This is a genomic window from Halosimplex yunnanense (genome assembly GCF_054504345.1).
This window is the reverse complement of the sequence record NZ_JBTJEL010000023.1, coordinates 1-54,635: the sequence shown is the minus strand read 5'-3', so window position 1 is coordinate 54,635 and position 54,635 is coordinate 1. Positions and strand designations below refer to the sequence as shown.

Below are 54,635 nucleotides of genomic sequence, written 5' to 3'. Positions count from 1 at the left end.
AGCTCACCGGTTTCTGAATCCGATTCTGCCATGATGATGTCGAGATATCACCACTCCTTCTAAACGGTTATGTGTCTCATCGAAGATGAATTTCAACTCTACGCTCTGAGAAGCGTGCGGTGTATTTTGATGATGTGGCCTTAGCCACATACTCGAAAGCAGACATTGGCGGCGAACCCCCAAACGAGAATCAACACCAGTATAGGCTACCTCGTCACGACCAGGAGGTTTCCCTCGAACGAGGTTAGACCACCAGGAACTCGTACTCGCCCGAGCCGACCTCGACGACAACCACTCCCGCTTCCCGCCCGACCGACCGGACACCGTCCACGTCGACCGACAGCGCCGCACCGGACTCGGTCACCTCCGCGTCCGCGGCCTCGGGGAGCCGAACCGTCGCCGTCCCGTTCCAGGGGACGGTCACCGACAGGTCGTACCCCTCGTCGGTCCGCTCCCAGGCGCTTTCGAGCGGGCCGTTCGGCGTCTCGACGCGCCCCTCGGCCCAGTCGAGGTCGTCGACCAGCGCCGGCGCGATCTCGACGTGCTCGGTCACCGGGCGGTCGCCGATCCGGATGCCCGCGAGGACCTCGTAGAGGAACTCCGAGACGTGGGTGAACGGCGAGTGGTTCAGCGAGTTCATCCCCGACCCGACGCTCTCGTCGGAGTTCCAGCGCTCCCACATCGTCGTCGCGCCGTTGCGAGCCATGTACACCCAGCCGGGCTGCTCGGGCTGGCTGACCACCTCGTAGGCCAGGTCGGCGTACCCGTGGTCGGCCAGCGTGTGGATCAGTGGGCGCGTCCCGAGGAAGCCGGTCCGGAGTTTTCCACCGTCCGAGCGGACTTTCTCCGCGAGGTTCTCGGCGACCGCCTCGACCTCCTCCTCGGGCACCAGTCCGAGGAAGAGCGGGACCGAGAACGAGGACTGGGTGCCGGGGCCGAACTCGCTCGCCTCGGCGTCGAAGAAGCGGTCGACGAACGCCTCGGCGACCGACTCAGCGCGGTCGCGGTAGCGCTCGGCGTCGACCTCGTTGCCGAGGACGCTCGCAATCTTCACGAAGGTGTCGGCGACCTGGTAGAGGAAGGCGGTGTTGTAGAGGTCGTGGGGGAGGCCGCGGCGGCCGTCGGTGTTCTCGAAGGCCAGCCAGTCGCCGTACTTCCCGTACTCGCCGGCAAGGACCCCGTCGTCGGCGGCGTCGAACCAGTAGTCGACGTAGGCGCGCATCCCCTCGTACTGCTCCCGGAGGACCCCGACGTCGCCGTCGTGGCGGTAGAGATACCAGGGGATCATCACGCGGGTGATCGACCACGTCGGGTCGGCGGGGTCCTCCGGCGACTTGTCGGGGATGACGTCGGGGACGTACCCCATCGGGGAGGCCGCGTCGTCGTGGTCGCGCAGCCACTTCTCGTCGAACCGGACGGCGTCGAAGTTGAAGAGGAGCGAGCGCGTCGAGATATGGCCGTCGCCCGTCCAGCCGAACCGCTCGTCGCGCTGCGGGCAGTCCTCGGGGATCGAGTGGGTGTTGCCCCGCAGGCCCCAGACAGCGTTGTGCTGGACCTGATTCAGGTCCTCGTTCGAGCAGGCGAACTCGCCGCGCCGATCCATCGCGGTGTGGACGGCCTTCGCCGTCACGTCGGCGGGGTCGAGCTCGCCCGGGTAGCCCGACACCTGAACGTAGCGGAACCCGTGGTAGGTGAACCGCGGTTCGTACGTCTCGGCCCCGTCACCGCCGGCGACGTAGGTGTCCGTCGCGTCCGCGCTCCGCAGGTCCGTGGTCGAGAGGGCGCCCTCGTCGGTGAGGGCCTCGGCGTGGCGGAGCGTGAGCTCGTCGCCCGCCTCCGCGCCCTCGATCGCGAGTTCGACCCAGCCGGTGAGGTTCTGTCCGAAGTCGAGAATCGGGCCGTCCTCGCGCTCGGCGACGACCTCGGCGTCGAAGGTGTCGACGATCTCCATCGGCTCGATCCGCTGCGGTTCGAGCGTCCCGCCGGGGGCGTCGACGACCGTCGCTGAGTCCCAGGAGTCGCCGGAGGCGGCTGCGTTGGCAGTGTCGTCGGCGTCGTCGAATCCGGGCGCGTCCCACCCGTCCCGCTCGCGACGGGCGTCGTATACTTCGCCGTCGTAGATGTCGTTCTCGACCAGCGGACTCTCGGTGGCGAGCCAGTCGGGGCCTGTCGAGAGTTCGCGCGTCCGGCCGTCCGCGAACTCGACGGTCAGCGTCGCGCGGGCCCGGGGCGAGCCGTCGGCGAGCCAGTGGGCGCTGCGCTTGGCGAACCACCCGCGACCGAGCCACAGGCCGAGGGCGTTCTCGCCCTCCTCAAGGTGGTCGGAGAGGTCGTGGCTCGAATAGAGGACGCGGCGTTCGTAGTCCGTCCACGCCGGGTCGAGCCGTCCGCTCCCGACGCGGTCGCCGTTGCAGTACACCTCGCCGTACCCCACCGCGGCGACGTGCAGCCGCGCCGACTCGACGGGGCCGTTCAGGGTGAACTCCCGGCGGAGGAGCGGCGACGACGAGGCCATCTCGGATTCGGAGACTCCGTTCACGAGGTGGTCGCGGCCCCAGGCGTCCGTCTCGACCGACGAGGACGCCGTGACCTCGCCATTTTGGGCGAGGTCGGTGCCGTCGTCGTCCCAGACGGTGAGCGCGGCGAGTGCAAAGCACGCCCACTCGTCGTGGGACTCGATGCGCCTGCCGGCGCCGTCGAGACCCGAGTCGCCGCTGGTGTTCGGCGCGACGACGGCGAGATCGGTGGCGGTGACGCGGACGTACCGCCCGCTCGCGTCGACCGCGTGGCGCCGGGGAGTCGCGCCGCTGTCCGATTCGCCCGCGGAGTCGGCCGTCTCCCCCGCGGAGTTCGCCTCGCGTTCGACTACCGTCGCCGATTCGAACTCCGGGTCGTCCGCGACTTCGACGCGGTAGGCGTCGGGGAACCCGAACCCCGCGAGTGGGTCGTCCCTCCACGACGACGTGACGGCGTAGTCGTCGGGCGTCCGGACGACGGTAACGGGGTCCGCGGGCCATAACTCGATCTCGGACAGGTCTCGCGACGCTCCGAGGTCGGCCTGGACCCACACCTCGCCCTCTGCGTCCGGGTCCTGCCACCGGCTTCGCCAGCCGTTCGTATCGCCGGCGCCGGGCTGGTGGGCGATCCACTCGCCGCGCCAGTCCTCGGGCGCGAGCGCCGTCGAGAACGGTTCCGGGTCGGCCCATCCGAACTCGTCCCAGTCGCCCTCGCCCTCGCCGGTCCACACCATGACCGACCAGTAGTACGTCGCGTCGGCGGCCAGCGCGGGGCCGTCGTACGCGACGTTCGTCGCCCGACGAGAGCGGACCGTTCCGGAGTCCCACAGGTCCCCGCGGCCCGCGGCGACGGCGTCGCGGTCCCGGCCGACGACGAGTCGGTACGCCGCCTGGCTGGCGCCGCGCCGATCTGTCGGAAGTCTCCAGGAGAACCGCGGCGCGCCCGTGGGATCGACGTTCTCCGGCGCTCGCTCGTACTCGACGCTGAGATCCGTCGGCGCCGGAGCCCCGCCGTCAGATGCCGTCTCCATGGACCGTAGCCGGCCAGCGGACAGGTAAAAGTTGGTGCGCGCATCGGGGACGAACTCGGGTCGGTGCCACGGCGAACACATCGATAGAGGGGGTATCTCTTCGGCCAGTAGACGAACACTCATTGCGTCTCGGTCGGCCCGAACGTCGGTCGCGACTCGCCCTCGGTGTGCTGATCGCGCTCGATCGTCCGCACCCACGGATGCTCGGCGATCTCCCGGAGTTCCGCCTCGATCTCCGGCGTCCGAACCGCATCCGCCACTTCGGTCGCCGTCTCGAACAGGTCCGCGGAGAACCGCTCGGCGATCGCGGCGTCGCTGTCGGCCTGGAGATGGGAACGGTACCAGTCGAGATAGGTCGTGTCGTAGTCGCCGAACAGATCCGCCACGAGCCCGCAAAGGTCGGTCTCCAGCGGCTCCGTCGTCGCGTCGCGCAGATACAGCTCGTAGGTCACCGCGTTCGCGACGCTCTGGAGTTCCTCGTCGGTCGCCGCGGCCCGGGGCAGCTCGTCGTGCTCGACGGCGGTGCCCGTGATCGCGAGCAGTCCATAGAGGCCGTCGAGCAGCGCCAGTTCGTCCGCCGAGAGCTCGGCCGGGAGGACGAGGTGGTCGAGGAAGTACGAATCGAGGTGCATGTCGCGGATCGCCCGGTTGAAGATGCAGAAGTAGACGAACCAGTTGGCGAACTGCGTGTTCAGCAGGACCGACAGCGCCGGGCCGGTCAGGTCGCTCTCTTCGGGGACTACCACGTTCGTCACCGTCTCGAAGTCGTAGACGCCGACGGGGTCGTACAGCGACGCGATGATGATGTGGTCGTAGGGGTTCTTCTTGTGCGCGATGATGTTCTGGGCCATCACCTTCGGCGTCTCGACGCGTTTGCGCGTCGCGTCGGAGAGGCCTCCCGTGTCGATGCGAGCCTCGGCGGCGCGAGTGAAGTAGCGCTGGACCTGCTTGCCATTGTAGGCGATCGGTGCGGGAGCACCGTCCGCGCTGTCGGTGCTACCGTCGACACCGCTGATCCGGTTCGTCGTACTCGCGCCCCGCCCGGCGTCGGCGCCGATCGATCCCAGCGTCGGGTAGTCGATCCCGCCCAGCCCGGCGGCGACCTCCTGCTCCGCGACGGAGAAACTGACCGGCAGCGTGCCCAGTTTCGCCGCGAACGCCCGGTCGACGGTCGCGACGCCGTCGACGTGGTAGGAGCCGGGCGCCAGCGGCCCGCAGCGGTAGTCGTCGCCGGCGGCGTCCCGCGAGAGGTGGATCGTGACCTGCTCGTGGTCGACGTTGCGGAACGCCTTCCCCAGGTCGATACCGCGGTGCATCTCGTCGAGGCAGAACGCCCGGAAGTCCTCCCAGTTGGAGTTGTACGTGCTCGGTTTCGGGACGATGTAGCTGAGTTCGCCCTCCGTGAGCGCCCAGCTGCGCTCGGTGAGCAGCTTCGCGACCTCGCGGCTCCCCTCGATCAGGTCATAGCAGTCTTCGAGGACGGACTTCTGGAGGTCGCCGAGGTCGCTGCCGTGGGGCGGGTTCCCGATCACGACATCGAACGCCTCGTCGGCGGTCGGCGAGTACGCCGTCGGGAACTCGAAGATCCAGTGGAACGGGTCGAGCGATTCCACGTCTTCCGCGGTGATGGGCCGCTCGACGGTGACCGACCCCCGGTCGGCCATCAGTTCGAAGATCTCCTCGACGCGCTCGGGGTCGGCCTTCCGGACGTCCGCGTGGTAGGCCGTCGTCGCCCAGTTCCGCTGCTCCCGGAAGCCCGCCGCCGAGACCTGCTCGCGCTCGTCGTCGGTCATCGCCGAGTCGAAGTCGAGGTTCAGCTTGACCGACCCGGTCACCTCCGCCATCGTCCGCTCGAACTCGTCGAACGACTCGACGGGCTCCTCGACGACGACGTCGCGCTCCCGGGCGTAGACGCGATTCAGCTCCTCCCGGAGGATGCGCCGCTGGGTCGTGAGCCGGTCGCGAAGCCGCTCGGCCCGCTCGCCCGAGGCCGGCTGGTAGGCCTCGATGGTCTCGCGGTACTCCGCGACCGCCTCCGGATACGTCGTCCGCTCGCCGTCGAGCCAGTCGAATTCGAGGTGGGGGACGAGCGAGCTGTCGTAGCCGGTCGCGGCCACGCCGACGAGGCTGTTGCCCTGCCGGACGTTGAAGTCGATGTTCGGGAGCGTCTCGACGTCGGGCTCGCCCGCGTCGAGATCGACCTCGTTCGCGCCGATCAGCCAGAGCCACAGCCGGAGCTTACAGACCTCGACGGCGCCGTCGAGCAGGTCGACGCCGTACAGCGACTCCCGGATGACGTCCCGGCGGAGCGCGTATCGGTCCCGATCCTCGTCGCCCGCGGTACACTTGCGCCGCCACTCTTCGAGGATCTCGCCGGCGGTCAGCAGGAAGGCGCCGCTCCCGACCGACGGGTCGATCACCGACAGCGAGGCGAGCACGTCTTCGACCGCTCCGGGCTCGATACCCGCGATATCGGCCGTTCCGTCCGCATCTTCCGCATCGGCCGTCCCGCCACCGACGGCGGAGTCGGGAGTTGCGGACGAGTGGTCGCCGTCGGCGTGAATCCGCTCGAAGAACTCGTCGGAGTCGGGGATCGCCGCCGCGTCGATGCCCGTGCGGTCCGCGAGTTTCTCGCGGACCCTGTTCCAGAGCGTCTCGCGGGCGTTCTCGTAGGCGATGTAGTTCGGGGTGTAGTAGGCGCCGACCTGCTTGTTGCCGGCCAGGAGCTGCTCGCCGCTCTCGGAGATGTTCATCTCGTCCAGTTCCGACAGCGAGAGCGACTCCTCGTCGGACAGCTCGCTCACCGTAATGACGAACTTCTCGAAGATGTGCCCGAGCACGGCCGGCGAGAGCTTCGCGGGTGAGTCGGTGCGCTCCTCAGGGGACTGCTCGATCAGCCAGTTGTACTCGTTGAGTTCCCCGACGAGTCGGCCCCAGTCGCAGTCCGACCCGTCGAGTTCCCGCTCGCGGATCTCGCCGCCCGATTCGGTGGCGATGGCGTGGTTTCGAAAGAGTCCGCCGTTGAGGTACGGGAAGGCGATCGAGAGGGCGTCGCTGACCTCGTACTCCGTCCACCCGGTCGCGTTCAGGTGGTCGAAGAAGGTCGCCGAGAGGAACCCGTAGAAGTCCTCGTCGTCGAGGACGCTGTCGAACAGCTCCTTCGGGTCGAGCGCGAGGCGGTTGCCGGCGCTGTCGATGCCGTGGATGATGTCTTTCTCGACGAGGAAATAACAGAAGATCAGCCGGTCGATCGTCCGCTGGGCGGCCATGAGCCGCGCTTCATCGTCGACGGCGACGCCGTCGGGGAAGACGAACGAGCGCGCGATGTCGAGGCGGACGTCCCAGAGGTTGCGGTAGAAGCGGTCGACGACGTCGCGGATGTCGAACAGGCCCTCGAGTCCGTCGCCGATAGCGGCCAGTTTGCCCCGCTTGCTGTCGCGGACGTCGGGCGCGTGCTCGACGGACTGGTCGTAGACGAACCACTTGTGCTCGCCGTAGCGGTTGTAGACGGCGACGCGCTCGTCGTCGGGGTTCCAGAACCAGTAGTAGTCGAAGTTGCGGCCGAGAAAGCGAAGTTCGTCGACCAGATCCTGCTGGCGACCGGGGTCGACTCCCTCGAAGTACGCGAGGCTGGCATCGGGGTCGAAGCGGAACCGCTCGGACTCGCCGTCGAGCGAGACAGTATCGGGCTCCGCTCGCTCGAAGTAGCCCCGATCGGCCAGAAACCGCAGATCGTATCGCGTGAAAGACATCGACTACCGGGTAGTCCCGTCACTCGCCCATTATCGTTGTGGCTGACCGCGTCCCTGCGGATCTCGTCGTCCCGATATCGAACTGAGAGCGGAAACTCGAAAATCGAACGAGAGCGGACGACGAGCGAGTATTCGTTGTGATTTACTGTATACAGCAGGAGTGTTGAACACACCCGTCTGAACCGGACCTAGACGGAGAGGCGGCGATCCGCGTCGTTCCCGCGCGTATCGCTCCCCGGCGTCACCAGTCGCCGACCGTTTTACGGCGCGGTCACGTAGCGAGGGTATGGCAGACGAACGGCGGGTCGCGGACCGCATCGGCGACGCGCTCTGCGAGCGCGGCGAGACGCTGGCCGTCGCGGAGTCCTGTACCGGCGGCCTGCTCGGGTCGACGGTCACCGGCGTCGCCGGGTCGAGCGAGTACTTCGTCGGCGGGGTCATCGCCTACACGAACCGGACGAAGCGGCAGTTGCTCGCGGTCTCCCGGGAGTCGCTGGAGCGCCACGGCGCCGTGAGCGAACCCGTCGCGAGTGCGATGGCCCGGCACGTCCGCGACGAGACCGGCGCCGACTGGGGCGTCTCCACGACCGGGTACGCCGGGCCGACCGGCGGCGACGACGAGACGCCCGTCGGGACCGTCTACGTCGGGATCGCCTACGCCGGGAGCGGCGACGAATCCGGAAGCGATCCCTTCGCGGTCGTCGAACGCGGCCAGTTCGACGGGTCCAGACGGGAAGTGAAAGAACGGATCGTCGAGCGGGCGCTGACCGCGGCGCTCGATCGGATCGAACCGTAGCGACGCCGGGGCCGGGCGCTCTCAGCGGGAATTTTTCGCCTCCTCCGCTTCCTCGTCCGCAGCCGGATCCCCCCGGCGGAGACACGCCGCCGGGTGGCCAGCCGCCGTCGGTTCGAGCGCGGGACCCTCCCGTTCGCAGACGCTCTCGAAGGCCTCTTCGAGCCGCTCCGCCGCCGCCTCGGCGTTCCCGGCCGCCAGCGACTGGGCCGCCTCGTCGAGGACGCGCTCGGCGTCGGGGTCCGCGAGTTCGTCGGCCAGTCCGAACTCGGCGCGGACCGCCGCGGGGTCGTCGAACTCGGCCGGGTCGACGGTACCGTCCGCGGCGGCCAGCCGGAGGTCGTGAACCGCGCGGAAGCGCCCGGCTTCGAACTCGAACCCGTCGGGCGGGATGACGCTCGGACAGCGCGGGTGGAACGAACAGCCCGCGGGCGGGTTCGCGGGGTCGGGCACGTCGCCGGTCAGCTCGACGGCGTCGTCGCGAGCGCGGGGGTCCGGCTCGGGGATCGACGAGAGCAGCGCTTCGGTGTAGGGGTGCTGCGGGTCCCCGAAAATGCCGTCGACGGGGCCGCGTTCGACTATCTCGCCGAGGTACATCACGCCGACGCGGTCGCACACCTCCCTGACCACGCTCAGGTCGTGACTGATGAGCACCATCGCCAGGTCCAGGTCCGTCCGGAGGTCCTCCAGCAGCGAGAGGATCTCCGCCTGGACGCTCACGTCGAGTGCACTGACGGGCTCATCGACGACGAGGAGGTCCGGGTTGAGGACGAGCGCGCGGGCGAGAGCGATCCGCTGTTTCTGCCCGCCGGAGAACGCGCGGGGGTACCGATCCGCGTCCGCCGTCGAGAGTCCGACCCGTTCGAGCGCGTCGACGGCGACTTCCCGGCGGCGCTCGGGGTCGTTGATCCCGTGGATCGCGAGCGGTTCGGCGACCGACTCGACGACGGTCAGCCGCGGGTCGAACGCCGAGTTGGGGTCCTGGAAGACGATCTGTGCCCGCCGGCGGAAGCGGTCGCGTTCGTCGCCGCCGAGCGACGAGACGTCTCGCCCGTCGAATCGGACCTCCCCGCCGGTCGGCGCTTCGAGGCCAAGCAGCGTCCCCGCGGTCGTCGACTTGCCGCAGCCGGACTCGCCGACGAGGCCGAACGCCTCGCCGGCGCGGACGTCGAAGCTCACGCCGTCGACGGCTTTCACGTGGCCGGTGACTCGCCGCAGTAGGCCCGAGCGGACCGGGTAGTGCTTCTCCAGGTCCCGGACGGCGAGCAGCGGCTCGTCAGTCATCGGCCACCTCCAGTTCCGGCGGGAGCGCATGCCCGTCGTCGTAGAGCACGCACGAGGCCTGATGGTCGGCAGGGGTAGCAGATCCGCTGCTGTCCGGCTCGGCGTCGTTCGACTCGACCGACCGGAACGCGGGCTGGTCGCCCTCCTCGCACTCGGGGACGGCGTGGGAACAGCGGGGATGGAACCGGCAGCCTGCGGGCGGGTCGGTCGGGTCGGGGATCGACCCTCCGATGGTCTCGAATCGCTCGCCGCGGCCGGGGAGGCAGGCCAGCAGCGCCCGCGTGTAGGGGTGGGCGGGCGCCTCGAAGACGTCGTAGACGTCGCCGGTCTCCATCACGTTCCCGGCGTACATCACGACGACGCGGTCGGCGATCTCGGCGACGACGCCGAGGTCGTGGGTGACGAACAGCAGCGCCATCCCCCGCTCGGCCTGCAGGTCCGCGAGGAGGTCGAGGACCTGGCGCTGGATGGTCACGTCCAGCGCCGTCGTCGGCTCGTCGGCGATCAGGAGATCGGGGTCGCAGGCCAGCGCCATCGCGACGACCGCGCGCTGTTTCATCCCGCCGGAGAACTGGTGGGGGTAGTCGTCGAAGCGGGCCGCTGCGTCGCCGATGCCGACGCGGTCGAGCAGGTCGATCGCCTCCGCGCGGGCTTCCGACTTCGAGACCTCGCGGTGGATCCGGATCGCCTCCACCACCTGTGCGCCGACGGTGTAGACGGGGTCGAGCGCGTCCTGCGGGTTCTGGAAGACGTGGCCGATCCGCCCGCCGCGGTACGATTCGAGCGCCGACTCGGAGAGGTCAGTTAGGTCCGTGCCGTCGAAGCGGACTTCGCCGGATATATCGGCCAGTCCCGTCGGGAGCAGGCGGGTGATCGACTCACAGGCGACGGTCTTCCCGGAGCCCGACTCACCGACGAGACAGACCGTCTCGCCGGGGGCCACGTCGAAGTCGACGCCGTCGACGGCGCGGACGGTCCCGTCGTCGCCGTCGAATCGGACGCGCAGATCCCGGACGGAGAGCAGCGGATCAGCCATCTACCGCACCTCCTCGCGGGGATCGAGCACGTCGCGGACGGTGTCGCCGAAGACGTTGAACGCGACGACGAGACCGACGAGGACGAGCACCGCCGGGAGCGTCGTCCACCACTTGACGTGCCAGGGCATGTAGCGATTGCGGAGGCCCGAGCGGATGACGCCGCCCAGCGAAATCGGGCGCGTGCTGTTGAGTTCGAGATACACCAGACCGACGTGCGCGAGGATGAGCAGCGGGATGCGGCGGGTGAGCGCGGTGACGATCGTCGCCGTCGAGTTGGGGACGACGTGGCGGCGGATCACCCGCAGGTCGCTGGCGCCGGCGGCCCTGGCGGCGCGGACGTAGCCGGCGGTCCGCCGTTGCATCGCCTCGCTGCGGACGAGTCGGGCGATGCCGCCCCAGTCGAGCAGACCGAACACGAGCGCGAACGCGAACAGGCCGCCGTCCGCGATGTTCTCGACGTTCCCGAGGTACAGCGTCGCGACGACGAGGTAGACGACGATGGCCGGGATCGTCTGCTGGACGTCGACGTACCGCATCACCAGATCGTCGACCCGGCCGCCGTAGTAGCCCGCGGTCGTCCCGACGACGGTCGCGACGGTGGCCATGATGACGCCCGCCGCGATGCCGAGCTTGAACGCGACGTGGATCCCGGCGATCAGGTCCTTCAACACGGTCTCACCGATGTAGTTGGTCCCGAGCGGGTACTGCCACGTCCCCTGACAGAAGCCGTCGACGACGGGACCGAGACAGGAGTACCCGTCGGTGGCGCTCATGTTCACGCTCGCGAAGACCGGGGGCTGGAGTTGATGGTCGAGCTTCGCGTAGGAGAACTCGAACAGTTCCGGCCCGAGCAATCCCAGCAGCGCGAACGCGGCGAGGTAGACGAACGCCAAGACGCCAGCAGGTCGGGCCAGGAACGCGCGGACGTGTCGCGCCGTCCGCTCGCGGTCCGCGACCAGCGGCACGAGGACGTACCGCGCCAGAACGACCAGCGAGACGAGGACGATCCAGCCCGTCTGGCGGACGTCCCACTCGAGCGGCGGAACCGTCTTCGCGGGCTCGACGACGACGTCGTACGCGAGGAGCGCGCCGACGGCCGCGAGCGCGAGGCCGAACCCGACCGTCCGGGCCGCCGGGCGTCGTCGGCCCCCGGTCTCGGCGTCCCAGTCGATTCGGGTGAACTCTGGAGCGTCGGAATCGGTGGAGGGCATGGCCCGCATTGGCACGGCCGCCCAAATGAAGTTTTATTATGTGCTATGACATACCACAGGGACGACCGATGGTCCCCCAGCGACCCCCCGCTGCCCCGGTCCCGGCGAGCGCCCGGGGTGGTCCCGACAGATGAGTTACGTTCGGTTTCTCCTCAGGCGCGCGGCCTTCGCCGTCCTGTCCGTGTACGCCGTCGTGACGCTGACGTTCTTCGTCATCAACAGCGTCGTCCTGCTCCCGATGAAGCGGCGAGTCGCTCTCGCGGAGTGGGGCGGTGCGTCCGAGGAGCGACTGGAGGAGATCCGGCAGGGGTACCTCCAGGCGCGCGACCTCGACGTCCCGGTCTACGAGCGCTACGCCGAGTGGCTCGTCGACGTGACGACCCTGGACTGGGGCTACTCCTTCGCCTACCGCCAGCCGGTGGTCGCCGTCCTCGACGGCCGCGTCCAGGCGACGCTCGGCTACGTGATCCCGGGGGTCGCACTCGCCGTTCTGCTGGGCGTGGCGCTCGGCCTGTTCGCCGCGCTCGCGAAGGACAGCGGCTTCGACTGGTCGGTCCGGGTCGCGGCCTACGCGCTGTTCGGCCTCCCCGTCTTCATGTTCGTCATCTACTTCACGCACTTCGCGGAGACGAGCGGGGTCGTCCCCGCGCTGGGTCCGCAGGCGCTCGCGACCCTCGCCGTCGCCGTGAGCCTCCTCGCCGGACAGGTGCGATTCGCCCGCGCCTCCGCGCTCGAACAGACCGGTCGGGCGTTCGTGAAGATGCTCCGGGCGAAAGGCGCCAACCGGCTCCGACTCGCCCGCCACGTCCTCCGCAACGCCGCGATCCCGATCGTCTCGCTATCGATGACCGAGCTGCTCGCCGTCCTCGTGTTGAACATCTACATCATCGAGGGGGTCGTGGGCATCCGGGGACTGGCCGACGCGAGCCTCCGTGCCATCCGCCAGAGCGACACCGCGCTCGTCATCTGGACGACGATGGTCATCGTCGTCTTCGGCATCGCCGGGAACTTCCTGCAGGACGTCCTCTACGGGTCGCTCGACCCGCGCGTTCGAGCGGACGGCGAATCGCGCTAACGGTCGGCGTCGACCGGATCCAGACAGCGATCTACGCCCGCTCGACGAACGCCGCGTCCGCCGAGGTGCGTCCCCGGTTGAACGAGAGGACCCGCGCCCGGATCGCGTCGCCCTCCGCGAGCGAGTCGGGTACGTCCTCGGTGAACAGGACGAACCCCTCGACCTTGCCCACGGCGACCCGATCGCCCGAGTGGTGGTCCGTGAACTCGACGACCCCGAACTCGTAGGTCTCGCCGATCTCGACCGGCGGGTCGCGCTCCTGTGCCGCCTCGTGTGCGCGCTTGGACGCGCGGCGATCCGACGAGCGCCGCCGCCGGATCAGCGCGACGACGAGGACGACCACCGCGACGCCGGCGGCGACTGCGGCCCAGACGTACTCCATGCGCGACCCACCGCTCGAATCGGCATGAAATCTGTGGAATTCCCGGCGGACCGGCGGGTCGAACGGACGATCGAACCGGATCGCCGAACCGGGACGGTCGGGAGATTCGCTTACACTCGTACCCCTGTAATCCCGACAGTAAGCAATAGATTACGGGAGGGCAACGGGTCGTTCAGCCGAGATTACTCCGCGCCAGAGGGTCCCTCTGGCCGGAATCACGTCGGCGAACCGAAGTAACCGGCCCATGTGACCAGGGGGCACGGGTAACGCCGACTTTCGTGAAACGGGACAGATCGAACGGTATCATGGGTTTATGCGGGTCTGGAGGGTACGTACGGCTGCAATCGGACGACGCGGTCCAGCGAATCTCACCATGAGTCTACACGAACCTACGCACGGTCGTCACCGCGGCAGTCCCGGCGACGACGACCCCGACGTTCCGAACGGAACGGACCGAAACGGTCCGTGGATCCACCGTCAGATGGACGGTCAGAACCAGCGCACCGAGCGACCGGACGAGCGACCAGAGCAGGCGCTATCGGACGTCGGCATCAACGGCGAGGAGGACAGCGGCCGGTCGAGGGACGACCTCGAACAGCTCAGCGCGGAGGCGTACAGATCCCAGCAGCTCGGCGACGAGGACGAGTCGGACGGCGACGACGAGGAAACCGATTCGACCCTCGCTTCGGGCACGACTACCGTGCTGTTCCACCAGCGCTCGGAGAGACACACCGTGGAGTCGACCAGGCGATACAACGGGATGCAATCCCACCTCGGCCGGTGCCCCGAGCGCATCTCCTGCGTGAAGGGCTGCGCCGTTTCCGACATCGCCGCGTTCCGGGCGCAGTCGGAACCCCGGGACGACGAGCCCCACCCCACCGCCGCACAGGCGTCAGCCTATCTCGCCCGCGACTGATTTTTCCCGTTCTCCCTTTCGGCGCCGTCGCCACACCTGATGAGCACGTCCACACTCCACAGTGCGAACTGAGCCGGAAGAACCCGGGTGTAGCGGCGCGTCGTCAGACGCTCGGACGGTGAGACACCGGATTTCCGGTGAATCGGGCCGCGAGACCGGAGCGGTGTCGAAATTTTCGAGGATCGCACACCGGGTTTCCAGTGAAATCGCTATCCCGACAGGACTGGAACGAGACGGTGTGAGACACCGGGTTTCCGGTGAATCGCTCACACCGTGCCCGAAAGCGACAGAACGGGCGAGGAGGTCAGATCGTGTCGGCGAGGACGTCGCGGACGACCGCGGGGTCTTCGAGAAGTTTGTGGTTGGTGTAGCTCCCCTCGGCGCTCCCGCCGCTGTGTCGCGACTGCTCGATGATGTCGAGGAAGGCGTGTTCCTTGAGCAGGTCGCGGACGCGCCGCAGCGAGAGCATGTCCGAACTCTCCTGCCGGCAGATCTCCTTGTAGACGTCGTATATCTCCGTCGTCCGGAACCCGTCCTGGTTGGTCTGGTTCAGCGAGAGCACGGTCAGTGCCTGGAGGACGTACCTAGAGTGGGGCGTCGAGCCGCGGATGAGTTCCCGGAAGCGGTCGGTCTCGGCTCGTTCGCGAGCGTCGACGACGAACTCCTCGGTGACGCGGTCGGCGCCGCGGGACTGGGCGATCTCGCCCGCGTAGCGGAGGATGTCGATCGCCTGCCGGGCGTCACCGTGTTCCCGGGCCGCCAGCGCCGACGCCTTGGGGATGACGCCGTCCTCGAGGACGCCTTCGCGGAAGGCGTCTTTCCGCGCCTCCATGATGTGGTTGAGCTGGGTCCCGTCGTACGGCGGGAAGACGAACTCCCGCTCGCAGAGGCTCGATTTGACCCGCTCGTTGAGCTGCTCTTCTTTGTACTTGATCTTGTTGCTGATGCCGATGACGCCGATCTTGCAGGAGTCGATCTTCCCCGCTTCGCCCGCTCGCGAGAGCTGCATCAGGATGTCGTCGTCTTCGAGTTTGTCGATCTCGTCGAGGATGACGAGGACGACGTCGTAGCAGTCGTCGAGGATCCGCCACAGTCGCTTGTAGTACGTCGACGTCGCGATGCCCTTGTCGGGGATCTTGATGTCCGTCCGGTCGGGGTCGTTCAGCGACGCCGCGATAGTCTGGACGGCCTGGGTCTCCGTCGAGTCCTGCGCGCAGTCGACGTACGCGAAGGTTGCGGCGACGTCCTCGTCGTTCGCGGTCGAGACGAGCCGCCGGGAGACGTGTTTCGCACACAGCGACTTCCCGGTGCCCGTCTTCCCGTAGATGAGGACGTTACTCGGGCTCTGGCCGAAGATGGCCGGGTTCACCGCGTTCGCGAGTTCCTGAATCTCCTCGTCGCGACCGACGATCCGCCCTTCGTCGGGGAGGTGGTTGATCTCCAGCAGCTCCTTCTGGACGAAGATCGGGTCTTCCCGGATGAAGAGATCGTCGGAGTCCGGCATGCGATGGTGACACCACGTTTCCGGTGAAATCACTTTATTCTTTCCTAGCGCCGGGGATTCTCGGATGGAGGGTGTCAGATCGGGGCGAGACACACACACCACGTTTCCGGTGAAACGGGGAAACCGGGGGGTGAGGGGGTCCACATGAAACGGGGGTTGACCGGGTAGGTTCCAGACCTGGATGAAATGTGTTTCGGGTAGAGACAATACTTACCGGCTGATCGGAATGAAAGGGTGGAAGATCGATAGCGAAGAAAAGGAGTGAGAGAAACCTGCAGGCAGAAGTCCGCAGACAAGATTCTATAGACAGGAGTCTGTAAACAAGAGCTGACAGACAGTGGTCTCTTACGAGAGTGAGTGTGAGAAACACACACCGGATTTCCGGTGAATTCTGCGGTTTCACGATAGGACGTTGACGAGAACGGGACAAGCGGATGTGAGGATCACAGCCAGGTGAGAAATCGAGATGCGGTGTGGTGATATCTTGCAGGATATCACCGCCCACTTAAAGAAGTATATAAACCTATTAAAAAGAGGTTCTAGTAGTTATGGAGTAGTAAGGATAGATAGAATCGATCGTTGTCTGTTGAGCTGTGGAGATCATGTTTCTCCCCGTATCCCTCCTAGAGTTGTTATTCAGCGTCTGTTTCTAGTCTACTAGTCTAGATCAGATCTCTCTATATTATATTAATTAAATCTTTCTTTAGTAGAAGTGAGTGAGTGAGTACAGGCACAGGAAATGGTTTATTTCCTTTTCTCGGTCGGCGAATTATTCAAACTAAGTGTGGGCGCGATCCAGTTCATCTAATTATTCTATCTTTTCCCCGCCCAGATTCCACCCTGCTCTTCCCCCCACCCCCGCCCTCTTCCCCCGTTTCACCGGAAACGTGGTGTGTGTGTCTCGGTGACCATTTCTCCATTCTCTCTTCTCCCATAGGTCGTGACCCTTCAGAAACCACTCAATCGCCCTCGTGACTCTCCATCTTCCTCTCGCAGTTCTCCGGTTCAGTCCCCTTTCCGCAGTCGCTCACTCGGGACAGTTCGGTTTTGCCGGTAACGCGGGACGAGTCGAACGGGTAAGACTACGTTTCCGCCCTCGAACGCCGTCGAGACCGGAGTAACAGCCGTATAGATGGGACAACTATCGACCGTTTATATGTGAACCGTCGGGGAAGTTGCGGGCGGGTTCACGCCCGGTGTCTCTCATGTCACAGCAACTCGGACCGACGAACCAGATGACCCAACAGCCGACAAACCAGCAGTCGATGATGCAGTCCGGCGGCACGCTCCCACAGCAGACACGGACGGCGCTCCACGAGGTAGCGCAGGCGATCCAGGTGTGCGGGTGGTGTGCCGACCAGTGTATCCAGTCCGCAGATCCGAACATGATCGAGTGCATCCGACTGTGCGAGGACGTCGTCGAACTCGGCGAGGCCGTCCTCGCGATCGCGCCGCGCTCGTCGCGGTACACGACACAGCTCGTCCAGGCGTTCCAGCAGGCCGCCCAGGAGTGCGCACAGGAGTGCGGTCACCACCAGTCCTCGCACTGCCAGGAGTGTGCGAGCGTCCTCCCGCAGGCCGTCTCGGCGACTCAGCAGCTGACGCAGGGGCAGCAGATGGGACGCATGGGCGGTACGCAGCAGACCTGGTAACGCAGCGCTGGTCTGGATACGCGACGACAGACGAGGGGAACTCGCGGACCGTCTCGACCGCGGCTCCGAGCCCCCGAACCCGACTCTTCACGACGGTCACGCGCCCCTTTTCCAACGCTCAGGATATCACATCCCCGACGGCATTCGGTGTCGAAATGTGTAGCTCACTCCCGGTCGGTCGTTCTGGTTCCGACCCACGCGCCGAGGGTAATCCCGTAGAGGGCGTGCCCGACGTGGAACGCGACGCGGTCGTCGGGGTCGACGTCGAGGAGCCCCCCGAGGACAAACCGTTCGCCGAACGCCGAGAGGGCGAGCCCGTACAGCAGTCCGGCGACGGTCGTCGGAACTTCCCCCGAATACGTCGGCGGACCGCGCTGGCGGTCGTATCTCGGGTCGTCCGCGTCGACGGACTCACGGCCGCGGAGCGACGCGGCGAAGGCCGCGCCCGCAGTCCCACCGTAGATGAAGTGGAGGACGAGCGCGGGGACGGGGTAGTCCTCGGGCGCGCCGTCGCCGACGAACTGCGCCCAGAAGTCGGCCGTCGGTGGGAGCGAGCGGGTAACCGGGAGCCGGTAGACCGTCATCACGAGCGTCGCGAGGAGGCCGCCTTCGAGCCCTCGGCGGACTCGGCCCGCGAGCGCGCGGTTCCCGGGAGGCGGGTCGGCGCTGTCGGAGGCGTCACGTTCTCGTCGGTCTGCGAGTGCTCGACTCACGACCTCGATATCGCGTCCTCGGCCCCTAAGTACTCGGTACGCAGTGTCCGGGGGCGGGCCGGGCGGGATCCATCTGTTCGGGATAACATGCTCTTCCGATCGGGGCCAGCGCGACCCTACCGTTCTCGGACGGTGCAGCCCGGCCGGCGGAACTCGCCGCGGAGCCCAAGGAGGGGGCCGCCGAGCGAACGGATGTACTGTTTTCGGCAGTTCAGCGTCTAGGGGAGCCTTTCCCGGTGTCAACCCGGTGGACGGAGTCGGCAATATAAACGTGTCCAGCCCCAACTGATAGGTGGCGATACCCATGAGCGAGAGCGACGCATACGACCAGGACGAGTACCGCGAGGACGATTACGACGAACGCGAGGTAGACACGAATCCGACCGAGAGCGGGAAGTGGATCTCGCTGCTCGTCGCGCTGCTCGGGCTGTGGATGCTCGCGCAGTCGTTCATCCTCGATCCGATCGCGGGGAACTTCTGGAGCGACATCATCGTCGGCGCCGCACTCCTCGTGCTCGGTGGCTACAACTACTACCGCCGCGCGAACGACCAGCTCGGCAGCGTCGGCGTCGGTGCGTTCGTCGCACTGCTCGGGCTCTGGCTGATCGCGACGCCGTTCATCCTCGGCTCGACAGAGGGGACGGCCGCGGTCGAGGCGGACATCGAGTTCTGGAACGACATCGCTGTCGGGCTGCTTACGTTCCTCCTCGGCGCCTACAGCGCTTACGAGGCGCGTGATACCGACGTCGCGACGCCAGCGGCACGGACCTGACCGGAGCACCGGTCGAGAACGGATCCCGCGGTATTTTTCGGCGGTGTGACGGTCGGAGAGTCACTGCTCCGTAGTCACGGACTCGCGGTCACTGGTCCGTGGGGTACTCCACGTCGATCTGGTCGAGATCGTCGACCGCGGGGGTGTCGAGGACGGTCCCATCGACGTCGAACCGCGAGCCGTGGCAGGGGCAGTCCCACGACTCCTCGCCGTCGTTCCAGGTGACGAGACAGCCCATGTGCGGGCAGACGGCGGAGACGGCGTGGACCTCCCCGGTCTCGTCGCGATAGGCCGCGACGGGGTCGTCGCGCTCGTCGGCGACGATGGCTTCCCCGGGCGCCAGCCCCGACAGGTCCAGATCCGGATGAGACTCCACGTACCCCTCGAACAGGTGTTTCATCGCGTGTTTGTTGTGCGAGAGCAGATCCGACTTCGAGGCGCCGAACTCGAAGCGCGTCGGGTCGTAGACGTCCGTCCACGGGTTCTCGCGGCCGCAGATCAGGTCCGCGAGCAGCAGACCCGCGACGGTGCCGTTGGTCATCCCCCAGCCGCCGAAACCCGTCGCGACGTAGATGTCGCGGGTCTGCGGCGCGGCTTTCCCCACGAACGGGACCTTGTCGATCGACGTGTAGTCCTGTGTGGCCCAGCGGTACTCGATTGACGCGACGTCGAAGCGCTCGCGGGCCTGCCGTTCGAGCTTCCGGTAGCGGTCGGTCGTGCGGTCGGCGTGGCCGGTACGGTGGTTCTGGCCGCCGATCAGCACGAGCGAGTCTTCGCCGGCGTGGGGGCGCACGGAGAAGTACGGCTCCTCCGGGTCGTAGTACAGCCCCTCGGGGACGTCGTCGTCGAGTCGTGCGGCGACGACGTACGACCGCTTGGGGCTGAGCCGCGAGAAGTACAGCGCGTCGTCGGAAATCGGGAAGTGCGAGGCGACGACGACGTCGTCGGCGACGACCTCGCCGCGGTCGGTGTCGACGCGGCAGGGGTCGCCGTCGTCGATCTCGTGGACGGTCGTCTCCTCGAAGACGCCGCCCGGGCCGTCGGCGTCGGCGACCTCCGCGGCGAGCGCGAGCAGGTACTTGCGCGGGTGGAAGTACGCCTGGTCGTCGAAGCGGACGGCACCGCCGATGTCGTAGGGGAGGTCGGTCTCCTCGACGAAGGAGACGGGGAGGCCGAGGCGGCGGGCGGCGTCGACTTCCGCGCGCACGTCCCCTCGGCTCCCGCCGGGATCGACGTAAGTGTAGGCCGGCGCGCGGCCGAACTCGCAGTCGATGCCGAGGTCGTCGACGGTGTCGGCGACGTGCTCGATGGCGGCCTCGTTGGCGTCCGCGTACTGCTGGGCGCGTTCGACGCCGAAGTGGTCGATCAGGTGGTCGTAGACGAGTCCGTGGAGCGAGGTCACCTTGGCGGTGGTACGCCCGGTCGTAGCGTCGAGGATCCGGTCGCGTTCGAGGACGGCGACCGAGCGACCGGCCTCGGTGAGTTCGTAGGCGGTCGTGACGCCGGCGATCCCGCCGCCGACGACGGCGACGTCGACGTGTCGGTCGCCGTCGAGGGGGTCGTAGTCGGTCCGCTCGGACGTGTCCATCCAGATCGATCCGTGGCGGCCGGCGAGTTCGTCGTCCCCGGCTCCGCGAGTCGCGTCGTCTGAGGGTGTCATGTACTCGGGCCTCCGAAGGGGTGAGATCCTCGCCCGGAGAGCGGTTGAAAGTTCGCCCGGAACGTGCGGGGTCGAGCGCTCGATCGAAGGGCCGGACTGGACAGAGAGACCGGACAGCAGGCGTCCCTTCGCTTGCCGGCCGAGTGGTTACTGCCGACCCGGGCGAAGGAGGCGGCATGAGCCAGCACGGCAAGACGACGAGCGAGGAGGTCGACGACCGCCAACTGGAACTGGCCCGCGCGGAGGGGGAGGCCTACCAGCGGTCGCTGCGCTACATGACCGAGGAAGTCGCTCACACCGGCGACATGACCGAGGCCGAGGACTACGTCGTCGGGTTCGCCCAGGAGGAAGCCGAGGGCCTCTACGAACTCACCGACGGCGGCGGGTTCGAGTGGCGCGAGCCCGACGACGAGAACTGCCACGTCGAGGTCGCCGTCGCGGACGTCGACGACGGACGGTTCGTCCCGGGCGCGGAGGTGAGCGTCCGCATCGCCGACGAGGACGGCGAGGAGGTCGAGGCGGCGACGCTGCCGCTGCTGTGGCACCCCGGGCTGTACCACTACGGGGCGAACGTGCGGCTGCCCGGGGACGGCACCTACACGCTGGAGGTCCGCGTCGGGCCGCCGACGTTCCACCGCCACGACGAGGAGAACGGCGACCGCTACGGCGAGCCGGTGACCGTCACCTTCGAGGACGTCGACCTGAAGACGGGACAGTCCTGACGGTCGAACCGTCGCGCCCCGAGTCCGTGCGCGACGGCCCCGAGAATAAATGCGTCGCGGCCCTTGTACCGGCATGTCCAAGTCAGCGGTCAGTGCGGTCGAGCGGGGTCGATCCCCGGCAGTGGCGCTCGCGACTCGCCGGCCTGTCGCTCGTCGTCTGAGCGCCGGACAGCCGAGCGGTCGCCGTCCCGGCGTCTGAACGATGGCCGAGGGAGAGAACCGTCGGGAGCGGCTGACGTCCGCGCCGTTCGACGCAGCGACGGCGGTCATGGGCCGGTTTCGACGGACCGGTCTCGCCCAGTGGCTGTTGTTCACCGGGAACCGGTCGGTGGTGGCGCTCGCGCTGCTGGCGGCCGTCTTCTCGACGTTCGTGGCGCTGGCGCTCGCGCGGCCGTTCGACATGGAACGGTTGCTCTCGGAGACGACGACGCTCCAGACGCTGTTCGAGGCGCTGTTGCGCGGGGCGATCCTCGTCGTCTCCATCGTCACCTCGATCAGCTCCATCGTCCTCTCGGCGGAGATCACGGACATCATGACTGAGGAGGAGCGCATCGACGCCTCGCTGGAGTTCCGCCGCCGCGCCGAGGAACTGATCGACGCCGACGTCAGCCCGGGACGGCCCGCGGACTTCCTGCAGGCGATCCTCTACACGATCCACCAGGAGACCACGGAACTGCGGCGGGTGGCCGGTGGGGATAGAAACGAGGCGTTCGAGGAGGAGGTCCGGGAGTTCGCCGAGGACGTGTTCACGGACACGCGGGAGGCGGCGGAGACGCTCGACGGCGCGCAGTTCGGCACCTTCCGCGTGCTCTCGGCGGGACTTCACTACGACTACTCCTGGCAGCTCAACACCGCGCGACGGCTGCAACAGCAGTACAGCGACTCGCTGACTGAGGAACAGGCGTCGGCGCTGTCGGACCTGATTGACACGCTCAAGTTCTTCGGCACGGGCCGGGAGCACTTCCAGTCGCTGTACTACAAGCGGGAGATGGCGCGGCTGTCGGCGACGCTGCTGTACGTCTCCTTGCCGGTGATCGTCTTCATCTCGTATCTCATCCTCGCGCTGGATTCGAGCATCATCCCGAACGTTCCGGTCGGGCCGCTCTCGTCGCTGTCGGTGTTCGTGCTGTTCGCGTACACCGTCTCGCTGGCGCCGTACGTCGTCCTCACGGCGCACGTGATCCGGCTGGCGGCCGTCACGCTCCGGACCCTCTCGGCGGGGCCGTTCATCCTGCGACCCCGCGAGGACCACCACGTCGTCGACGTCGAGGTCGACATCGACCCCGAACAGTGGGGCCAGTGGGACGCGGAGGCGGAGATCGAGACCCCGGTCGAGAAGTCCGGCGCCCGCGCACACGGCAGCGAGGGGTCCGATCGCGACGGCGCGACCGCCGCGCGAGACGAAGAGGGGGTCGTCGGCGACGAGTAGGACCTGACCGGCACCCGAACGCCGTGGATCCGCGGGCGTCTCACCAGCGAGCCGGCAAAAGTTCCTTTCGTCGGGGCGCCCAACAACGGGTATGGCAGTGTACGAATGGGCGCTCGTAGTCGTGAGCCTCGCGATCCTCGGGGCAGTCGTGTTACCGCGGTTTTTCGCCGACAAGCCGATGTCGTTTCCGCTCATCTACGTCATCGCGGGCTTTGCGATCTTCTCCGCTCCCGTCGGCGTGCCGGCGCCCGACCCGGTCCAGTATCCCGACGCCACCGAGCGACTCACCGAACTGGTGGTGATCATCGCGCTGATGGGGGCGGGGCTGAAACTCGACCGGCCGTTCGACTGGCGGGCGTGGTCCTCGACGTGGCGCCTGCTCGGCATCACGATGCCGCTGACGATCGCGGCGGCGACGTTCCTCGGGTGGTGGGTGCTTGATCTCAACCTCGCGACGGCGGTGTTGCTGGGTGCGGTCGTGGCGCCGACGGACCCGGTGTTGGCCTCGACGGTCGAGGCGACGCCGCCGACCGCCGAGACCAACGAGGAGGTCGACCCCACCGAACAGGAGGGGGCGATCCGGTTCGCGCTCACCTCCGAGGCTGGACTCAACGACGGGCTCGCGTTCCCCTTTACCAACCTCGCCATCGTGATCGCCGGCGTCAACCTCGCGACGGTCGACCCGACGTCGCTGTCGTCGATGGCGTGGCTCGGCGACTGGTTTCTCTATCACGTCCTCTACAAGATCGTCGTCGGGGTGATCGGCGGCGTCGTCGTCGGCTACCTCATCGCCCGGTTCATCTTCGGCCGGCCGTCGAGCACCGACCTCGCCCGGGTCATGGAGGGCGCCGAGGCGCTGGCGGCGACGCTTTTGGCCTACGCCGCGACCGAACTCGTCCACGGCTACGGGTTCATCGCGGTGTTCGTCGCGGCGCTCGTCCTGCGTCACTACGAGTGGGAGCACGCCTACTACCAGAAGCTCCACGACTTCGCGGTGCTCGTCGAGCGACTCCTGATGGCGGCGGTGCTGGTGCTGTTCGGCGGGACGCTCGCGGGCGGGCTGCTGGACTCGCTGACGATACTGGACGCGGCGGTGGGGCTGGCGTTTATCCTCCTCGTCCGCCCGGTCGCGGGGTTGATCGGGATGGCCGGCGCCCCGGATCTGTGGCAGGAGCGGGCGATAATCGCCTCCTACGGCGTCCGCGGGATCGGGTCGTTCTACTACCTCGCTCACGCGCTGAACGCGGCGTCGTTCCAGGAGTTCGAACTGGTGGTCGCGACCGACCAGCTGTGGGCGCTGCTGGGGTTCGTCGTCGTCGCGTCGCTGGCGATCCACGGGATCACGGCCGCGCCGGTGATGAACACCGTCGACGAGTGGCGCAGCAAACACAAGGAAGATTTCACCATCCCGGAGGAGGCGGACTGACGTGTTCGCGACGGCGACACCGCGAACTCCGGCTGTGAGAGCGACCGCGATACGGCACGGGAACGATGTCCGATAAAACGCCCTCTTTGGCCGATTCGGAGGCGGTCCCGGACGGTCGGTGCGGGTTCACGTACGACGTGAGCACGCTGCCAAACGTGGGGGCGGTGTCGTGCTGGCGGGAGACCTGGGAGGACGAGGACCGGTGTCTCTGGCACGCCGACCTGAACGTCAAGCCGCGCGAGGCGCTGGCCGACGACGAGCCGGACGCACCCGAGCGCCTCGACGGCGCGATCCTCAACCGGGTGAGCCTGAACGGCGTCGACTGGTTCGAGGAGTGTACGCTCATCGGCGCGAGCCTCAAGGCGGTCGACCTGCACGACGCGTCGCTGGCCGGCGCCGATATGCGGGAGGCGTCGCTCGAACACGTCTCGGCCCGGCGAGCGGATTTCTCCGGAGCGAACCTCGAAGACGCGTCGCTGAACGTCTGCGATCTCCGGGCGGCCGACCTGACGAACGCCCGCTTCGATCAGGCGGTCTTCTCGAACGTCCGCATCAGCCGCGCGACGGCGTTCGGCGACCGGACGGTCTACGAGACCGAACTCGACGACGTCGGCGACGCCGACTACGTCCGGGCGGCGCAGGCGGCCATCTGGAGCTACCGGGAGATCCGGGACCTCCACGAGAACAACGCCCTGCCGATCGAGGCCCGGAGCTACTACCTCGACGAGAAGGACCTGCGCCGGCGGCTCGCCTGGCACGAGGGCGACCACGCGACGGCGCTCAAAGCCGAGGGGTCGCGGTGGGTGACCGGCTACGGGATGAGCCACTGGCGGGTTCTCGGGGCCTCGGCCGTGGTGATCATCCTCTGTGCCGCCCTGTACCCGCTGACCGGCGGCATTCAGGAGACGGTCGGCGGCGACACGACCACCTGGTCGCTGGAGAGCCCCGAGGACGCGCCGCCGTTCTGGATCGCTTTCATCCTGTTCCGGAGCCTGTATTTCAGCATGATCACCTTCTCGACGCTGGGGTACGGCGACATCCGGCCGGTCGGCACGGCCGCCCGCTGGCTGGCGGGCGTCGAGTCGCTGCTGGGGTCGATCCTGATGGCCCTGCTCGTGTTCGTGCTGACCCGCCGGATCTCCTGAGCGGCCGGGATCGGTGTTCCCGTTCGGGTCGTTTCGTCCCCTGCTCGCCCGTGCTCGCTTGCGAGGGCTTGCCGTGCTATCACCCGCGCAGGCGTCGTACGGGGACTATCGATGACTGCAGTCAAAATCGTCAAAGTGCTGGGAACGTCGGAGGAATCGTGGAACGACGCCGCCGACGAGGCGGTCGCACAGGCGAGCCAGACCATCGACGACATCAACGGCGTCGAGGTCGAGGACTGGACGGCCGAGGTAGAGGACGGCGAGGTGACGGAGTACCACGCGACGGTCGAGGTCGCGTTCCCGGTCCACGAGGGCCAGCACGACTCGCAGTGACCTCGCGAACCGACTTCGATCGCCGACTCGTCCCCACGACACCGATGAACGCCACAGTCACCGCTCCCGGAGTGAACCAGCCATGAGTACAGAGACGGAACTGAGTGAAGCGGAGGAGACGGAGGCGAAACCGAGCGAGGTCGAGGCGATCATCGGCGACCGACTCCTCGGCCGCGACGACCACGTCCACGCGCCGGGGTTCGTCATCTCGCCGGGCGACGTCCAGTCAGTCCTGTTCGACCTGCGCGACGAGGGCGGGTTCGACCACCTGAGCTGTCTCACCGCCCAGGAGTACCACGACCGCTACGAGTCGATCTACCACCTCACGAGCTACGACCAGCGGACGCGGGAGGTCGACATCGTCGTCCCGATGACCAAGGACGACCCGAGCAACGAGTCGGCGGCGCCCGTCTACAGCACGGCCGGCTGGCACGAACGGGAGGCCTACGACCTCGTCGGCATCGAGTACGACGGCCATCCCGACCTGCGGCGGATTCTCTTGCCCGAGACGTGGCAGGGCCACCCGCTCTCGCTCGATTACGACCAGACGGAGTCGCAGATCGTCCCGTTCAACGAGCACCAGCCGCTCCAGTCGGCCACGAGCTCTCCGGAGTCGATGAACGAGGGGGGCGGGACCGATCCGGGGACGATGTTCATCAACGTCGGCCCGCACCACCCGGCGACCCACGGCGTGCTCCACCTCGAGACGGTGCTCGACGGCGAGCAGGTCGCGGACGTCAACCCCGACATCGGCTACCTGCACCGCTGCGAGGAGCAGATGTGCCAGCAGGGCACCTACCGCCACAAGATCATCCCCTACGCCGACCGGTGGGACTACACGGCGAACATGCCTAACGAGTGGGCCGTTGCCCGCGCCATCGAGGACCTGGCGGACATCGAGATTCCGGACTACGCGCAGGTGCTGCGGACGATGGCGACGGAACTCGGCCGGATGTACGGCCACTTCCTCGCCACCGCGACGTTCTCGCTGGACATCAACGGCGACTTCACCGCCGCGTTCCAGTACGGCTTCCGCGACCGCGAGATCGTCCAGAACATCCTCGAAGACCTGACCGGCCAGCGGATGATGTTCTACTACTTCCGGGTAGGGGGCGTGGCCTTCGACATCCCGACCCCGCGCTCGGAGTGGTTCGACAAGGTCCGGGCGTTCATCGACGACCTCCCCGACCGCATGGGCGAGTACCACGACCTGCTGTCGAACAACGAGCTGTTCCAGATGCGCTGCGTCGACACGGGCTATCTCGACCCGGAGATCGCCAAGTCCTACGGCGCGACGGGACCGATCGCCCGCGGGTCGGGCATCGACTACGACCTGCGCCGGGACGACCCCTACGGCTACTACCCCGAACTCGACTGGGACGTGGCCGTCCAGGAGGGCTGTGACAACTACGCGCGCGTGCTCGTCCGCCTGCAGGAGGTCGAAGAGTCGGCCCGCATCGTCTCCCAGTGTATCGACCTGCTGGAGGACTGGCCTGAAGACGAGCGGACGATCCAGGCGAACGTGCCGCGCACGTTGCGCCCGGACCCCGACACCGAGATCTACCGCGCGGTCGAGTCCGCGAAGGGCGAGATGGGCGTCTACATCCGCTCGGACGGGACCGACTCGCCCGCCCGGTTCAAGATCCGCAGTCCATGTTTCCACAACCTCTCGACGCTCCCCGAGATGGCCGAGGGCGAACTCATCCCCGACCTGATCGCCGCGCTCGGCAGCCTCGACATCGTCCTCGGCAGCGTCGACCGGTGACCTAGCCGCTCGATATCTTCGACAGGCCGAGCTTAACAACGGTATCACTGTTAGGCGGATTCGATTTCTCGTTCGCGAGCGGCGCCGCCGGCCGCCGAGTTGCTCTCGCGTCCCGTTTTCGAGAACGGCCGTAGCGGCGCTATCGAACGGGATCGTTCGGAGGTGGGAGCAATAGAACGGTCGAAACAGTCGGAACGAACCGGCTCCCGGGTCAGGAGAGCCGGATTTCGTCGTCGGTGATCGTCGATATCGCGTCGGCGGGCAGCGGGTAGTCGTCCTCGTCCGCGCTGCTCCAGCCGAGCTTCGACGACACGGTGTCGGTGATCCCGGGGTCGGGGTTGACGTAGGCGGTCCCGCCGCGGACCTCGGAGACGACGCCGATCTTCTCGCCGCTGCTGTCCATGATCGGCTTGCCCTGGTCGTCGTCGGTGATGGAGGTTCGGTCGGCCATCGTCACCGACCCCCCGAACTGTAGTGGTCGCTCTCCTGCTCGTGGCGGTCGCCGGAGCGACGCTGCTGGTAGCGGCTCTGCTGGTGTTGTAGCCCGCCCTGCTGGCCGCGCTCGCGCTGGCCGAACTGTCCCTGCTGGCCGTGACGCTGGCCGCCGCGCTGGACGCCCTGCTGTCCTTGCCCGAACTCGCCCTGCTGGTTTTGTCCGCGCTGGTGGAGTTGGCCTTCCTGCTGGCCCTGCTGCTGGCGCCGGTGACGTTCCTGCTGACTACGGTGCTGTTGGTGGCCGCTCTGCTGGCTGTGCTGGCCCTGCTGGCCGCCGAACTGGCTCTGCTGGTGGTCTTGCTGGTGACTCTGCTGGTGCTGCTGACCGCTACGTTGGCCCTGCTGATGGCCGCTGTGGTGGCCCTGCTGGTGCTGCTGACCGCTGTGTTGGCCGTGTTGCTGGTGGCCCTGTTGGTGCTGCCCGCTCTGCTGCTGACCGTGCTGGCTCTGTTGGTGCTGGCCGCTCTGGTGCTGGCGGCCGCGCTCGCGCTGGTTTCCGTAGTCCTGCTGGGTGCCGTAGGGCCCCTGATCGTAGGACTGCTGGCCGTACTGGTTGCCCTGTCCGTGCTGGCTGTGCTGGCCGCCTGTCAGCTGCTGGTTGTGTTGCCGGCCGTGCTGGTCCTGCTGCCCGTGTCGCATGCCCTGTTCGTGGCGGCCGCTCTGCTGTTGCTGCCCGTGTCGCATTCCCTGGTGGTGGCCCTGCTGCTGTTGGCCATGCTGTTGGTGCTGGCCGTGTTGGCCCTGTTGCTGCTGACCTTGCTGGTGTTGACCGTGCTGGTGCTGACCGTGCTGCTGGCCGTGACGGTTCTGGTCGTGATTCGACTGTCGTCGCTGGTCGTTGTGGTTCGAACTGTGTCGGTCCATAGGTTGTGGGTATCGCGCCGCCTGTCGCTCGGCGGTCGCTCGTCGGCCCGGTTCGAACCAGACGCTATCGAGGCATAGTTACACGTCGCTTAGTGCGAGCCGGCATCGAGGCGGGGGAAACGGACGAAACTAGCCCGAAAATACCGGACAGTCGGTCGCTCGCCTCGACCGAGGCTGGCAATCGCGCCGAAGGGTCGCTCAGGCGGGCGGGTCGTCGGCGAGGCGGACGGTCCCGGAGTCGGGGTCGAAGTCGATCACCCCGTAGTCGTCGAGCATCGGGAGCTGTCCGTGGTAGAACCAGGTCTGGACGCGCCGCTCGACGTCGGTGGAGACCTCGTCCGGCGGGCTGTCGGTGAGCTGTGAGACGACGTAGGTCGCGACCTCGGAGACGGAGACCGCGCCGTCCGCGTCCCGCAGGTACTTCAACAGGTACCGGCAGTGCGGATCGTCGAGCGCGTCCGCGAGCCGTTCGCCGTGGTCGGTCGCGTCCGCGAATCGCTCGCCGCGGCCGCTGGTATCCGCTGCACGCTCCTCCGTGACCGCTGGATTGTCAACCCCGTGAGTCATGATAGGCACGTTTCGTCCCTACCCACATCAGAACGGTGCCTAAAGGAATAGACTGAGCCCCGAGACCGGAGATCTCTGGATGCTTCCGAGAGGGGCTGTGCGTGCTGTTTCCGGCCGCCCGGACTTCTTTCCCTCCGGCCCCCGTAGATCGGGATATGGATCGGAGGCTAGCCGACGCCAGAGACGCGATCGACTCCGCTCGCGAGATCACCGACGACGGCACCGCAGAGGAACAGCTCGCCTCGATCCGCGAGGCGCTGCAGACGCTGGACGAGGACTCGGTCGAGGAGGACGCGATGGGCGACCGGATCGAAGAGATGGAGCGCCAGCTCACGACGCTGGGGAACGATCTGGGCGACCTCCCGACGTCGCACCTGGAGACCGCTCGCGACCACCTCGACGCCTACCGCCGTGAGACCGCGCCCGAGTGGGAGAGCGACCGCGACTGAGCCGAGGGGTCTCACGTCAGGAGCAACACGGCGGTATAGACGGCGACGCCGGCGGTGAACGCCCAGAACTTCCCTTCCCGTTCGGCGGGGAGTTCCTCGCGGACGACGCTCAACACGATCCCGCCGGAGAGGAAGGCGAAGAGGAGCCCGAGCGTGACCCGGTCGAGTTCCGTGAGCGCGCCGACGGCGGCGCCGACGAGGACGGACCCCGCGAGCGCCCAGCGGCCGACCCGGTGGTAGGCCGCTTCGTGTTGGTCCTCCAGCGACACGTCGTTCAACAGGAAGTGCAGGCCGAGCGCGAGGGAGAACAACAGGAGGTTGCTGACGCCCGGGGCCTCCTGGTGGAAGAGGAGGTAGCCGACGACGGCGTTGTACGCCGCGTAGGCGCCGACGTGGATGCGGAAGATCCCGGGGCTGGGTTTGTCGTCCAGCGACTCGTCGGCCGACTGGCGAGCCAGTCGTTCGAGCCCGTAGTAGACGACGAACCCGAGCATCGTCACGAGGTACACTTCCTTCTCGGTCGGGAGGCCCAGCAGGGCGTGCTGACCCATCGGCTCGCGGTAGTCGTCGATCTCCGGGAGGACGTGGACGAACACGTAGGCGACCGAGACGCCGCCCGCGAACGAGAGGAACCGTCCCCGCGAGAGCCGGGTCAGGAACAGTTCGCTCCGGGCGAGGAGGTGGACGGAAGCGAGCGCGAGCGCGAGCAGCGCCGGGAGGAGCCGCTCCGCGAGCAGCGCCGACGACGGGGCCATTCGGTGAGTTCACCTACCGGTCACAGTCTGTCTCGGGACGAGGGGTTTTCGGCCTCTTCCGCCGTCGGGAGGGGGGTCACGGGTCGGACTCAGTCGTCAACCCCCTCGCCGGTCGTGCGGTCCGACCCGCCGTCGGTGGCGGCCGAACCGCTGGGTTGTGGCGTCGCGGACTTGGCCGATCCCATCCAGCGTTCGATGTTCTCCGCGACGTAGGAGTGGCCGCCCCAGCCGATCGCGATCCCGACGCCGATGGCGATAGCGGCCGCCAGTCCCCACGCGAAGGCCTCGGCGAACGTGTAGAGGATACTGACGTCGATCCCCATCGTGTCGAGGCCGATGACGATGGCGGTGAAATACAGGAACATCCGGGTTCCCGTCGCGAACCACGACGTGTAGGAGGTCTGGGTGGCGGCGCGCGTCCGCATGATCGCGTCGCCGATGAAGTCGGCGACGACGAAGCCGACGACGATCACCAGCAGGCCCGCGATGAACGCCGGCAGGTACGAGACTGCCGTGCTGACCCACTCGGAGAGCAGGTCGATCGCGAGGACGTTCGCGGCCGCCAGGACCGCCAGTGCGACGACGAACCACTTGGCCAGCTTGCCGAACGTCGACGACACCGCTCCTTCGCTCCCGCCCATGATGCGACCGAGCGGGGTGCCCATCGTCATCCGGTCGAGTTCGATAGCGTCCGTCAGCCGCTGCACGGCCTTCCCGACCGCGATGCCGATCAGCCAGCCGATGACCAGAATGATGACCGCGCCGACCAGTCTCGGCAGGAACGCGACGATGTCGGCGAGCGTCTGTTCGATGGTATCCGATACGTCCGTCTGCAGGACCGTCGAGGTGTACTGTAGACTCATGGATGACAGCAATTGACATAGCCGCTCTCGCTCGGAAAGTCACGAGGTTGCGCACGCAACCCCTGTAGATAAACCACGAACAAATTCCGGGTATGCCGACGATACCGGCGCGATCGCGGCTGAACTGACTGTGTTCTTTTGAGTCGTCCGCCCGAACGTCGGGGTGATGTCGAGACAAGGAGACACGCCGCGAGAGAGCCAGATCACGACAGACACCGACACGATCAGAGACTGGGGCGAAACCCACGAGATGGTGCCCGTTCAGTACGAGGAAGGCGGCGAGACGCGGATGGAGTTCGTCCGCGAGTCCGAACTGGAGGACCGCCACGACCGCCTCGAGTGGAACGAGTTCGACACGGAAATGCGCGACCGAGAGATGGTCGTCGTCCGAGACGAGGACGCGGGCGAGTTCGACGTCGTCGACCGGGCGGAAGTAGTCGGCCACGCCGCCATCACAGACGAGGAGATCGAACAGGAGTTGCTCGAAGGCGAGACCGTCCGGTCGGAGTTCACCGAGCGCTCGGTCGTCGAGCGCACCATCGTCGAGGAGGTCTCGGTCGAGAGCGAGGTCACCGACCGCGAACTGATCGAGTCCGACACCGTCGACGCCGAACTCATCTCCCGCGACGTCAGTGACTGTCAGGTGACGAACGTGGACATGGCCGACGCCGGCCTCGAGGCGCTCGACACCTTCCAGACGGGGACCCGCTCGGAGCTGGCCTGCGACGTCGAGATCGAGGTCGACGAGGCCTGGACGATCACGAAGGAGAACGTCGAGCGGATCACCATCGAGAGTCGGGTCGTCGAGGTGGACGCCCAGGAGACGGACACGCTGGAGAGCGACACCATCCGCGAGACGGTCGACCTGGAAGGCGTCGAGCGGACGGTGCTGGAGGGCGAACTCGTCGACTCGCCGCACACGGCCGAGCAGGCCGTCGAGGAGGGTCACGTCGAGAGCCGGTTCCGCGACGACGACGCCATCGAGACGCACCTGCTCCGCAGCCAGGTGATCGAGGAGGACGTCTCGATCCGCAGGATGGTCTCCGGCGAGGTGCACGACGCCGAGACGCTCTCCTCGGAGACCATCTCGCACATGGCCGTCGAGAGCGACATCGTCGAGCCCGACGAGTACGACCGGGACCTGACCGCCGTGACCACGTCGGGCGACCGGACGACCACGGATACCGAGACGGTCGAGACCGACGAGCGGACCACCACAACCGGCACCGACGAGACGATGCGGGCCGGCGAGTCGATGCCGTCCGAGGACGACACCGGGAAGACGGTCGTCAACGCGAGCGGCGACGAGGTCGGGATGGTCGCTGCCGTCGACGACGGGCAGATGTACGTCGACCCCCATCCCTCGATCACCGACCGGATCCGGACCGCGCTCGGGTGGTCCGACGGTGGCGGCGACGACGACACCTACCCCGTCGAAAACGACCACATCGCCCGCATCGAGGAAGACGAAGTCGTCCTCGGCGTCGACCGGAAGGGATAGACGCGTTCGGCGGTCCACGGAGAGCCGTGACAGCGTCGGACCGCGGCGAGTCAGCGGCCGACCCGCAGGCTGCCGAGGCTGATCGCGGACGGCCGACTCGTTGATGGCCGACCCGCGCGTCGGCAACAAGCAGTCGGCAGGTAGCGGCTGCGCTGGTAGCGGCTACGTTGGTGGCGAGCGAGCGGATCCGCAGTCAGGGGTCGGCTAGCGGGAGAGCGCCGCAGTTGACTGTCGGCGCGGCGGCAGCGAAGGTCGGCGGGCACTCGAGGCCGGGACTCAGGCTTCCCAGACGAGTTCGAGCGACAGCTGGGCGCCACAGCCCCCTTCCTGTGGGGTCTCGCCGCCGCTCTCGGCGTTCATCTCGTCGTCTTCGAGGTAGCCGGGGCAGTACCCTTCCTCGACGATGTGCTGGATACTGACGGTCGCCCCGCACTGCGGGCAGTCGATCGCGAGGTCGCCCTCCTGTTCGTGGATGGAGTCGGGCTCGAGCATCATTCGTGCGCCGGCGGGAGCGTCGTCGCTGTCGGTGTCGGGCATACGTCCGTCTTTCGGGCCCTCGCCGGAAAAAAGAACGGTGCCGGGACTTTAGGGGGAGGCGGCCGAAGGGGAGACATGGAAGTCAGGGACGCCCGGACCAGCGACGCCGACGGGATCGCCGCTGTCGCCACCGAGTCGCTCCGCGCCTCGTACGACAGCGTCCTCGACGACGACGCGGTCGAGAACCTCGTCGACGAGTGGTACGACGACGAGCGGATCGACGCGGACCTCGAGGAGGAGTCGACGTTCTGGCAGGTCGCGGAGGACGACGACGAGGTGGTCGGGTTCGTCCAGGGCGAGCTGGTCGACACCGATCCGACGGCCGGCGAGATCCACTGGCTGCACGTCGCGCCGGACGCACGTGACGAGGGAGTCGGCCGCCAGCTGCTCGGCGCCGCACAGGAGACCTTCGAGAAGCGCGGCGCCGACGTCCTCCGCGGTGACGTGATCGCGGCCAACGAGGAGGGGTGGTCGTTCTACGAGGCCGACGGCTTCGAGCGCGTGGGCGAAACCGAGGTGACGATCGCCGACGAGACCCACGAGGAGTACGTCTACCAGCGGGCTATCGGCGACGCGGCCGACGAGACGGTCGTCGAGGCCATCGACAGCGACGAGGGCGAGCTGTTCGTGAACTTCAGCGAGGGCGACAGCGGGTCTGAGGCGCCGTTCTACGCCGTCTACCGGACCCGCGACCTCGAGGAGGAGTACGGCTGGTACTGCAGCAACTGCGAGTCGATCGCGACGTCGATGGACTCGATGGGCCGCATCGAGTGCAGCGAGTGCGGCAACCGGCGCAAGGCCACCCGCTGGGACGGTTCGTACCTGTAGACAGGGCCGCGCCCGGTCGCCGAGACGCGGTGGGCGGCCCCGATTCCTGGCGGGACGGCCGGATTCCGCGAAGGGTTTAGGATGGTGGATGGCATATTCGATCGCCACGGAACGCCCGGTGCGGGCCGTCTCCGGCCGTCGACGGCGCAGTCGTCGGCGAAGCGGACGCGGGACCGATCGGCATCGGGCGGCCAAAGCTATGACGCGAACGAGAAACACACAAGCGTCACTCTCGGATCAGCCGCTGGTACCGGCCGAGCGAGTCGACGGCGCGGCCCTCGACGAGGCCTCCCGCCGGGCGTGGACGGAGGCGATGACGGTCCGTCCGTTCGGCGACGGCTACCTCGTCGACTGCGAGGGCGGCTCGCAGTACGTCTCGCTGGCGCCGAGCGACTGCTCGTGCGCCGATTCGGACGACGACGCGCGCTGCGAACACGTCAGGCGAGTCGCCATCGAGATCAACCTCGGCCGGGTGCCGCCGCCGGCGGAGCGGACGATCCCCTGCCGGGGGTGCGACCGTCAGGTCGCCGTCTCCGCGGCGGATTCGCCGCCGGCGCTGTGCGACGACTGTCGTCTCGAACCCGGGGACGTGGTCGTCGACGCCGAAGCCGACGCGGAGACGCCGTTACTGGTCGTCTCCGAGCCAGGCCGACCGGCGGACGTGGTCGCGCTGCCGGACGACGACCGGACGATCGCGAGCTACCCCGGCAACGACGGCTATCCGCCGGACGAACCCGTCGTCGAGGCCGTCTACCCGAAGGCTGTCTCGACCCGGCGCGACCCGCGGCGGTACCTGTTCCCGCTGGCCCGACTCCGCCGGCCGACCGACGAGCGGGGCAGACCGCCGGAACGGGGCGACGACTCGACGTGCGAGTCGGGACCGGGCCAGGAAACCGGCAACGACGGCGATTCCGGGGCAGGGGACGAGTCCGAGGTCAGCCGCGACGACCATTCGGGTCGGGACGGTCAGTCGGAGCGAAGCAGCCAGTCGGCGCTCGGCGAGCAGTCAGCGTTCGGCGATCGATCGGCGTTCGGCGGTCGGGACAGCTCCGGCGCTCAGTCAGGACGCGACGACGGCTAGATCGGCCGGATGCCGGGTGGCGCCGGGTTCGGAGACGGTCGGGGCGGCCGTGGGAGCGTCGGGAACGATGGGAGCGTTTCCCTTGCGACGGCAAGGGGAAGCTTTAGCGTGGCTGTCGCGCGGGTAATCCGCGCCTTTCGGAACGCTAACCCGGCATTTGCAACGGTGGGCGCCGTATACTATTGGCCGGTGAACCCGAAACGCGGGGTACGCAGATGAGTACTATCGTCAAAGCCGGGCTGCCGACGGAGCAGTTCGCGCTCTCCGAGACGTTCGACGAGATCCCCGAGGTGGAGTTCGACGCCGTCAGGCTCGTCACGCACGGTACCGACCGGGTCGTCCCGTTGCTGTGGGTCAGCGACGCCGACTCCGAGGCAGTGACGGAGGCGCTCGAAGCAGACGACACGACCGACGAGGTGTCGCTGGTCTCCCGGCGCAACCACGACTCGCTGTTCCGGATGCGCTGGACGGCGCGGATCAGGTTCGTCACGCACGTGCTCGTCGAGGAGGAAGGCGCGATCGTCAGCGCCCGCGGGACGAACGACGGCTGGACGTTCCGGGTGTTCTTCCCCGAACACGACGCCGTCTCGCGGACCTACGACGCCTGCGCCGAGCACGACATCGACCTGGACGTGACCCGGATCTACAACCTCGACGACGCGCCCTCGCTCGGCGGCTTCCACCTCACCGACGAGCAGTTCACGACCGTCAAGGCGGCGCTCGACCGCGGTTACTACAAGGTGCCGCGGGAGGCGACGCTCGAGGAACTGGCCGACGAACTCGACGTGTCCCACCAGGCGCTCTCCGAGCGGCTACGTCGCGGCCACCGCACGCTCATCGAGAACGTCATCGGTCCCTGAAAACGAGTCGTTCGATCGCGTCGTTATTCGGACATCGCGCCGGACTCGCCAGCGGCCGTGCCGGTGTGTTCGGTCGACGCCGACTCGCTGTATCCGGTCGACTGCGGACCGGAATCGCGTTCGTCCTCGAACTCCGACCAGGTGGACTGTTCGGTCTCGCCGCCTCGCTGGCGGAGCGCGTAGATGGCGCCGGCCACGACTGCGAGTCCGAGCACCAGCATCCCCATCGAGGGGCCACCCGAACCGCCCCCGTCGGAGCGGTCGTCGGTGGAGACCATCATTCCGCCGCGGTCTTCGTCGGCGGCCCTGACGTCGGCTTCCTCGCGGAGGGCCTCTTTGACGGCCTCCTTGACGGGCTCGCGGATCAGTTCCTGCGCGAGAACCCGGGCGCCGCTGGTCATCGCGTCGCGTTTCGTGGTGGTGTCCGACTGCGCGAGTTGCATACGTTTCCTTTCCGACTCGCTGGCCCGATACGATTCGGCTTGCGAATACAGGGAGCGGTCGCCCCGGACGGGCGCCGGTCGCCCGCTCGCTACTGGCGAGCCGACTCGCTTGCTTCGCTTACCTGGGCCGACGTCGGGGGTCGATCGCCGTCTATCAGCGCCGAGAGATCGGCGGACGTCGCGGGACCCCAGAGCGGCCGCGACAGCGCCAGTTGTGGGTAATTGATCGATTTTACACGCCGACGAACGACGGGGTCTCTGTGAGCGAGACCGGCGGATAAGCCGAGGTTACCGGCCGTACGACCGGACGAGCGGGAGGCATCGGGAACGAGGAATCTGCGGACGCCGCCCAGTTGGATCCGTGTACCAACAGTTGACCGAGCAGAAAGGCTTTTAGTAATCGATGGATAATGAGAGGTTGTCACAAACAATGTATCGCAACCAAACGTACGTCAAACCGGCCGCCCAGGAACACCAGCAGGCCGGCAACGCGCAGACGTACTACGTCAAACACGACTTCGAGGGGTCGGCGGAGCTGACGACGACGCTTGCGCACGCAATCTCGGACGTGACCGGTGTCGACGTGACCGACACGGGCTTCACCCTCAACGACCACGTGGATCCGGAGGCGATGGACCAGCTCTTCAAGCCGAAAGACGACGGCACGCCGCGGCTCAACGGCCACCTGTCGTTCACTATCTGGGGCCACCAGGTGACGGTCTACAGCGACGGGCAGATCGCGATCGTTCCGCCCCGTCAGCCGGCCCAGCCCCAGCAGAACCCCCAGCCTCCGCGATAGCCGACTCCGCTCTCCCTCTTTTCTCGCTGCGCTCTCGCGACGAGCGTCGCGACTCTCCCGGTATCGTAACCTGAGCGACACGATTTCGCCGAATGGCTGCATACAGACGGCGACGAGGGTCGGCTGAGCGCGGTTCCGGGGGATTCCGGAGCGGCCCGGTTCAAGAGCACCTTACCGATTCGGCGGGGTCGTCCGTTGTGACTGTTCCGCGATGAGAGCGGATTACTCGGCGGCGCCGTCGCCGAAAACGGGCGCTTCTGGCGGTAACACCCGTCGAATCCCCGTAACCCGACTGAACAGTACGGCCGATTTATACGAGCGCCGTGGCTCGGTCCCGATGCAGCGGACGGCGTCTCGGGGACCGGCAGCGGCCGGTGACAGGCAGGGGAGTAGAGACGCCGTCAGCGACGCGCATCGTCCGCTCACCGTCCGCCGCTCCGCACACACCAATGAGTCAGCCAAATCAACTCGTCAGCAAGGCGATCGAAATCCAGCAAAACGCACTCGAAAACAGCCAGCGCGCCATGGAACAGGCGATGGAGATCCCCATCAAGGGAACCGTCGACTTCCAGCGCAACGCCGCCCAGCTCATGCTCGACGGCCTGGAGATGGGCAACTGGGTGAACGACCAGAGCGTCGAACTCACCCGCAACGCGCTCGATACCTACCTCACGACCGTCGAAAACGCGGCTCGCGATGCGACCCAGCTCGCCGAGCAGGGGATGGAACGAGCCGGTGACGCCGGCCAGCAGGGGCTCGCTTCGACCCAGCAGTTCGCGACAGCCGCGACCGGGAACGGGACCTGGGACGGCGCGTCGGGGCCGTCCGGGCAGCCCCAGCAGGCCGCGCCGATCCAGCAGCCGCCTGCCGCGCCGCAGCAACAACCGCCCACAGCCCAGCAGCCGCCAACGATCCAGCAACAAGCGCCGACATCGCAGCCGATGAGCGGGCAGCCTCAACAGTCCGCACCGATCCAGCAGCCGCCTGCTACGCCGCAGCAGCCCCAACAATCGCCCGGAATGGCTCAGCAGTCACCGACGCCGCAGCAGCGAGCGCCGACACCGCAGCAGCAGGCGCCCCCGTCGCAACCGACGTTCCAGCCGCAACCGACGTACCAGCAGCCGCCCGCTACGCCGCAGCAGCCCGCGATCCAGCAGCCGCCCGCCGGCGGGCAGACGACCGATCAGCCGCCGCAGGAACCGCCCGCACAGCCGCTCCCTCAGTTCCAGTCGGGTATCACCACGCAGCCGACGGCGCCGCTCCAGACTCAGCCGCCGCAGCCGCCGCAGGAGACGACTGCGCAGACGGGGACTGGGGTGACGCCCGACGGGCAGCGACCGCAGAGCGGACGCGAGGTCGAAACCGAGTCGAACGCGGCCGAGACGCCCGCGGAAAACACCTGAACGCGCCGTTCGCCATCGGGATCGGACGCCCGCCGACGCGACCGCTGCGACCCCGCGCCAGCCGCGCGACTGCCGGCGCCCGCTAACTGCCGTCGTCTCGAACCTGCCGGAGCTACCGCGTCGTGACTACCGCGCTGCCCGCCCACCGTCCGTCGTCGACCCTTCTCCGACCGGTTCGCGGACGTCCAGTTCGAGCGCGGCCGCTGGGCGGAGCCGGGCGGACAGATCCGGAACTGCGGGCGGAATCGCCGGTAATCGCACGGTACCCGCCGGGTCCGCCTGTGATAGTTCGCCGATACTTATTGGAGCAGGTGTCGAACTGCCGGTGGTGTTTCACGATGCAAGTTGTCTGTAAGGACGGAACCACGATCCAGTGTAGCGACTTCGAAGCGGTCGATTCCGGCGTGCTCCTCTATCAGGACCAGCGTCGCGAGATGCGCTCCGAAGAAGACGAGGACGAGGAAGCGGAGGAGCGACGGGCGACAGGGTTCGTCCCGGTCACCGAACTGAAGTTCGTGCTGCCGGACGAGATGGTCGGCACCGGCGGCCAGCAGATGGGCGCGACAGAGCGCGGTCGGGGAGCGCCCCCGGGCGCGCCGATGGGGACCGGCGGACAGATCGCCCAGCAACAGCAGATGCAGCAACAGCCGGGCGATCCCCGACAGGGTCCACCCGGTTCGGGCCGCTAGCGGACGATCCCAGCGGTCGACGAGGATCGACGGGCGCAACGAGCCAGTGATCGGCAGACGCCCTCGCCACCGCTATCGGCGCGAACGCGGAGGGCGCAGTCGAACGGCGACCCGACGGCGGTCGCTCTCACTTCTCGCGGTCGAGATATCGGCGGTCCGCTCTCAGTCCTCCGTCCAGTACATCAGGTTCTCCTTCGTGGTGCCACAGTTGGGGCACTCCTCGGGGAGTCCGTCGTCGATCTCGCCCATCTCGCCGCACTCGGTGCAGCGCCACATGAGTTCGGCCTCGCCGAAGGAGTGGCCCGAGCGGGCGTGCTCGACGCTGAGGCCCTCGACGCCGTCGCGGGTCGTGACGAACACGCCGCTCTCCTCCATGCCGCGGATCGAGCCGACGGGATTGCCGTTCTCGTCGTAGAGCGTCTGGCCGAACGACAGCGACGTGGCTTCCTCGGTGGCTTCCTGGTCCGATTCCTCGTCGGGCGTCTCGCCTCTTCCGCTCATACTCCCAGTTGGGCCCGCTGGTGGAAAACTCTGGTCCCGGCAAACCGCGCCGTCAGGCCACGAGATCGGTCGGGAACCGCGCTCACTCGACCCGGACGAACCGGGCGTCGCCGTCCTGGTCGACCGTGATCCGGTAGCCCTCGTAGGAGAACTCGACCTGGATCTGGGCTTCCGGGGCGGGCGGGGTCGAGAACAGGTGGTCGATCACGTGGTCGACGCGCTCGTACATCGTCGCGAGGTCGGTGGACTCACAGCCCTCCATCTCGGCCACCGCTTCCGCGATGGCGCTCGCCGGGTCGTCCTGTTCGGTGTCGAACTCCCGGTGGACGATCGACGTCTGATCGGACTGGTCCGTCTGGCTGTTCACCATGTATCCGTGACACGTTCGCTCTGGTGAAGTTTGTTCCGACCGTTTCGCGGTTCATCGGGCTGTGAATCCGGTCAGACGGGCGACCTCGCGGGCCGGCGCGGTCACTGCCGGTTCGCGCTGCCGACGGGCGCGTTCTGGAGGTGCGCTTCGAGGAACCACAGCGACTTCGAGACTTCGCGGGACACCTCGTTGAGCAGGTCGGCCGTGTCGGGGTCGCCCTGCTGGTCGGCCATCTCGATCTGCTGGGCGAGGTTCGCGTCGAGCGTCGCCATCCGGTCGGCGAGCGCGCCGACCAGCGCCAGCCCCTCGAAGGCGTCGCGCGGGAAGGGCGCGACCGCCGTGGTCTGGGCGACCTCGTGGACCGTCCCCGGGGGGCGCCCGCCCAGCGCGCTGACGCGCTCGGCGACCTCGTCGATGGCCGGTTCGAGCGTCTCGCTCAGGTCCTCGAAGAGCTCGTGGAGCTGGTAGAAGTTAGGCCCCTTCACGTTCCAGTGGGCGGTCTTCAGCTGCATGTTGATCGCCGTCAGATCCGCCAGACACTGGGTGAGGGCGCTGATGCTCGCCGTCCGGACGCCCTCCGAGAGGTAATTGCGCGTCGCGAAGACCTGCCCGACCGGCCCGGTCGCGCCGTACTGCCCGCTGGCCGACGAGCGCTGCATACCGTTTTGCTGTGTGCCGCTCATCGACTGGGTAGACTGCTGGCTAGAGGGGGACTCCTGTATCTGATCCATGGTGATCCAGTGGCTCGCTACGGGGGGTCCGCCCATCAAGTTTCACGGTGGCTCTGCAAGGTCAGCCGCCGCTCGCCGCCAGGTCGCGGCCGCTCCGACGCGAGCGGCCGTGGGCCTAAGTGCGTGTCGCCCGACAGTACGAGTATGGTGTCCGACGAGCCCGACGAGTCGGAGGTCCGGCACACGACTGATCCGACGCTCGCGCGTACCCTCATCGAGGAGCGCAACGGGTACCCGGCGCACGTCCCCGGGAGCGAGGACGAGCCCGACCACGGGCTGCTCCGCGTCGGCTTCCGCGACCGCGACGAGGACCTCAAGGAGATCTCCTGGGACGAATTCCGCGAGGAGTTCGAAGGGAAGGAGCTCGCGGCGCTGTACCGCGACGACGAGGGCGTCGTCGACGAGAACCGCCCCGTCGTCCTGCAGGAGCGCGAGACCGTCGAGGAACCCGAGGGGAAGTGATCGACGGGTACGACGGCGACGCGGCTGACGGGGAGCGCCCGTCCGACGCGACCTCCGATCGGTCGATCCGGCGGCGCGAGCGGCGGTAGTGGCGCCGCCGGAACCCTACAGGTCGACTCGCAGCCGGATCGCTTCTTCGTCGACGTCGGCGACGGTCTCGGTGTGGAGCGGGAACGCCTCCGCTCCGTGGTCCTCGACGCCGAGCTTCGCCGCGACCGTCTCGGCGATCCCGGGGTTGGGGTCGACGAAGGGGGTCTCGTTCTCGTAGGCGACGACTTTTCCGACCCGCTCGCCGTCGTGGACGACCGGTTTGCCGACGTCCTCCTCGGTCACGCGGTCGGCCACGAGCGCTCACTCCGGACGGGGGTCGTCGTCGAGGTCGTGGTCGGGATCCTGCGTTCCGCCTTCGGACTCGGTGCGTCGGGTCCCGCCGTCGCGCTCGTCGTCGTCGATGGGGTCGAGCGGTCGCCCCTCGTTGTACTCCTCCGGGCCGGCGGCCTGCCCGGACAGCTCGTGGTAGATCGCCTCCCGGGCCTCCTCGGCGGACTCGAAGCGCTCGTCGACGAGCCGGTCGAAGACCGACCCGAGCGACTCCGTCTCGTTGCCGAGATCGATCTGCTGGTCGCCGTACTCGACGGCGAGCTCCTCCGACGTCGTCGGGTACTTCGCTTCCCCGAGCATGTCGCCGACGCGGCCGAGTTCGTCCTCGACGATCTCCGTCCGCTCGTGGCGACGGTCGATCGCGCTCTGCTGGACGCGCTCCGGATCCGGGTCGTACGAATCGCCGTCGTCTGGCATCGATCACGTTTGGCCGACGATTCGGAAAGGTCTGTCCCCGGCGGACGCCGCCGGTACGGAGCCTGCCGGCGAAAGTCCGTTTGCCGTCCGCGCCCAATCGGGCGCATGGCCGAGTTCGACTTCGAGGAACTGTACGCCGAGGAGCTCGAGGCGGTCCCCGAGGCGTTTTTCGACCGGTCGCGGTTCGTCCCCGGCGTCGGGCCGGCCGACGCCGCGATCGCCGTCGTCGGCGAGGCGCCCGGCGCGACGGAAGTCGAGGAGGGCGAACCGTTCGTCGGGCAGGCCGGCAGGCGACTCGACAGCCTCTTCGAGACGACGGGGATCGACCGCGAGGAGGTCTACGTCACGAACCTCGTGAAGGTGCGGCCGCCGGAGAACCGCGACCCGACCGCCGACGAGCGGCGGGCGTGGAAACCGCTGCTGGACGCGGAGCTCGACCGCGTCGACCCGGCGGTGGTCGTGACGCTCGGTTCGGTGGCCAGCGGCGCGCTGCTCGACACCGACGAGCCGATCAAGGACCTGCGCGACGAGACCTACGAGGTCGACGGCCGGCTCGTCCTGCCGACCTACCACCCCGCGGCGACGTTCTACGTCGACGACCTCCAGCCGATGCTCGAACGGGACCTGCGGGTCGCGGCGGAGATCGCCGACGAGGAGTGAGCCGTCGCCGTCCCGAAGCGGCGGCCGGGTTGTCGGCTCAGTAGCTGTGTGGCTCGCCGCTACTGGTGAGCCGGTCGAACAGGAGCCACAGGAGGAAGAACGGGACCAGGGGTAACATCCCGAGGAAGATGATCCCCGCGATCATGTAGCCGATCAGATTCATCTCGCCGTTGGGGTGCAGCCCCCGCATCTTGGAAGTAGTGTCCATTGGTATCACCTCGTGCAGTAACGGTTGTTCCGGTCAGGTTTCGAGCCACCAGCCGAGGAGCCGCTCGGCGTCCTCGGCGGAGCGCTGGCCGCGGCGCGACTCCATCGTCCGGCTCTTGTCGTCCAGTACGGTGCGTTCGAGGTTGTCCCGCGCGGCGCGGATGGCCGGCGCGTCGCCGTACTCCTCGCCGGTGCCGGCGAAGCGGCCGCGGTCGGTGAACAGCCGGATCGTCGCCTGGATGAGCGGCGAGCCGCGCTGGCGCTCCTTGTGCTTGTGCAGGACGACGTACGCCTCGATGACGTCCATCTCGTCGTACTTCCCTTCGACCGCCTCGATGATGTCGGCGACCTGCTCGCGGGTCATGCTGGTGAGGTAGCGCGCGCCGAAGACCTGCAGGCGGGCACCGTCGTCCTCGTCGGGCGTCCAGGTGAGCGACCGGAGCACGTCGGTCAGCGTGACGATGCCGTCGATGCCCTCCGAGGGGATCTCGACCACCAGCGAGGAGTAGTCGTCGTCGAGCATCTCGTGGACGGCCTCGCCGAGGCCGGTCGTCGGGCCGGTCGTCGCGACGGGGGAGTTCATCACGTCCCGGGCGGGCAGGTCGAGCAGTCGGGCCTCGACGCCCGCGCGTTCGCCGAACCCGCCGCTGGACTTCGAGGTGTCCCCCGAGGCGGTCCCCTCGCCCCAGCCCTGGGCGTTGCCGCCCTGTTCCTGCTTCGTCTCGCGGATCGTGAACTCCAGCAGGTCGAAGGTGCTGATCATCCCGACGGCGTCGCCGTCGTCGTCGATGACGGGCACGCGCGAAATACCGTTCGTACGGAGCTGGTGGATCACCTCGCCGAGGGTCGTCTCCGGCCCGACCGAGCGCAGGTCGCGGCTGTACACGTCGCTCACGTCGACCGCGTCGAGGAACTCCTCGGTCGCCGCGGCGACGCTCTCGTTAGTGACGACGCCGGCGAAGTCGTCGCCGTCGTAGACGGGGAGGATAGTGAACTCGCTCTCGACCATCCGACCGGCGACCTCCCGGATGTCGTCGCCGCGGTCGATGTGCGGCACGTCGTCGCGCATGACCGACTTCGCCTTCTGGTCGGGGTCGTGCTGTGACCGGATCAGCATATCCCGCGTGACGACCCCCTCGATCCCGTCGCCGGAGCCGATCAGCAGCCCGGGGTCGCGGTGGGTCTGGAACGCCCCCAGAAGCTTCGACACCGTCGTATCGGGATCGAACTCGCGATACTCGGTCGTGACTGCCTCCGCGATATCCATTCGTCCCCCAGTTTCGGGCGCTCGGGGGATATAGCGCGGGCTTGCAGTCGCCACGGTCCCCGCGCCCGCCCCGAGTCGGACGGCCCTGTCGCTGTCCCGCTGCCCGGCTAACGACGGGCGTGGACTTTTGCCTCACTGCGGGGACGTACGCCTGTGTCCAGCGAACGACCGAGCCGCGACGATCTCCAGCGCGGCATGACCGTTGAGGTCGTCCAGGACCAGCCGAACAACGACAGCGACCCGATCGTCGGTGATATCAGGACCATCGTCACCGACGATCGGACCCATCCCGGCGGGATCAAGGTGAAACTGCAGTCGGGCGTCACCGGTCGCGTCCTGTCCATCGCGCCGGACGCCTGATCGCTCCGCCGCCTTCGGCCGCCGCCGTTCTGTCGGCGAACGTAGCGGTAAGCGCGCGGTACTCCCGGTAAGCGGGTCCAAAGCTTGAAGTGTCGTCTGACACACCGGACTGTAGAGATGACGACGTTCGACGAGCCCGTGACCGTCTCCGTCAGGAGCCTCGGGGGAATCGACCGCGAGGAGGTGACGCTCGACCCCGGGGTGACGGTGCTCACGGGGCGGAACGCGACGAACCGCACGTCGCTGCTGCGATCGATCGCCGCGGCGCTGGGCGGCAGCGCCGGCGAACTCAAGGCCGACGCCGACGAGGGGTCGGTCGAACTCGCTATCGGCGAGGAGACCTACACCCGCCAGCTGCAGCGGACGAACGGGGCCGTCGCCGCGAGCGGCGAGCCCTACACCGACGACGAGTCGCTCGTCGACCTCTACAGCTGCCTGCTCGCCACGAACCCGGCGCGGCAGGCGGTCGAGCGGGGCGACGGCGACGCCCTCCGGGAGGTCGTGATGGACCCGATCGACACCGCGGAGATCCGCGCGGAGATCGACCGCCGCCAGCGCGAGGTGCGTACCCTCTCCGAGGAGCTGACCGAGGCCGACCGCGAGGCCGAGCGGCTGCCCGACCTCCGCGAGCGCCTGGAGGCCCGCCGCGAGGAGCGCGAGGCGGTCCGCGACAGCATCGAGTCGATCGAGGCGGCCATCGACGCCGAGGAGTTCGACGCGAGCGACGCCGAGGACGCCGAGCAGGTCGTCGAGGACCTCCGGGAGGCCCGCGAGGAGTACGAGGCCGTCCGCGACCGCCTCGACACCCAGCGCACGTCGATCGAGTCGCTGGAAGACGAGCGCGAGACGGTCGCCGGGAAGCTGGAGGCGGTCGACGCGCCGCGGGCCGAACTCGACGAGGCGACCGAGGAACTCGACGCGCTCCAGCAGCGCCGTCGCGCCCTCGAGAACACCGTCAACAACCTCGTCTCGATCGTCGAGTTCAACGAGGAACTCGCCGACGAGTCCAGCGACGCCCTGCCCGGCGACGGCGGCGACGACGACGTCGTCGCAGCGCTGGACCCGACCGCCGAGACCGTCGACTGCTGGACCTGCGGGACGACGGTCGAGCGGGCGGCCATCGAGGAACGGGTCGACGACCTCCGCGAGGTCGTCGACGAGAAGCGGCGCGAGCGCAACGAACTCCGGACCGAGATCGGCGAGCAGCGCGAGTACGTCGCCGACCTGCGCGAGGACGTCCAGGAGCAGGAGTCGCTGTCGGAGCAACTGGACGACATCGACGCCGAGATCGAGCGCCGGGAGTCCCGCGTCGAGGACCTGGAGTCGCGCGCCGAGGAGTTGCGCGAGCGGATCGAGGAACTGGAGCAGGAGGCCGCCGACTCCGACGACCTGCGCGACAGCGACCTGCTCGACCGGTACCAGCGCCTCTCGGAACTGGAGTACGAGCGCGGACAGATCGACGAGTCGATCGACGCGCTGGAAGCGGAGATCGAGGCCGCCCAGGCCGAGCGCGACCGCCGGGACCGGCTGGAGTCGGAGATCGACGCCCACCGGGACGAACTGGCGGCCCTGCGCTCGCGGATCGCGGACGTCGAGCGGGCGGCCGTCGAGACGTTCAACGACCACATGGAGACGGTGCTCGGCCTGCTCGGGTACGAGAACGTCGAGCGGGTGTGGATCGAGCGCAAGACCGACGCGGCCGCCGACGAGGTGGCGCCGGAGAGCACGTTCGACCTGCACGTCGTGCGGTCGACGCCGGCGGGGTCGGTCTACGACGACACCGTCGCGCACCTCTCGGAGTCCGAGCGGGAGGTCATCGGCCTCGTCGTCGCGCTGTCGGGCTACCTCGTCCACGATGTCCACGAGGAGGTGCCGTTCGTCCTGCTGGACTCGCTGGAGGCCATCGACGCCGAGCGCATCGCCGACCTGGTGGAGTACTTCGCCGACTACGCGCCGTACCTCGTGGTCGCGCTCCTCCCCGAGGACGCACAGGCGCTGCCCGAGCGCTTCGCGCGCGTCCGGACGACCGAGGCCATCGCCTGAGCCGCTCCCGACTTGACTGCTCTTCTCCCGTTCGCTCGCGTTCCTGCTGGACGGGATGATCGGGATCTCGCTTCACGCTGGTATCACTGTTAAGCCGGGCTTATCACGGTCGCCGGCGCGGGCGGCGTCACCGACGGAGCCGCGAGCGGGTCGAATTCCCCCGATTACCGGCGATCGAAACACGTAGGCGGCACGTTCTTTTGACGACGGGGGCGAAGGTGTATCCGATGAGTACGATCGTCGAGGCGACCGTCCCGGCCGAGCAGTTCGCGCTCGCGGAGACGCTCGAGAGCGTCCCGGGCGCGGAGGTACGAATGGTCCGACTGGTCGCACACGGGGCCGAGCACGTGATGCCGTTCCTCTGGGCGGGCTGTGAGGACACCGAGCGGCTGCACGACGCGCTGGTGAACGACCCGACGACGGAGGACGTCGACGCGCTCGCCGACTTCGACGGCGAGTCGCTGTTCCGGGTCGAATGGGCGACCCGCGTGCGCGTCCTCGTCTCCATCATCGCGGAGGAGAACGCGACCATCCTCGACGCCTCCGGTCACGACGGCACTTGGCACCTGCAGATCTTCTTCCCCGAGCACGACGCCGTCTCGGAGACCGACGAGTTCTGCGCGGAGTACGGGATCGACCTCTCGCTCGAACGGATCAACCGCCTCTCGGAGGCCGCCGAGTACGGCCACCTCGGGCTCACCGAGCGCCAGTACGAGACGCTCTGTAGCGCCTACGAAGCGGGGTACTACGACGTCCCGCGGACGGTCAACCAGGAGGAGCTGGCCGAGTACTTCGACGTCTCCCACCAGGCGCTCTCCGAGCGGCTCCGCCGCGCCCACGAGACGGTCATCACGAACGCGCTGTACCACAAGATCCACCGCCGCGACCACGAGGTGTCGCCGCGGATGCGCCACGAGGTCGACACCTGAAGCGCCGGGCTATCACTACTGCCGCCGGCTGTCTCGCCCCTTCTCACACGGATTCGCCGGTCGCGGCCGGGCAGTCACAGCCGCCGCGGTCGACGAACTCGTCGACCGGGAAGGTCGCCCCGCAGTCCTCGCAGGTCACCCGGACGACGTGGGAGGTCGTGAGCTCGCCCGCGGTGAACCCGTCGGTGTCGGCCAGCCGGTCGAGCGTCCGCTCGACGATGCCCTCGCTGCGCGAGCGCGCCCACTCGACGGTGCCGCGGGCGTCCTCGACCGACAGCGGCGTCCGGCGGTCGGTATCGTGGTCGAGACACTCGCGGAAGTGCGTGCGGACGGTCTGGTAGGAGACGAAGTCCTCCTCGAGGGCGTCGACGTCGACCCCGGCACGATCGAGTCGGTCGCGGAGTTCGGCGCGCTCGCCGGCGCTGGCGTCGTCGCCGGTCAGCCCCTCGTAGACGCTCGACACGTCGCCGATCACGTCCGCGTCGGCCTCCCGGAGCGCGGCCCGCAGGATCGCCTCGTTGACGACGGTCTCCAGGTCGCGCAGGCTCGCGCCGTCGCGCCGGCGGTCCGTCAGCGTCCGGTCGAAGGCGCCGAGCCCGTAACGCCGGACGTTTCGGCCGATCTTGCAGGAACAGCCCGTCCCACCCGCGCCGTCGGCCGCGTCGGAGTCCGTCATTGCCCCTCTCTAGCGAAAACGGACACTTAGAGGCTACGCGTGCGACCGCCGGTCGCCGGTCAGTTCGGCCGCTCGACCGTCATCTCGACCGGCGGTCCGGCCCCTGTCGCCGGTCGGGATCCGTGGGTGAACCCGGCGTCGGGGCCGGGCCGCGGGACGGCTGCTGCCCCTCGATTCGAGGCTGAGACGTCGGGACACCCCTTCCGGGCTGTCGCGGCTGCTGGGTCACGTTCCCCGGCTGGCCCGCCTGTCCGCCCGTGTTTGCGGGCGGTCGTGTCTGCTGGCCGGGCTCCGTGGGAGGTACCCGATCGGTCGAACCGGGCGTCCGGCTGGCTGCACCCGGTGGCGTCTGCCCGGCCGAGTCCGCCGGCATCCGCTCCGGCGGGCGCTGCCGTCGCTGACCGGTCTCGACCGTGGGATCCGACGCCGGACCGACCGGCTGTCCGTTCCCCTGAATCTGCATCGGAACGAGGTCGAGCGCGAGCGGCCACTCGCGTCGGTCGCTCGCACCCGTCGGCTGTGGAGCGTTCGCGGTTCCAGCTCCGGGCGCGTCCAGCTGCCCGGCCGCGTTCCGGCTTCCGGGACCGTGAGGCGCTCGCTCCGGAGCCCGTCTCTCGGGTGGAGTCCCGCCAGATGGGCCGCCCGGCGGTGTCCCGGCTGTCGGCCGATCCCGCGTGCGAGACTGCGGCTGCTCGGCCGGTCGATTCCGGGGTGTCTGTGCCGGTGAGGTGCGGTTCGGCGGCTGCTGTGACCCGGACCCCGGAGTTTGGTGCGGGGCGGTCGACGGCGTCCCGTGGGGCTGCTGGTCGGGGTCCGGAGGGACGGATCCGCCGCTCGGACCCGGTAGGGGGCCGGCCGATGTGCCCGGAGCGCGTGGTTCGGATCCCGGCGTTCCCGGTGTTTGCCGCGGTTGACCACCCGGTTGCCGATCGGCAGTGTCCGGAGCGGGCGACTGCGGCTTCCGGGAGGGACCGTTCGCCGTGGTCGACCGGCCGCCCTCGGCTCGCTCCCGGGAGTCGGGGACGCGCGCCGGGTCCGTCTCGCCGTCCCGCCTCGCGGACCAGTGGCCGGCCGCGCGGTCGGCGAGCGAGTCGGCGTCGGACGCCTCAGCGCGCTCGCTCGCCCGTTCCGTCCGTGTCGGTTCCCCCGTGTCTGTTTCGCCTCTCTTTGTCTCTGCCGTCTCGGCTCTCGTGTCGGCGGCGGTCTCGGCGTCCGTCTCCGATTCCGCCTCGGCCGGCGACTCGGCGTCCGTGGACGCTTCGTCGTCGCTTTCGGCGTCCGTCTCGCCGCGTTCGTCCTTCGACAGGAACTGCCCGGTCTCGGGGTCCCGGGGCTGGCCGCTCGACCCGCCTCCGTCGGCGGATCCCTCGTCCGAATCGCTGTGCTCGTTCTCCGCCGTGTCGGTGTCGTCGGAACTCATGAGTGATCGCCAGCCGTGTGATGCGCTGACACGGGCAGTTACCGGCGCTGGCGCTTAAAAACGGGTGACGATTCGAGCGGTTTCACCGCGATTACCCGCCGAGCGCGCGAGATTGCGACGTTCCCGACCGTTGCAACCGCTCCGCGACGGCTGGCGTCGTGTCGTCGAGCGGCGGCGCTGTGCGGGCAAGCTGGGGCGGCCCAGTACGGCGTGCGAGCGGTTAGCCGGGCCCGGAACACTCCTCGGGGAGGTCCCCTTTCGAGAGGCGCTCCGCGCCGCAGACGACGCAGCGGTAGAACGACTCCCGGTAGCCGCGCTGGCCAGTGTGGCCGCGGTGCGATTCGGGGTGGCGGCCGGGGACCCACTCGGTCTTGTCGATGACGAGATGGGGGCCGACCGGCTCGGCGTCTGGGTAGGACGGTGCGACGGATCTGACGGTGTCGTTGTGGGTGCTCATGTTTCTCGATCCCACGGTGGTCTGACCCGGTCGTCGACCGCGCCAGCGGCGCCGTCGAGGGGGTCGCCCTCCGTACGCGATCGAGGTGTATAAGCGACTCCCCTGGCAGGGTCGTGACCTGTCTCCGTCCCGGGGTTTCGCCGTCGAGAGCGCCGTCGCGGTTCCGGCGCGTTCGCGGCGAAATCGGGTGCCCGACAAAGTTTATTGACCGGTGGAGCGAACGTTCGCTCGTCGGCCGACGAGCGGAGCGTCCGCGCCGACTCACTCACTATGACACCGAATCAGGGAGACCCGTCTGACCCGCGGGCACGACAGCAGCGAGGCACCGGTCAGCAACCGCCCCGGCACTCGCAGGGGCAGCCGCCGGGACAGCAGCCCCAGCCGCCGCAGGGACGACCACCCCAGGGACAGCCGACACAGTCCCAGCCGTCACAGGGACAGCCCCAGCCACCGATGGGTCAGCAGGGGACTGGCCAGCCCCAGGGGCGGCCGCAACAGGGGCAACCGCCCCGGGCGAACCCCTCGCCGACACCGCAGCACCGAACGGCGCAGGGACAGCCCCAGCCGCCGATGGGCCAGCAGGGGATGCCGACGAGCGGAGGCGTACCGACCGCACGACCACAGCAGTCCCAGCACGCGCCCCAACCCGGCGCAGCGGGCGGCATGCAGGCCGGAAGCCGGCCGCCGCGAGCCGGGATGCAGCGCTCGCGCGGTCGGTCGCTGCTCAGACCGGTGTCGGTCGACGACGTCGTCGCGGAGAACGTCGTGACCGTCGAGCGGGATACGTCGGTCAGCACTGCGGTCGGCAAGATGGTGGACCACGACGTCGGGTCGGTCGTGGTCGTCGAGGACGACAAGCCGGTCGGTGTCCTTACCGACCGGACGATCGCCCTCGCGCTGGAGGACAACCCCAACGTCGCGGAGATGCCGGCCGAAGAGCTGATCGACGACGACCTGATCTCCGTCGACGCCTCGACGGACATCTTCGAGACGCTCCAGTTGATGCGCGACGAGGGGATCCGCCGGCTTCCGGTCGTCGACGACGAGGGGGACCTGCAGGGGATCGTGACGCTCGACGACGCGCTCGTGTTGCTCGGGAGCGAACTCGACAAACTCGCGACGACCGTCCAGGAGCAGTCGCCGCGGCTGTGATCGGATCGGTCCGACCAAAGAAGCTATAACCGTCGATTAGAAAGCCGGTCTTAATGGCGACCCGAGACCGACCTACTTTCGAGGAGATGTGCCGCGCGTTTCCGATCCGGACGGGCCTTTTTACATTTGGACCGCTCCTCGTCGGCGCGGCACAGTCACTCAACGCCGTCGCACACGGAACGAACCTGTGGCTCGTCGCGTTCATCGCTGTCGCGACGGTAGCCTACTCCATCCTCGTCACGAACTACCATCTGGCGTCGTTTCGGCGGCGAACCGTCTGCCGAGGCATCGAGTGAGCGGCGGCCGCCGTCGTTGCGAGTAGTCCCGTTTCGGGTCGCCGCGCTCGCCGGCCGGTCCGTCGACGGTCGCTCGCTGGTCACAACACCAGCGAGACGACCGCGAGTACGAGGAAGATGAGCACGAGCCACTTGGCGATCTCCATGCTCAACCCTGCGACGCCACGCGCGCCGAGCAGCGCGGCCACGATCGCGAGGACGAAAAACGCGATCGCGAGCGTGAGGAAGTCCCCCGAGAAGAACTGCAGGGGGACTGCGGTCAGTGCGCTGGCTACACCGGACGGGCGGCCGGCTATCGTGAGCATACTGAACATGCGTTCTCACCGATGGATACTCGCCGGCGCATCATTGTAATAAAGCGGATATCCCAGATAACGGCGCGCTATCTCCTGAATGGCCGAATAACGCCGCATTACTCCCGTGGATCTGCCAGCGTCTCGACCGCTACCCGCGTGCTCGCTCTCGTTCCGAGAGCAGGTCGCTTGCCGACCGCAGCTGTCGTCCGCAGCTGTCGAGTCACTCGATCGCGGCGCTGATCGCGCACCTTTCTGTCGATATCAGCCGGGAGGCGCCGGGAGATGGCGGGGTCGACCGGATCTGCCGTGCGTATCTGATCGAGATCTGATACGGAGCGGTGATCGCGGAGTGAGCGCAACATTCATACCTCAGTCTTTCCGAGAGTACGCCGACGTTACCGACGGCGGATCTGAGAGTATGCCAGACGAACCACCAACCGACCCCCGACTCGAGTCCGAGTACGTCGAGACCTACGGCGACGAGAGCGGTCACGGATCAGTGACGCTCGTCGGCGTCGTTCACGACCACCCTGCGAGCGTCTACCGCGTCCGCCACATCGTCGAGCGCGAGGCACCGGCAGTCCTCGCGGTCGAACTCCCACCGCTCGCCGTCCCGCTCTACGAGGCCTACGCTTCTGACGAGCGGACGCCGCCGGCGTTCGGCGGCGAGATGGCCGCTGCGATCCAGGCGGCGGAGACGGACACCACAGTGGGAATCGACGGTCCGTCCGCGTCTTTCTGTCGCCGCCTCGCCCGGACGCTCGTCGGCGAGCGCGCATCACTGGAAACGGCGATGCGTTCGGTCCGCGGCGTGGCGTCCGTGGGGAAGACCACGCTCGCGTGCCGCGCCGCGGCGACCCTGACGAACCATACTGGTCTCCGGATCGCCGTCGGCGACCCGACCAGCCACGAGGTAGCTCACAGCGACTCCCCCCAGCGGCAGGTCGAAGACGAAAACCGACAGATCCGGACTGCGACGGCTGTCCTCGACGCCCTCGAGTCCCCGCCGGCTTCGCGCCTCCGTTCGGAGACGCGGGAAGCGCACATGGCCGACCGACTCCGGGACCTGCGGGCTCGTGGCGACGTCGTGGCCGTCATCGGACTCGGGCACTTCGAACCGATCCGTGACCGGTTGACGAACTGATCCGCGGCGCCGTAATCTCAACGCGGACCGCTCTCAATACCACTCTCCTACTTGATCGGGAAGGGTGTGTCTCGTTCGCTGGGGTTGAGCAGGGTCGTAGTCACTCTTTATATCGCACAATCATAAGAATACAATAATAATATGTTTGTTAGTAGATGTGCAGCTGCGGGTTTGATTATGAATGTAACTATATGGGCACTAATATCGTGATATAGGGAAAGATTGTGGGCCTTCAGGCCGAAATCAAATCAAATAATCTCGATTCGTGTACAAATAGTGGAAAAATCTATGCTTCAAAGAGGTTAATGATTCAATAGGCCCGTGATTTACTTTGAGCGGCTATATGTGCTGAAAACTCGCAATACGGGCGGAAGTGGGATCATAACCGTCGCACTCGAAATAAATGATAATATATGTGGGTGTTTGACTAAATAAAAATATATCTGATGATTTTAGCGGTTTTCTGGATCGGGGGTTCTGGTAGTGACCTTCGGGGCGGTAGTATAACGGGCCGCGCGCATGCGCGCGAGAAGCACAAAGCGACTAGGAGGCGATCCTCGAGGCTGTTCGTTTCATTACTGGCTCACTTTCCGTATTGGGGAGCTGGCCGCCAAATCCGAGCTGGTACGGATCTGCGACGTTGCGCAGCTGCTTCAGACGAAGGCACTAGGATGCTGTACCTTCACACCACGCAGGTAAGTCGAAAGCATTTAAACTCACTACCGCGGTATTGAGCCATCACTCCGCCTTCGTGTGGTTTCCACTCACAAGGGTGGCCTATTTTCGCAACGTTTAATATTGGTAGCCCTCTACGATTATATCCGTTCGAGGGCAGTGGAAGCGGGGGCGTCCCGTGGTCCGCTGCTCCCGACCACGCGGTGACGAAGCTCAGGCCCGGCTGCCCGGATCGCACTTAAGGCCGGTGTGGCGATAACTGCCACACCGCCGACGTCGTGCGATTCCGACGCACGCCGGGTCCGGACTTCGGAACCATTAAGTGGGGTAACCCACTACAATGATATCCGCACGAGGGAAGACGGGACGCGGCCGACGCCGCACCGTCTTCCCGACCCATGAGGATTCCACCCCTGCGGTCCGCCGTACAGATGGGATCTGATGTGAGCCTTGACAGTTCGGTGATACCCGATCGGAACGACCGTCGCGGTGTTACCGACTGACGGACCAGACATCGCACACGTTCATTCGTGTGCACACACGTTGATAGCGTGTCTCCGCCAGATCCCAGCCTCGAGCTGGGAACATTCCGGTTGATCCTGCCGGAGGCCATTGCTATCGGAGTTCGACTTAGCCATGCTAGTCGCACGGGTTCAGACCCGTGGCAAATAGCTCAGTAACACGTGGTCAAACTGCCCTACAGATCGGGATAACCTCGGGAAACTGAGGCTAATCCTGAATAGGACTCTCAGGTTGGAGTGCCGAGAGTCTCAAACGTTCCGGCGCTGTAGGATGTGACTGCGGCCGATTAGGTAGACGGTGGGGTAACGGCCCACCGTGCCGATAATCGGTACAGGTTGTGAGAGCAAGAGCCTGGAGACGGAATCTGAGACAAGATTCCGGGCCCTACGGGGCGCAGCAGGCGCGAAACCTTTACAC

The 54,635-nt window shown here is 67.6% G+C and carries 54 protein-coding genes and 1 rRNA gene (1 of these 55 running past the window's edge); 29 read left to right on the top strand and 26 right to left on the bottom strand.

The features are described from left to right. From AB2U09_RS00635 to AB2U09_RS00625, 3 genes are all read right to left on the bottom strand, one after another. Positions 1-32 carry the 5' portion of a hypothetical protein gene (locus AB2U09_RS00635; RefSeq protein WP_459190756.1) on the bottom strand. Its footprint begins 802 nt before the window's first position, so 32 of the gene's 834 nt are visible here — the first part of the coding sequence; its start codon is at positions 30-32; the stop codon falls past the left edge of the window. Between the two features lie 212 nt (positions 33-244). After that, a complete protein-coding gene (locus AB2U09_RS00630) occupies positions 245-3,547 on the bottom strand; it encodes a family 78 glycoside hydrolase catalytic domain (protein WP_459190755.1) in 3,303 nt (1,100 codons plus the stop codon). Positions 3,548-3,666: 119 nt separating this feature from the next. After that, positions 3,667-7,299: an Eco57I restriction-modification methylase domain-containing protein gene (locus AB2U09_RS00625; RefSeq protein ID WP_459190754.1), complete on the bottom strand. Its 3,633-nt coding sequence runs from the start codon at positions 7,297-7,299 to the stop codon at positions 3,667-3,669. Between the two features lie 286 nt (positions 7,300-7,585). Here AB2U09_RS00625 and AB2U09_RS00620 point away from each other — a divergent pair, with 286 nt between their 5' ends. Then, a complete protein-coding gene (locus AB2U09_RS00620) occupies positions 7,586-8,095 on the top strand; it encodes a CinA family protein (RefSeq protein WP_459190753.1) in 510 nt (169 codons plus the stop codon). A gap of 21 nt (positions 8,096-8,116) precedes the next feature. Here AB2U09_RS00620 and AB2U09_RS00615 read toward each other — a convergent pair whose 3' ends face one another. From AB2U09_RS00615 to AB2U09_RS00605, 3 genes are read right to left on the bottom strand one after another with little or no spacing between them, the layout of a single operon-like run. Further along, on the bottom strand, positions 8,117-9,376 hold the full coding sequence (locus tag AB2U09_RS00615) for an ABC transporter ATP-binding protein (protein WP_459190752.1): 1,260 nt from the start codon (positions 9,374-9,376) through the stop codon (positions 8,117-8,119). After that, positions 9,369-10,412, bottom strand: a complete 1,044-nt coding sequence (locus tag AB2U09_RS00610; protein ID WP_459190751.1) for an ABC transporter ATP-binding protein — start codon at positions 10,410-10,412, stop codon at positions 9,369-9,371. The genes AB2U09_RS00615 and AB2U09_RS00610 overlap by 8 nt, the downstream gene beginning before the upstream one ends. Then, complete coding sequence (locus AB2U09_RS00605) at positions 10,413-11,624, bottom strand: ABC transporter permease (RefSeq protein ID WP_459190750.1); 1,212 nt, start codon at positions 11,622-11,624, stop codon at positions 10,413-10,415. Positions 11,625-11,754: 130 nt separating this feature from the next. Between AB2U09_RS00605 and AB2U09_RS00600 the strand changes: the two genes are divergently transcribed. Continuing rightward, positions 11,755-12,699 (top strand): ABC transporter permease, encoded by a 945-nt coding sequence (locus AB2U09_RS00600; protein ID WP_459190749.1) that lies wholly within the window; start codon positions 11,755-11,757, stop codon positions 12,697-12,699. A 31-nt stretch (positions 12,700-12,730) separates the two neighbouring features. Here the strand turns inward: AB2U09_RS00600 and AB2U09_RS00595 are convergent, their stop codons facing one another. After that, positions 12,731-13,081, bottom strand: coding sequence for a hypothetical protein (locus tag AB2U09_RS00595; protein ID WP_459190748.1), 351 nt, complete (start codon positions 13,079-13,081; stop codon positions 12,731-12,733). 481 nt (positions 13,082-13,562) lie between these two features. Here AB2U09_RS00595 and AB2U09_RS00590 point away from each other — a divergent pair, with 481 nt between their 5' ends. Further along, the gene (locus tag AB2U09_RS00590) at positions 13,563-13,997 is read left to right on the top strand and encodes a hypothetical protein (RefSeq protein ID WP_459190747.1); all 435 of its coding nucleotides are present in this window, start codon (positions 13,563-13,565) and stop codon (positions 13,995-13,997) included. Positions 13,998-14,301: 304 nt separating this feature from the next. Here the strand turns inward: AB2U09_RS00590 and AB2U09_RS00585 are convergent, their stop codons facing one another. After that, on the bottom strand, positions 14,302-15,501 hold the full coding sequence (locus tag AB2U09_RS00585) for a Cdc6/Cdc18 family protein (protein WP_459190746.1): 1,200 nt from the start codon (positions 15,499-15,501) through the stop codon (positions 14,302-14,304). A 1,205-nt stretch (positions 15,502-16,706) separates the two neighbouring features. Between AB2U09_RS00585 and AB2U09_RS00580 the strand changes: the two genes are divergently transcribed. Further along, complete coding sequence (locus AB2U09_RS00580; RefSeq protein ID WP_459190745.1) at positions 16,707-17,153, top strand: four-helix bundle copper-binding protein; 447 nt, start codon at positions 16,707-16,709, stop codon at positions 17,151-17,153. A gap of 164 nt (positions 17,154-17,317) precedes the next feature. On the opposite strand, the gene AB2U09_RS00575 is transcribed toward AB2U09_RS00580, so the two are convergent. After that, a complete protein-coding gene (locus AB2U09_RS00575; RefSeq protein WP_459190744.1) occupies positions 17,318-17,866 on the bottom strand; it encodes a hypothetical protein in 549 nt (182 codons plus the stop codon). 304 nt (positions 17,867-18,170) lie between these two features. Here AB2U09_RS00575 and AB2U09_RS00570 point away from each other — a divergent pair, with 304 nt between their 5' ends. Next, the gene (locus AB2U09_RS00570) at positions 18,171-18,638 is read left to right on the top strand and encodes an SPW repeat protein (protein ID WP_459190743.1); all 468 of its coding nucleotides are present in this window, start codon (positions 18,171-18,173) and stop codon (positions 18,636-18,638) included. 88 nt (positions 18,639-18,726) lie between these two features. Here AB2U09_RS00570 and AB2U09_RS00565 read toward each other — a convergent pair whose 3' ends face one another. Then, entirely contained in the window at positions 18,727-20,298 is a 1,572-nt protein-coding gene (locus tag AB2U09_RS00565; protein ID WP_459190742.1) for an FAD-dependent oxidoreductase, read from the bottom strand. A gap of 176 nt (positions 20,299-20,474) precedes the next feature. Here AB2U09_RS00565 and AB2U09_RS00560 point away from each other — a divergent pair, with 176 nt between their 5' ends. The 6 genes from AB2U09_RS00560 to AB2U09_RS00535 all read left to right on the top strand — a co-directional run bounded on the left by AB2U09_RS00560 (position 20,475) and on the right by AB2U09_RS00535 (position 27,118). Then, positions 20,475-21,020: an iron transporter gene (locus AB2U09_RS00560; RefSeq protein WP_459190741.1), complete on the top strand. Its 546-nt coding sequence runs from the start codon at positions 20,475-20,477 to the stop codon at positions 21,018-21,020. A gap of 202 nt (positions 21,021-21,222) precedes the next feature. Then, positions 21,223-22,449, top strand: coding sequence for a DUF7972 family membrane protein (locus tag AB2U09_RS00555; RefSeq protein ID WP_459190740.1), 1,227 nt, complete (start codon positions 21,223-21,225; stop codon positions 22,447-22,449). A 91-nt stretch (positions 22,450-22,540) separates the two neighbouring features. After that, positions 22,541-23,875, top strand: coding sequence for a cation:proton antiporter (locus AB2U09_RS00550; RefSeq protein WP_459190739.1), 1,335 nt, complete (start codon positions 22,541-22,543; stop codon positions 23,873-23,875). A gap of 65 nt (positions 23,876-23,940) precedes the next feature. Next, positions 23,941-25,020, top strand: coding sequence for a pentapeptide repeat-containing protein (locus tag AB2U09_RS00545; protein WP_459190738.1), 1,080 nt, complete (start codon positions 23,941-23,943; stop codon positions 25,018-25,020). Positions 25,021-25,131: 111 nt separating this feature from the next. Beyond that, positions 25,132-25,353, top strand: a complete 222-nt coding sequence (locus tag AB2U09_RS00540) for a dodecin family protein (RefSeq protein ID WP_459190737.1) — start codon at positions 25,132-25,134, stop codon at positions 25,351-25,353. 82 nt (positions 25,354-25,435) lie between these two features. Beyond that, positions 25,436-27,118, top strand: coding sequence for an NADH-quinone oxidoreductase subunit D (locus AB2U09_RS00535; protein WP_459190736.1), 1,683 nt, complete (start codon positions 25,436-25,438; stop codon positions 27,116-27,118). A gap of 211 nt (positions 27,119-27,329) precedes the next feature. On the opposite strand, the gene AB2U09_RS00530 is transcribed toward AB2U09_RS00535, so the two are convergent. Then, on the bottom strand, positions 27,330-27,569 hold the full coding sequence (locus tag AB2U09_RS00530; RefSeq protein ID WP_459190735.1) for a DUF8593 domain-containing protein: 240 nt from the start codon (positions 27,567-27,569) through the stop codon (positions 27,330-27,332). Positions 27,570-27,709: 140 nt separating this feature from the next. Here AB2U09_RS00530 and AB2U09_RS00525 point away from each other — a divergent pair, with 140 nt between their 5' ends. Continuing rightward, positions 27,710-28,555, top strand: coding sequence for a hypothetical protein (locus AB2U09_RS00525; RefSeq protein ID WP_459190734.1), 846 nt, complete (start codon positions 27,710-27,712; stop codon positions 28,553-28,555). A 120-nt stretch (positions 28,556-28,675) separates the two neighbouring features. Here the strand turns inward: AB2U09_RS00525 and AB2U09_RS00520 are convergent, their stop codons facing one another. Further along, positions 28,676-29,044: a DUF7344 domain-containing protein gene (locus AB2U09_RS00520; RefSeq protein ID WP_459190733.1), complete on the bottom strand. Its 369-nt coding sequence runs from the start codon at positions 29,042-29,044 to the stop codon at positions 28,676-28,678. 155 nt (positions 29,045-29,199) lie between these two features. Here AB2U09_RS00520 and AB2U09_RS00515 point away from each other — a divergent pair, with 155 nt between their 5' ends. Continuing rightward, entirely contained in the window at positions 29,200-29,493 is a 294-nt protein-coding gene (locus AB2U09_RS00515; RefSeq protein WP_459190732.1) for a DUF7553 family protein, read from the top strand. A gap of 11 nt (positions 29,494-29,504) precedes the next feature. Here AB2U09_RS00515 and AB2U09_RS00510 read toward each other — a convergent pair whose 3' ends face one another. Then, a complete protein-coding gene (locus tag AB2U09_RS00510) occupies positions 29,505-30,248 on the bottom strand; it encodes a ZIP family transporter (RefSeq protein WP_459190731.1) in 744 nt (247 codons plus the stop codon). An 89-nt stretch (positions 30,249-30,337) separates the two neighbouring features. After that, a complete protein-coding gene (locus AB2U09_RS00505; protein WP_459190730.1) occupies positions 30,338-31,111 on the bottom strand; it encodes a mechanosensitive ion channel family protein in 774 nt (257 codons plus the stop codon). Positions 31,112-31,277: 166 nt separating this feature from the next. On the opposite strand from AB2U09_RS00505, the gene AB2U09_RS00500 reads away from it, so the two are divergent. After that, positions 31,278-32,612: a DUF8593 domain-containing protein gene (locus AB2U09_RS00500; protein WP_459190729.1), complete on the top strand. Its 1,335-nt coding sequence runs from the start codon at positions 31,278-31,280 to the stop codon at positions 32,610-32,612. A 276-nt stretch (positions 32,613-32,888) separates the two neighbouring features. On the opposite strand, the gene AB2U09_RS00495 is transcribed toward AB2U09_RS00500, so the two are convergent. Further along, the gene (locus AB2U09_RS00495) at positions 32,889-33,149 is read right to left on the bottom strand and encodes a hypothetical protein (protein ID WP_459190728.1); all 261 of its coding nucleotides are present in this window, start codon (positions 33,147-33,149) and stop codon (positions 32,889-32,891) included. A gap of 75 nt (positions 33,150-33,224) precedes the next feature. On the opposite strand from AB2U09_RS00495, the gene AB2U09_RS00490 reads away from it, so the two are divergent. From AB2U09_RS00490 to AB2U09_RS00480, 3 genes are all read left to right on the top strand, one after another. Next, complete coding sequence (locus tag AB2U09_RS00490; protein WP_459190727.1) at positions 33,225-33,977, top strand: GNAT family N-acetyltransferase; 753 nt, start codon at positions 33,225-33,227, stop codon at positions 33,975-33,977. A 199-nt stretch (positions 33,978-34,176) separates the two neighbouring features. Further along, complete coding sequence (locus AB2U09_RS00485; RefSeq protein ID WP_459190726.1) at positions 34,177-35,058, top strand: SWIM zinc finger family protein; 882 nt, start codon at positions 34,177-34,179, stop codon at positions 35,056-35,058. Between the two features lie 215 nt (positions 35,059-35,273). Then, the gene (locus AB2U09_RS00480) at positions 35,274-35,918 is read left to right on the top strand and encodes a helix-turn-helix domain-containing protein (protein WP_459190725.1); all 645 of its coding nucleotides are present in this window, start codon (positions 35,274-35,276) and stop codon (positions 35,916-35,918) included. Positions 35,919-35,941: 23 nt separating this feature from the next. Here the strand turns inward: AB2U09_RS00480 and AB2U09_RS00475 are convergent, their stop codons facing one another. Continuing rightward, complete coding sequence (locus AB2U09_RS00475; protein ID WP_459190724.1) at positions 35,942-36,361, bottom strand: hypothetical protein; 420 nt, start codon at positions 36,359-36,361, stop codon at positions 35,942-35,944. Positions 36,362-36,791: 430 nt separating this feature from the next. Between AB2U09_RS00475 and AB2U09_RS00470 the strand changes: the two genes are divergently transcribed. From AB2U09_RS00470 to AB2U09_RS00460, 3 genes are all read left to right on the top strand, one after another. Further along, positions 36,792-37,160 (top strand): HalOD1 output domain-containing protein, encoded by a 369-nt coding sequence (locus AB2U09_RS00470; protein ID WP_459190723.1) that lies wholly within the window; start codon positions 36,792-36,794, stop codon positions 37,158-37,160. A gap of 449 nt (positions 37,161-37,609) precedes the next feature. Then, complete coding sequence (locus tag AB2U09_RS00465; protein ID WP_459190722.1) at positions 37,610-38,563, top strand: hypothetical protein; 954 nt, start codon at positions 37,610-37,612, stop codon at positions 38,561-38,563. Between the two features lie 338 nt (positions 38,564-38,901). Further along, positions 38,902-39,252 (top strand): hypothetical protein, encoded by a 351-nt coding sequence (locus AB2U09_RS00460; RefSeq protein ID WP_459190721.1) that lies wholly within the window; start codon positions 38,902-38,904, stop codon positions 39,250-39,252. A gap of 162 nt (positions 39,253-39,414) precedes the next feature. On the opposite strand, the gene AB2U09_RS00455 is transcribed toward AB2U09_RS00460, so the two are convergent. The 3 genes from AB2U09_RS00455 to dps all read right to left on the bottom strand — a co-directional run bounded on the left by AB2U09_RS00455 (position 39,415) and on the right by dps (position 40,854). Continuing rightward, complete coding sequence (locus AB2U09_RS00455) at positions 39,415-39,753, bottom strand: TFIIB-type zinc ribbon-containing protein (protein WP_459190720.1); 339 nt, start codon at positions 39,751-39,753, stop codon at positions 39,415-39,417. Between the two features lie 82 nt (positions 39,754-39,835). Further along, on the bottom strand, positions 39,836-40,123 hold the full coding sequence (locus tag AB2U09_RS00450) for a HalOD1 output domain-containing protein (RefSeq protein WP_459190719.1): 288 nt from the start codon (positions 40,121-40,123) through the stop codon (positions 39,836-39,838). A 101-nt stretch (positions 40,124-40,224) separates the two neighbouring features. After that, positions 40,225-40,854, bottom strand: coding sequence for a DNA starvation/stationary phase protection protein Dps (gene dps / locus AB2U09_RS00445; protein ID WP_459190718.1), 630 nt, complete (start codon positions 40,852-40,854; stop codon positions 40,225-40,227). Positions 40,855-40,998: 144 nt separating this feature from the next. Here dps and AB2U09_RS00440 point away from each other — a divergent pair, with 144 nt between their 5' ends. Beyond that, entirely contained in the window at positions 40,999-41,316 is a 318-nt protein-coding gene (locus AB2U09_RS00440) for a hypothetical protein (RefSeq protein WP_459190717.1), read from the top strand. A 105-nt stretch (positions 41,317-41,421) separates the two neighbouring features. Here AB2U09_RS00440 and AB2U09_RS00435 read toward each other — a convergent pair whose 3' ends face one another. After that, entirely contained in the window at positions 41,422-41,661 is a 240-nt protein-coding gene (locus AB2U09_RS00435) for a DUF8593 domain-containing protein (protein WP_459190716.1), read from the bottom strand. A 6-nt stretch (positions 41,662-41,667) separates the two neighbouring features. Continuing rightward, entirely contained in the window at positions 41,668-42,114 is a 447-nt protein-coding gene (locus tag AB2U09_RS00430) for a DUF5789 family protein (protein ID WP_459190715.1), read from the bottom strand. Between the two features lie 105 nt (positions 42,115-42,219). On the opposite strand from AB2U09_RS00430, the gene AB2U09_RS00425 reads away from it, so the two are divergent. Then, entirely contained in the window at positions 42,220-42,774 is a 555-nt protein-coding gene (locus AB2U09_RS00425; protein ID WP_459190714.1) for a uracil-DNA glycosylase, read from the top strand. A 37-nt stretch (positions 42,775-42,811) separates the two neighbouring features. Here the strand turns inward: AB2U09_RS00425 and AB2U09_RS00420 are convergent, their stop codons facing one another. Both AB2U09_RS00420 and AB2U09_RS00415 read right to left on the bottom strand, forming a co-directional pair. After that, complete coding sequence (locus AB2U09_RS00420) at positions 42,812-42,982, bottom strand: DUF7535 family protein (protein WP_459190713.1); 171 nt, start codon at positions 42,980-42,982, stop codon at positions 42,812-42,814. Between the two features lie 33 nt (positions 42,983-43,015). Further along, positions 43,016-44,248, bottom strand: coding sequence for a CBS domain-containing protein (locus tag AB2U09_RS00415; protein ID WP_459190712.1), 1,233 nt, complete (start codon positions 44,246-44,248; stop codon positions 43,016-43,018). 153 nt (positions 44,249-44,401) lie between these two features. Between AB2U09_RS00415 and AB2U09_RS00410 the strand changes: the two genes are divergently transcribed. The 3 genes from AB2U09_RS00410 to AB2U09_RS00400 all read left to right on the top strand — a co-directional run bounded on the left by AB2U09_RS00410 (position 44,402) and on the right by AB2U09_RS00400 (position 47,580). Continuing rightward, positions 44,402-44,608, top strand: a complete 207-nt coding sequence (locus AB2U09_RS00410) for a DUF2196 domain-containing protein (protein WP_459190711.1) — start codon at positions 44,402-44,404, stop codon at positions 44,606-44,608. 117 nt (positions 44,609-44,725) lie between these two features. Next, positions 44,726-46,651 carry an archaea-specific SMC-related protein gene (locus AB2U09_RS00405; RefSeq protein ID WP_459190710.1) on the top strand — a complete coding sequence of 642 codons (1,926 nt, stop codon included), beginning with the start codon at positions 44,726-44,728 and terminating at the stop codon, positions 46,649-46,651. A 227-nt stretch (positions 46,652-46,878) separates the two neighbouring features. Continuing rightward, positions 46,879-47,580 carry a helix-turn-helix domain-containing protein gene (locus tag AB2U09_RS00400; RefSeq protein WP_459190709.1) on the top strand — a complete coding sequence of 234 codons (702 nt, stop codon included), beginning with the start codon at positions 46,879-46,881 and terminating at the stop codon, positions 47,578-47,580. Between the two features lie 43 nt (positions 47,581-47,623). On the opposite strand, the gene rdfA is transcribed toward AB2U09_RS00400, so the two are convergent. Next, a complete protein-coding gene (gene rdfA / locus AB2U09_RS00395) occupies positions 47,624-48,256 on the bottom strand; it encodes a rod-determining factor RdfA (RefSeq protein WP_459190708.1) in 633 nt (210 codons plus the stop codon). A 1,640-nt stretch (positions 48,257-49,896) separates the two neighbouring features. Further along, complete coding sequence (locus AB2U09_RS00390) at positions 49,897-50,133, bottom strand: hypothetical protein (protein WP_459190707.1); 237 nt, start codon at positions 50,131-50,133, stop codon at positions 49,897-49,899. Between the two features lie 453 nt (positions 50,134-50,586). Between AB2U09_RS00390 and AB2U09_RS00385 the strand changes: the two genes are divergently transcribed. Together AB2U09_RS00385 and AB2U09_RS00380 are read left to right on the top strand one after the other, a co-directional pair. Next, positions 50,587-51,285 (top strand): CBS domain-containing protein, encoded by a 699-nt coding sequence (locus AB2U09_RS00385; protein WP_459190706.1) that lies wholly within the window; start codon positions 50,587-50,589, stop codon positions 51,283-51,285. Positions 51,286-51,338: 53 nt separating this feature from the next. Next, the gene (locus tag AB2U09_RS00380; protein ID WP_459190705.1) at positions 51,339-51,581 is read left to right on the top strand and encodes a hypothetical protein; all 243 of its coding nucleotides are present in this window, start codon (positions 51,339-51,341) and stop codon (positions 51,579-51,581) included. Positions 51,582-51,661: 80 nt separating this feature from the next. Here AB2U09_RS00380 and AB2U09_RS00375 read toward each other — a convergent pair whose 3' ends face one another. After that, the gene (locus tag AB2U09_RS00375; RefSeq protein WP_459190704.1) at positions 51,662-51,886 is read right to left on the bottom strand and encodes a DUF1328 domain-containing protein; all 225 of its coding nucleotides are present in this window, start codon (positions 51,884-51,886) and stop codon (positions 51,662-51,664) included. A 409-nt stretch (positions 51,887-52,295) separates the two neighbouring features. Between AB2U09_RS00375 and AB2U09_RS00370 the strand changes: the two genes are divergently transcribed. Together AB2U09_RS00370 and AB2U09_RS00365 are read left to right on the top strand one after the other, a co-directional pair. Next, a complete protein-coding gene (locus tag AB2U09_RS00370; protein WP_459190703.1) occupies positions 52,296-53,021 on the top strand; it encodes a TraB/GumN family protein in 726 nt (241 codons plus the stop codon). Between the two features lie 1,261 nt (positions 53,022-54,282). Further along, positions 54,283-54,635, top strand: a 16S ribosomal RNA gene (locus tag AB2U09_RS00365); the annotation flags it as partial.

What these genes read in the sequence shown, in the direction of transcription:
- AB2U09_RS00390 (WP_459190707.1), bottom strand. Translation starts at nt 50,133, where the DNA reads ATGAGCACCCACAACGACACCGTCAGATCCGTCGCACCGTCCTACCCA.
- AB2U09_RS00465 (WP_459190722.1), top strand. Translation starts at nt 37,610, where the DNA reads ATGAGTCAGCCAAATCAACTCGTCAGCAAGGCGATCGAAATCCAGCAA.
- AB2U09_RS00520 (WP_459190733.1), bottom strand. Translation starts at nt 29,044, where the DNA reads ATGACTCACGGGGTTGACAATCCAGCGGTCACGGAGGAGCGTGCAGCG.
- AB2U09_RS00425 (WP_459190714.1), top strand. Translation starts at nt 42,220, where the DNA reads ATGGCCGAGTTCGACTTCGAGGAACTGTACGCCGAGGAGCTCGAGGCG.
- AB2U09_RS00495 (WP_459190728.1), bottom strand. Translation starts at nt 33,149, where the DNA reads ATGCCCGACACCGACAGCGACGACGCTCCCGCCGGCGCACGAATGATG.
- AB2U09_RS00580 (WP_459190745.1), top strand. Translation starts at nt 16,707, where the DNA reads ATGTCACAGCAACTCGGACCGACGAACCAGATGACCCAACAGCCGACA.
- AB2U09_RS00385 (WP_459190706.1), top strand. Translation starts at nt 50,587, where the DNA reads ATGGGTCAGCAGGGGACTGGCCAGCCCCAGGGGCGGCCGCAACAGGGG.
- AB2U09_RS00510 (WP_459190731.1), bottom strand. Translation starts at nt 30,248, where the DNA reads ATGGCCCCGTCGTCGGCGCTGCTCGCGGAGCGGCTCCTCCCGGCGCTG.
- AB2U09_RS00480 (WP_459190725.1), top strand. Translation starts at nt 35,274, where the DNA reads ATGAGTACTATCGTCAAAGCCGGGCTGCCGACGGAGCAGTTCGCGCTC.
- AB2U09_RS00595 (WP_459190748.1), bottom strand. Translation starts at nt 13,081, where the DNA reads ATGGAGTACGTCTGGGCCGCAGTCGCCGCCGGCGTCGCGGTGGTCGTC.
- AB2U09_RS00585 (WP_459190746.1), bottom strand. Translation starts at nt 15,501, where the DNA reads ATGCCGGACTCCGACGATCTCTTCATCCGGGAAGACCCGATCTTCGTC.
- AB2U09_RS00380 (WP_459190705.1), top strand. Translation starts at nt 51,339, where the DNA reads ATGGCGACCCGAGACCGACCTACTTTCGAGGAGATGTGCCGCGCGTTT.
- AB2U09_RS00400 (WP_459190709.1), top strand. Translation starts at nt 46,879, where the DNA reads ATGAGTACGATCGTCGAGGCGACCGTCCCGGCCGAGCAGTTCGCGCTC.
- AB2U09_RS00570 (WP_459190743.1), top strand. Translation starts at nt 18,171, where the DNA reads ATGAGCGAGAGCGACGCATACGACCAGGACGAGTACCGCGAGGACGAT.
- AB2U09_RS00375 (WP_459190704.1), bottom strand. Translation starts at nt 51,886, where the DNA reads ATGCTCACGATAGCCGGCCGCCCGTCCGGTGTAGCCAGCGCACTGACC.
- AB2U09_RS00590 (WP_459190747.1), top strand. Translation starts at nt 13,563, where the DNA reads ATGGACGGTCAGAACCAGCGCACCGAGCGACCGGACGAGCGACCAGAG.
- rdfA (WP_459190708.1), bottom strand. Translation starts at nt 48,256, where the DNA reads ATGACGGACTCCGACGCGGCCGACGGCGCGGGTGGGACGGGCTGTTCC.
- AB2U09_RS00625 (WP_459190754.1), bottom strand. Translation starts at nt 7,299, where the DNA reads ATGTCTTTCACGCGATACGATCTGCGGTTTCTGGCCGATCGGGGCTAC.
- AB2U09_RS00560 (WP_459190741.1), top strand. Translation starts at nt 20,475, where the DNA reads ATGAGCCAGCACGGCAAGACGACGAGCGAGGAGGTCGACGACCGCCAA.
- AB2U09_RS00450 (WP_459190719.1), bottom strand. Translation starts at nt 40,123, where the DNA reads ATGGTGAACAGCCAGACGGACCAGTCCGATCAGACGTCGATCGTCCAC.
- AB2U09_RS00405 (WP_459190710.1), top strand. Translation starts at nt 44,726, where the DNA reads ATGACGACGTTCGACGAGCCCGTGACCGTCTCCGTCAGGAGCCTCGGG.
- AB2U09_RS00620 (WP_459190753.1), top strand. Translation starts at nt 7,586, where the DNA reads ATGGCAGACGAACGGCGGGTCGCGGACCGCATCGGCGACGCGCTCTGC.
- AB2U09_RS00515 (WP_459190732.1), top strand. Translation starts at nt 29,200, where the DNA reads ATGGATCGGAGGCTAGCCGACGCCAGAGACGCGATCGACTCCGCTCGC.
- AB2U09_RS00500 (WP_459190729.1), top strand. Translation starts at nt 31,278, where the DNA reads ATGTCGAGACAAGGAGACACGCCGCGAGAGAGCCAGATCACGACAGAC.
- AB2U09_RS00460 (WP_459190721.1), top strand. Translation starts at nt 38,902, where the DNA reads ATGCAAGTTGTCTGTAAGGACGGAACCACGATCCAGTGTAGCGACTTC.
- AB2U09_RS00420 (WP_459190713.1), bottom strand. Translation starts at nt 42,982, where the DNA reads ATGGACACTACTTCCAAGATGCGGGGGCTGCACCCCAACGGCGAGATG.
- AB2U09_RS00485 (WP_459190726.1), top strand. Translation starts at nt 34,177, where the DNA reads ATGACGCGAACGAGAAACACACAAGCGTCACTCTCGGATCAGCCGCTG.
- AB2U09_RS00540 (WP_459190737.1), top strand. Translation starts at nt 25,132, where the DNA reads ATGACTGCAGTCAAAATCGTCAAAGTGCTGGGAACGTCGGAGGAATCG.
- AB2U09_RS00475 (WP_459190724.1), bottom strand. Translation starts at nt 36,361, where the DNA reads ATGCAACTCGCGCAGTCGGACACCACCACGAAACGCGACGCGATGACC.
- AB2U09_RS00605 (WP_459190750.1), bottom strand. Translation starts at nt 11,624, where the DNA reads ATGCCCTCCACCGATTCCGACGCTCCAGAGTTCACCCGAATCGACTGG.
- AB2U09_RS00470 (WP_459190723.1), top strand. Translation starts at nt 36,792, where the DNA reads ATGTATCGCAACCAAACGTACGTCAAACCGGCCGCCCAGGAACACCAG.
- AB2U09_RS00565 (WP_459190742.1), bottom strand. Translation starts at nt 20,298, where the DNA reads ATGACACCCTCAGACGACGCGACTCGCGGAGCCGGGGACGACGAACTC.
- AB2U09_RS00370 (WP_459190703.1), top strand. Translation starts at nt 52,296, where the DNA reads ATGCCAGACGAACCACCAACCGACCCCCGACTCGAGTCCGAGTACGTC.
- AB2U09_RS00455 (WP_459190720.1), bottom strand. Translation starts at nt 39,753, where the DNA reads ATGAGCGGAAGAGGCGAGACGCCCGACGAGGAATCGGACCAGGAAGCC.
- AB2U09_RS00430 (WP_459190715.1), bottom strand. Translation starts at nt 42,114, where the DNA reads ATGCCAGACGACGGCGATTCGTACGACCCGGATCCGGAGCGCGTCCAG.
- AB2U09_RS00535 (WP_459190736.1), top strand. Translation starts at nt 25,436, where the DNA reads ATGAGTACAGAGACGGAACTGAGTGAAGCGGAGGAGACGGAGGCGAAA.
- AB2U09_RS00440 (WP_459190717.1), top strand. Translation starts at nt 40,999, where the DNA reads ATGGTGTCCGACGAGCCCGACGAGTCGGAGGTCCGGCACACGACTGAT.
- AB2U09_RS00555 (WP_459190740.1), top strand. Translation starts at nt 21,223, where the DNA reads ATGGCCGAGGGAGAGAACCGTCGGGAGCGGCTGACGTCCGCGCCGTTC.
- AB2U09_RS00550 (WP_459190739.1), top strand. Translation starts at nt 22,541, where the DNA reads ATGGCAGTGTACGAATGGGCGCTCGTAGTCGTGAGCCTCGCGATCCTC.
- AB2U09_RS00615 (WP_459190752.1), bottom strand. Translation starts at nt 9,376, where the DNA reads ATGACTGACGAGCCGCTGCTCGCCGTCCGGGACCTGGAGAAGCACTAC.
- AB2U09_RS00545 (WP_459190738.1), top strand. Translation starts at nt 23,941, where the DNA reads ATGTCCGATAAAACGCCCTCTTTGGCCGATTCGGAGGCGGTCCCGGAC.
- AB2U09_RS00490 (WP_459190727.1), top strand. Translation starts at nt 33,225, where the DNA reads ATGGAAGTCAGGGACGCCCGGACCAGCGACGCCGACGGGATCGCCGCT.
- AB2U09_RS00530 (WP_459190735.1), bottom strand. Translation starts at nt 27,569, where the DNA reads ATGGCCGACCGAACCTCCATCACCGACGACGACCAGGGCAAGCCGATC.
- AB2U09_RS00505 (WP_459190730.1), bottom strand. Translation starts at nt 31,111, where the DNA reads ATGAGTCTACAGTACACCTCGACGGTCCTGCAGACGGACGTATCGGAT.
- dps (WP_459190718.1), bottom strand. Translation starts at nt 40,854, where the DNA reads ATGGATCAGATACAGGAGTCCCCCTCTAGCCAGCAGTCTACCCAGTCG.
- AB2U09_RS00630 (WP_459190755.1), bottom strand. Translation starts at nt 3,547, where the DNA reads ATGGAGACGGCATCTGACGGCGGGGCTCCGGCGCCGACGGATCTCAGC.
- AB2U09_RS00610 (WP_459190751.1), bottom strand. Translation starts at nt 10,412, where the DNA reads ATGGCTGATCCGCTGCTCTCCGTCCGGGATCTGCGCGTCCGATTCGAC.
- AB2U09_RS00600 (WP_459190749.1), top strand. Translation starts at nt 11,755, where the DNA reads ATGAGTTACGTTCGGTTTCTCCTCAGGCGCGCGGCCTTCGCCGTCCTG.
- AB2U09_RS00415 (WP_459190712.1), bottom strand. Translation starts at nt 44,248, where the DNA reads ATGGATATCGCGGAGGCAGTCACGACCGAGTATCGCGAGTTCGATCCC.